At 71.5% G+C, this 57348-nt stretch carries 46 protein-coding genes and 5 pseudogenes (1 of these 51 cut by a window edge); 16 read left to right on the top strand and 35 right to left on the bottom strand.

Features of this window, described 5'->3' with window-relative positions:
- Nucleotides 1-107: 107 nt before the first annotated feature.
- A complete protein-coding gene (locus LPA54_RS01750) occupies nt 108-416 on the bottom strand; it encodes a hypothetical protein (protein ID WP_228973242.1) in 309 nt (102 codons plus the stop codon).
- A gap of 74 nt (nt 417-490) precedes the next feature.
- Nucleotides 491-781 (bottom strand): hypothetical protein, encoded by a 291-nt coding sequence (locus LPA54_RS01745; RefSeq protein ID WP_228973241.1) that lies wholly within the window; start codon nt 779-781, stop codon nt 491-493.
- Nucleotides 782-1220: 439 nt separating this feature from the next.
- Here LPA54_RS01745 and LPA54_RS01740 point away from each other — a divergent pair, with 439 nt between their 5' ends.
- Nucleotides 1221-3782: a DEAD/DEAH box helicase gene (locus tag LPA54_RS01740; protein ID WP_228973240.1), complete on the top strand. Its 2562-nt coding sequence runs from the start codon at nt 1221-1223 to the stop codon at nt 3780-3782.
- Nucleotides 3783-4524: 742 nt separating this feature from the next.
- On the opposite strand, the gene LPA54_RS01735 is transcribed toward LPA54_RS01740, so the two are convergent.
- Nucleotides 4525-4746 carry a hypothetical protein gene (locus tag LPA54_RS01735; protein ID WP_228973239.1) on the bottom strand — a complete coding sequence of 74 codons (222 nt, stop codon included), beginning with the start codon at nt 4744-4746 and terminating at the stop codon, nt 4525-4527.
- Between the two features lie 760 nt (nt 4747-5506).
- Here LPA54_RS01735 and LPA54_RS01730 point away from each other — a divergent pair.
- Complete coding sequence (locus LPA54_RS01730) at nt 5507-7066, top strand: class I adenylate-forming enzyme family protein (protein WP_228973238.1); 1560 nt, start codon at nt 5507-5509, stop codon at nt 7064-7066.
- A gap of 153 nt (nt 7067-7219) precedes the next feature.
- The gene (locus LPA54_RS01725) at nt 7220-7549 is read left to right on the top strand and encodes a hypothetical protein (protein ID WP_228973237.1); all 330 of its coding nucleotides are present in this window, start codon (nt 7220-7222) and stop codon (nt 7547-7549) included.
- A gap of 681 nt (nt 7550-8230) precedes the next feature.
- On the opposite strand, the gene LPA54_RS01720 is transcribed toward LPA54_RS01725, so the two are convergent.
- From LPA54_RS01720 to LPA54_RS01705, 4 genes and pseudogenes are all read right to left on the bottom strand, one after another.
- Nucleotides 8231-9382 (bottom strand): SGNH/GDSL hydrolase family protein, encoded by a 1152-nt coding sequence (locus LPA54_RS01720; protein WP_228973236.1) that lies wholly within the window; start codon nt 9380-9382, stop codon nt 8231-8233.
- 58 nt (nt 9383-9440) lie between these two features.
- Nucleotides 9441-9989 (bottom strand): YciI family protein, encoded by a 549-nt coding sequence (locus LPA54_RS01715; RefSeq protein ID WP_228973235.1) that lies wholly within the window; start codon nt 9987-9989, stop codon nt 9441-9443.
- A 533-nt stretch (nt 9990-10522) separates the two neighbouring features.
- Complete coding sequence (locus LPA54_RS01710; protein WP_228973234.1) at nt 10523-11218, bottom strand: methyltransferase domain-containing protein; 696 nt, start codon at nt 11216-11218, stop codon at nt 10523-10525.
- A gap of 185 nt (nt 11219-11403) precedes the next feature.
- A pseudogene (locus tag LPA54_RS01705) lies at nt 11404-11778 on the bottom strand (transposase); the annotation flags it as partial.
- 56 nt (nt 11779-11834) lie between these two features.
- Between LPA54_RS01705 and LPA54_RS01700 the strand changes: the two are divergent.
- The gene (locus LPA54_RS01700) at nt 11835-12218 is read left to right on the top strand and encodes a hypothetical protein (RefSeq protein ID WP_228973233.1); all 384 of its coding nucleotides are present in this window, start codon (nt 11835-11837) and stop codon (nt 12216-12218) included.
- A gap of 342 nt (nt 12219-12560) precedes the next feature.
- Here the strand turns inward: LPA54_RS01700 and LPA54_RS01695 are convergent, their stop codons facing one another.
- From LPA54_RS01695 to LPA54_RS01675, 5 genes and pseudogenes are all read right to left on the bottom strand, one after another.
- Nucleotides 12561-12839, bottom strand: coding sequence for a GlsB/YeaQ/YmgE family stress response membrane protein (locus tag LPA54_RS01695; RefSeq protein ID WP_228973232.1), 279 nt, complete (start codon nt 12837-12839; stop codon nt 12561-12563).
- A gap of 132 nt (nt 12840-12971) precedes the next feature.
- The gene (locus LPA54_RS01690; RefSeq protein WP_228973231.1) at nt 12972-13280 is read right to left on the bottom strand and encodes a DciA family protein; all 309 of its coding nucleotides are present in this window, start codon (nt 13278-13280) and stop codon (nt 12972-12974) included.
- 206 nt (nt 13281-13486) lie between these two features.
- Nucleotides 13487-13582, bottom strand: a pseudogene (locus tag LPA54_RS01685) (IS5/IS1182 family transposase); the annotation flags it as partial.
- A 388-nt stretch (nt 13583-13970) separates the two neighbouring features.
- On the bottom strand, nt 13971-15188 hold the full coding sequence (locus LPA54_RS01680; protein ID WP_228973230.1) for a glycosyltransferase: 1218 nt from the start codon (nt 15186-15188) through the stop codon (nt 13971-13973).
- A gap of 93 nt (nt 15189-15281) precedes the next feature.
- On the bottom strand, nt 15282-15998 hold the full coding sequence (locus tag LPA54_RS01675) for a cupin domain-containing protein (RefSeq protein ID WP_228973229.1): 717 nt from the start codon (nt 15996-15998) through the stop codon (nt 15282-15284).
- Here LPA54_RS01675 and LPA54_RS01670 point away from each other — a divergent pair.
- A complete protein-coding gene (locus LPA54_RS01670) occupies nt 15948-17288 on the top strand; it encodes a tetratricopeptide repeat protein (RefSeq protein WP_228973228.1) in 1341 nt (446 codons plus the stop codon). The genes LPA54_RS01675 and LPA54_RS01670 overlap by 51 nt on opposite strands.
- A gap of 245 nt (nt 17289-17533) precedes the next feature.
- Here the strand turns inward: LPA54_RS01670 and LPA54_RS01665 are convergent, their stop codons facing one another.
- The 7 genes from LPA54_RS01665 to LPA54_RS01635 form a co-directional block, all read right to left on the bottom strand.
- Entirely contained in the window at nt 17534-18553 is a 1020-nt protein-coding gene (locus tag LPA54_RS01665; protein ID WP_228973227.1) for a hemolysin family protein, read from the bottom strand.
- A complete protein-coding gene (locus tag LPA54_RS01660) occupies nt 18550-19860 on the bottom strand; it encodes a hemolysin family protein (protein ID WP_228973226.1) in 1311 nt (436 codons plus the stop codon). Before LPA54_RS01660 ends, LPA54_RS01665 begins: the two co-directional genes overlap by 4 nt.
- Before the next feature lie 1983 nt (nt 19861-21843).
- Nucleotides 21844-22308: a hypothetical protein gene (locus LPA54_RS01655; RefSeq protein WP_228973225.1), complete on the bottom strand. Its 465-nt coding sequence runs from the start codon at nt 22306-22308 to the stop codon at nt 21844-21846.
- A gap of 1032 nt (nt 22309-23340) precedes the next feature.
- Nucleotides 23341-24306, bottom strand: coding sequence for a hypothetical protein (locus tag LPA54_RS01650; RefSeq protein ID WP_228973224.1), 966 nt, complete (start codon nt 24304-24306; stop codon nt 23341-23343).
- A gap of 418 nt (nt 24307-24724) precedes the next feature.
- Nucleotides 24725-25135, bottom strand: a complete 411-nt coding sequence (locus LPA54_RS01645; protein WP_228973223.1) for a barstar family protein — start codon at nt 25133-25135, stop codon at nt 24725-24727.
- A 7-nt stretch (nt 25136-25142) separates the two neighbouring features.
- Entirely contained in the window at nt 25143-28712 is a 3570-nt protein-coding gene (locus LPA54_RS01640) for an ALF repeat-containing protein (protein ID WP_228973222.1), read from the bottom strand.
- Between the two features lie 758 nt (nt 28713-29470).
- Nucleotides 29471-30052: a TetR/AcrR family transcriptional regulator gene (locus tag LPA54_RS01635; protein ID WP_228973268.1), complete on the bottom strand. Its 582-nt coding sequence runs from the start codon at nt 30050-30052 to the stop codon at nt 29471-29473.
- A 96-nt stretch (nt 30053-30148) separates the two neighbouring features.
- Between LPA54_RS01635 and LPA54_RS01630 the strand changes: the two genes are divergently transcribed.
- On the top strand, nt 30149-30592 hold the full coding sequence (locus tag LPA54_RS01630; RefSeq protein WP_228973267.1) for a VOC family protein: 444 nt from the start codon (nt 30149-30151) through the stop codon (nt 30590-30592).
- A 372-nt stretch (nt 30593-30964) separates the two neighbouring features.
- Here the strand turns inward: LPA54_RS01630 and LPA54_RS01625 are convergent, their stop codons facing one another.
- From LPA54_RS01625 to LPA54_RS01610, 4 genes and pseudogenes are all read right to left on the bottom strand, one after another.
- The gene (locus LPA54_RS01625) at nt 30965-31270 is read right to left on the bottom strand and encodes a hypothetical protein (protein WP_228973221.1); all 306 of its coding nucleotides are present in this window, start codon (nt 31268-31270) and stop codon (nt 30965-30967) included.
- Nucleotides 31271-31416: 146 nt separating this feature from the next.
- Complete coding sequence (locus LPA54_RS01620) at nt 31417-32292, bottom strand: geranyl diphosphate 2-C-methyltransferase (RefSeq protein WP_228973266.1); 876 nt, start codon at nt 32290-32292, stop codon at nt 31417-31419.
- Between the two features lie 28 nt (nt 32293-32320).
- Nucleotides 32321-33526 carry a family 2 encapsulin nanocompartment cargo protein terpene cyclase gene (locus tag LPA54_RS01615; protein ID WP_228973220.1) on the bottom strand — a complete coding sequence of 402 codons (1206 nt, stop codon included), beginning with the start codon at nt 33524-33526 and terminating at the stop codon, nt 32321-32323.
- A gap of 107 nt (nt 33527-33633) precedes the next feature.
- Nucleotides 33634-33886 (bottom strand): annotated as a pseudogene (locus LPA54_RS01610) (Crp/Fnr family transcriptional regulator); the annotation flags it as partial.
- Between the two features lie 1211 nt (nt 33887-35097).
- On the opposite strand from LPA54_RS01610, the gene LPA54_RS42990 reads away from it, so the two are divergent.
- Nucleotides 35098-36027, top strand: a complete 930-nt coding sequence (locus tag LPA54_RS42990; protein WP_368857857.1) for a DUF2188 domain-containing protein — start codon at nt 35098-35100, stop codon at nt 36025-36027.
- Here the strand turns inward: LPA54_RS42990 and LPA54_RS01600 are convergent.
- A complete protein-coding gene (locus LPA54_RS01600) occupies nt 35979-36176 on the bottom strand; it encodes a DUF2795 domain-containing protein (RefSeq protein WP_228973219.1) in 198 nt (65 codons plus the stop codon). The genes LPA54_RS42990 and LPA54_RS01600 overlap by 49 nt on opposite strands.
- A 315-nt stretch (nt 36177-36491) precedes the next feature.
- Here LPA54_RS01600 and LPA54_RS01595 point away from each other — a divergent pair, with 315 nt between their 5' ends.
- Both LPA54_RS01595 and LPA54_RS01590 read left to right on the top strand, forming a co-directional pair.
- Entirely contained in the window at nt 36492-36854 is a 363-nt protein-coding gene (locus LPA54_RS01595) for a hypothetical protein (protein ID WP_228973218.1), read from the top strand.
- Between the two features lie 354 nt (nt 36855-37208).
- A complete protein-coding gene (locus LPA54_RS01590; RefSeq protein ID WP_228973217.1) occupies nt 37209-37361 on the top strand; it encodes a hypothetical protein in 153 nt (50 codons plus the stop codon).
- Nucleotides 37362-37978: 617 nt separating this feature from the next.
- On the opposite strand, the gene LPA54_RS01585 is transcribed toward LPA54_RS01590, so the two are convergent.
- From LPA54_RS01585 to LPA54_RS01560, 6 genes are all read right to left on the bottom strand, one after another.
- Entirely contained in the window at nt 37979-38230 is a 252-nt protein-coding gene (locus LPA54_RS01585; RefSeq protein WP_228973216.1) for a hypothetical protein, read from the bottom strand.
- 185 nt (nt 38231-38415) lie between these two features.
- Nucleotides 38416-38958, bottom strand: a complete 543-nt coding sequence (locus tag LPA54_RS01580; protein WP_228973215.1) for a DUF4232 domain-containing protein — start codon at nt 38956-38958, stop codon at nt 38416-38418.
- A gap of 494 nt (nt 38959-39452) precedes the next feature.
- The gene (locus LPA54_RS01575; RefSeq protein WP_228973214.1) at nt 39453-40190 is read right to left on the bottom strand and encodes an alpha/beta fold hydrolase; all 738 of its coding nucleotides are present in this window, start codon (nt 40188-40190) and stop codon (nt 39453-39455) included.
- Between the two features lie 190 nt (nt 40191-40380).
- The gene (locus LPA54_RS01570) at nt 40381-42093 is read right to left on the bottom strand and encodes a SpoIIE family protein phosphatase (RefSeq protein WP_228973265.1); all 1713 of its coding nucleotides are present in this window, start codon (nt 42091-42093) and stop codon (nt 40381-40383) included.
- A gap of 742 nt (nt 42094-42835) precedes the next feature.
- The gene (locus tag LPA54_RS01565) at nt 42836-43339 is read right to left on the bottom strand and encodes a sigma-70 family RNA polymerase sigma factor (protein WP_228973213.1); all 504 of its coding nucleotides are present in this window, start codon (nt 43337-43339) and stop codon (nt 42836-42838) included.
- 426 nt (nt 43340-43765) lie between these two features.
- A complete protein-coding gene (locus LPA54_RS01560; RefSeq protein WP_228973212.1) occupies nt 43766-44644 on the bottom strand; it encodes an alpha/beta fold hydrolase in 879 nt (292 codons plus the stop codon).
- A 133-nt stretch (nt 44645-44777) separates the two neighbouring features.
- Here LPA54_RS01560 and LPA54_RS01555 point away from each other — a divergent pair, with 133 nt between their 5' ends.
- The 3 genes from LPA54_RS01555 (at nt 44778) to LPA54_RS01545 (ending at nt 48684) form a co-directional block, all read left to right on the top strand.
- The gene (locus LPA54_RS01555) at nt 44778-46760 is read left to right on the top strand and encodes a BTAD domain-containing putative transcriptional regulator (protein ID WP_228973211.1); all 1983 of its coding nucleotides are present in this window, start codon (nt 44778-44780) and stop codon (nt 46758-46760) included.
- A gap of 204 nt (nt 46761-46964) precedes the next feature.
- Nucleotides 46965-47408, top strand: coding sequence for a hypothetical protein (locus LPA54_RS01550; protein WP_228973210.1), 444 nt, complete (start codon nt 46965-46967; stop codon nt 47406-47408).
- Nucleotides 47409-48351: 943 nt separating this feature from the next.
- Entirely contained in the window at nt 48352-48684 is a 333-nt protein-coding gene (locus tag LPA54_RS01545; protein ID WP_228973209.1) for an STAS domain-containing protein, read from the top strand.
- Between the two features lie 78 nt (nt 48685-48762).
- Here LPA54_RS01545 and LPA54_RS01540 read toward each other — a convergent pair whose 3' ends face one another.
- Nucleotides 48763-49929 (bottom strand): PP2C family protein-serine/threonine phosphatase, encoded by a 1167-nt coding sequence (locus LPA54_RS01540; RefSeq protein ID WP_228973208.1) that lies wholly within the window; start codon nt 49927-49929, stop codon nt 48763-48765.
- A gap of 103 nt (nt 49930-50032) precedes the next feature.
- Here LPA54_RS01540 and LPA54_RS01535 point away from each other — a divergent pair, with 103 nt between their 5' ends.
- Both LPA54_RS01535 and LPA54_RS01530 read left to right on the top strand, forming a co-directional pair.
- Complete coding sequence (locus LPA54_RS01535) at nt 50033-50524, top strand: MarR family transcriptional regulator (RefSeq protein ID WP_228973207.1); 492 nt, start codon at nt 50033-50035, stop codon at nt 50522-50524.
- A gap of 983 nt (nt 50525-51507) precedes the next feature.
- Entirely contained in the window at nt 51508-54099 is a 2592-nt protein-coding gene (locus tag LPA54_RS01530; protein WP_228973206.1) for a GAF domain-containing SpoIIE family protein phosphatase, read from the top strand.
- Here the strand turns inward: LPA54_RS01530 and LPA54_RS01525 are convergent.
- Nucleotides 54054-54596: a class I SAM-dependent methyltransferase gene (locus LPA54_RS01525; RefSeq protein WP_228973205.1), complete on the bottom strand. Its 543-nt coding sequence runs from the start codon at nt 54594-54596 to the stop codon at nt 54054-54056. The genes LPA54_RS01530 and LPA54_RS01525 overlap by 46 nt on opposite strands.
- On the opposite strand from LPA54_RS01525, the pseudogene LPA54_RS42810 reads away from it, so the two are divergent.
- Nucleotides 54497-54880, top strand: a pseudogene (locus tag LPA54_RS42810) (hypothetical protein); the annotation flags it as partial. The gene LPA54_RS01525 and the pseudogene LPA54_RS42810 overlap by 100 nt on opposite strands.
- A gap of 34 nt (nt 54881-54914) precedes the next feature.
- Here LPA54_RS42810 and LPA54_RS42805 read toward each other — a convergent pair.
- Entirely contained in the window at nt 54915-55436 is a 522-nt protein-coding gene (locus LPA54_RS42805) for a hypothetical protein (protein WP_228973204.1), read from the bottom strand.
- A 548-nt stretch (nt 55437-55984) separates the two neighbouring features.
- Here LPA54_RS42805 and LPA54_RS01510 point away from each other — a divergent pair.
- The gene (locus LPA54_RS01510; RefSeq protein WP_228973203.1) at nt 55985-56479 is read left to right on the top strand and encodes a hypothetical protein; all 495 of its coding nucleotides are present in this window, start codon (nt 55985-55987) and stop codon (nt 56477-56479) included.
- A gap of 10 nt (nt 56480-56489) precedes the next feature.
- On the opposite strand, the pseudogene LPA54_RS01505 reads toward LPA54_RS01510, so the two are convergent.
- Together LPA54_RS01505 and LPA54_RS01500 are read right to left on the bottom strand one after the other, a co-directional pair.
- A pseudogene (locus LPA54_RS01505) lies at nt 56490-56742 on the bottom strand (transcriptional regulator); the annotation flags it as partial.
- A 239-nt stretch (nt 56743-56981) separates the two neighbouring features.
- Nucleotides 56982-57348: the 3' end of a VCBS repeat-containing protein gene (locus tag LPA54_RS01500; protein WP_228973202.1), read on the bottom strand. The gene runs 1910 nt beyond the window's last position; the window shows 367 of its 2277 coding nt (coding positions 1911-2277); the start codon falls outside the window, past its right edge; the stop codon is at nt 56982-56984.

Genomic DNA, 57348 nt, shown 5'->3' with positions numbered 1-57348 from the left:
TGACTGGGGTTGAGGCCTGTCGGGTCAGGCACTGGACCCGCGGTATCGGCTCCCTGAGGGAAGCTGGTGTTCTAACGCCTGGCATGGACCGCCTGCAATGAGAAGGGTCAGAGGTCGCTGTCGATACCGGTGACGGCCGGCGGACCCAGCGGGGCGTCACCTTCCGCGATCCCTGCCTCCTTCAGCGCGGCTGAGACGAGCCTTGTGGCGTCCAGCTCGGCTTCGTACCGATCTGGGGCGTCGACCTCGAGGCGGACAGAGAAGGTGCCGTCCTCGTTCAGTGTGAGGAGATTCAGACCTTCACTCTCGCTGACGTCCGTGTGCTGTGAGGACAGCCTTCGCTCGAGAGCCGAGCGCGCGGAGTCGGTGATGCCCGAGATGAAGGTGCCGGGAACAGTGATGACAAAGGTGGTCATGGCGACTCCTCGCATGGGACGGAGCTTGAACGTCGTCCTGCTTCCCGCATCATCCAGGTTTGCGCATGCCAGGCTCAGGCGTTTGCGTGGCGCGGGGCGATGGCTCGTCGGGCGGCGTGATGTGCCGACTTGCGTCCTGGGGCAGCCTGGAGGCGCTGCAACCACAGGGAGGCGGCGCCGAGCAGGCCGGTGAAGACCGCCAGGAGGAGCAGGGAGATCCACATCTGCCGACTCCCGGGGTTGGCCTGTCCCGTCCAAGCCGCGGCGGCCGCCCACAGCAGGGCGCCTGCCATGTAGAAGGTGCGGACGCGGCGCAGCTGCCGCACGGCCCGCAGGGACATGAGGTGCTCACTCTTCGGTGCCATGTCGGCCCGTGTACCCCGATCCGCGCTGCTCACCGGGCGGTGGCAAGTGGAAGAGGGGGCTGGGGGCGGGTGGTCAGGTCAGGCGCGGGTGCATAGCGGGTCGGCTTTCGGGGGACGGTCTGGATGGCCGTTAGCTCCTCGAACGGCTTATCGGGTGGGGCAGGGGCAACGGTTTCGTCGAGTCAGGGCGGGGTTCGGGCTACGGTTGCGGCGTGCTTCGTTTTTTAGTGCGGATAGACTCTGGAGATAGGGCACACCACCAGGGGCCGTTCTGGGGACGTTAGCGGGATCTTCCACATGGCTGTGCCGGTGTTCCGGCGAGGATGGCAAGCAGTCGATCGAGTCGGCCCGGCCGTAGTTCATGTGGTTCCTTCATGTGCGGGTTTCTGGTTTTCTCCGCTTGGATCGATCGGTCGGCACCCAGGAGAAGGTGGACCATATGTCGAGCACCGGCCGCGCTGATCAGCGCGAGGCCGCCCAGCGAGAAGCTATTGACGCGGTCCTTCGGGCTCTCGAATTGCCTTCAAGGTCGCTGGTGCCGGAGCGAGGGCTTCGAACGCAGGTGATCATGGCGACCGGGTCCGGGAAGACCCGGGTGGCGGCCCGCAGCGCGGAGGAGCTCCGCGCTGGCCGTGTGCTGGTGCTCGTACCCAGCTTGGACCTGCTCGCCCAGACCGAGGCCGCCTGGCGCGAGGCAGGCCGCCGGGGGCCGGCGGTCGGGGTGTCCTCACTGCGGGGTGAGGAGGTGCCCTTCCCCAACACCACGGACGTGGACGAGCTGGTCGAGTGGGTGCGGCCGTACGACAAGGTCACCGTGTACGCCACGTACGCCTCCCTCGGGCTCGGCACCCTGGAGCGGGCGCACGCCGCCGGGCTTCCGGGGTGGGACCTGATTGTGGTCGACGAGGCGCACCGGACATCGGGAAGGATCGGCAAGCCGTGGGCGGTCGTCCACGACAACACCCGCATCCCGTCCCTGCGGAGGTTGTACATGACGGCCACGCCCCGGTTGTGGCAGCTGGACGAAGGCTCCGAGAGTGCGCCGGGCGAGCTGGTGGCGAGCATGGATGACGACCCGGATGGCCCGTTCGGCAGCCGGGCGTACACGCTGACGTTGTCGGAGGCGATCGACCGGGAGATCTGTGCCCCCTACCAGGTGGTGTGCGTGGACGTCACCGACACCCAGCTGCAGGCCGCGCAGCTCTTGGGCGTGGAGGGCCGTTCGGACGAGGTCCGCGGGGCCCGGCTCGCCGCGCTCCAGACCGCCCTGCTCAAGGCGTCGGCCGAGGAGGGCTTTAGGCGCACGCTCGTCTTCCACCACGTGGTGAAGGAGGCCGAGGCGTTCGCGGTCGGCCTTCCCGATGTCGCCGCGCAGATGCACGCCAGTGATTCTGAGCTGTATCCGCGCACGATCTGGGCCAACTGGCTGTGCGGTGATCACAAGCCGCTCCACCGGCGGCGTCTGCTGGGTGAGTTCGCGGCCGGTGTCGCCACGGAGGGCACGGTCGTGGAGAAGGGCTTCCTGGGCTCGGTGAAGGTCCTGGGCGAGGGAGTCGACATCAAGAACTGCGACTCCGTGTACTGGGCTGACGTGCGCGGCTCCATGCCCGACCTCGTCCAGGCGGTAGGGCGGGCGCTGCGGATGCAGCCCGGTGAGGGCAAGATGGCCTCGCTCGTGGTGCCGGTCCTGCTCGGGCCCGGGGAGACGGCGGACAACATGCTGACGAGCCGCGCGTTCGGCGGGTTGGCCAAGCTGCTGGAGGCGCTGCGGGCGCACGATGCGCGGGTGGTGGAGCAGCTCGCCGAGCAGCAGGCGCAGAGCCGGGTGCGGGGGGTGCAGAGCCGGGGTGGCGGGGAGGTCGAGGGAGCCGACAGCGACCGTGGTTTGTCCGTGCCGGCCCGGGCGCTGCTGAAGTTCTCCACGCCACGCGACCCTGCCGCCCTGGCGGCGTTCATCAACCTGCGCGTCCTCGATCCGGAGCACGAGCATTGGCGGCGTGGGGTGGAGGCCGCCGTCATCTACAACCGGCTGCACGGCGACCTGCGGGTGCCGTTCACGTACCGCGTGCCCGACAAGGAGGACCAGGCGGTGGGGGTCGAGGGGTGGCCGGCTGCGCTCGCCGGGTTTCCGCTGGGGCAGTGGATCTCCGACAACCGGCGCTTCTACGCCTGCGGTGAGATGGACGAGGGCCGTATCGCCCAGTTGGAGAAGCTGGGCATGGTGTGGTCGCACTTCGACGTCGCGTGGGAGAAGGGCCTGTCCGCCGCGCGCGGGTGGGCGGCCGAACACGGACACCTCCTGGCCCCACTGGACGCCACGTTCCAGGGGTACCGGGTGGGGGTCTGGTTGAAGAATCAGCGGGCCGCCGCCCGCAAGGCTGCCGAGATCGAGCAGCGGCGGGCCGAGGGGCTGCCGATGGAGTCGTCGGCCGGGGCGCTGTCGGCGGAACGGCGCGAGCAACTGGAGGACATCGACCCGGCGTGGTGCCCTGCCTGGCCGGTGACGTGGCAGCGGTGCTTCCACCTCGTCCGGCTCCACCTGGACGCCGGTGAGGCGCTGCCGATGGAGCCTGGCACCGTCGTGCACCAGGGCGAGGACCTTGGCCGGTGGGTGCGCTCGGTCCGGCTCGGCTGGGACAACCTCACCACCGTGCAGCAGTGGATGTGCGAGCAGGTCCTTGGGATCGAGCCCGCGACCGAGGACGAGAAGCCGCCGCCGCGCCGTACGCAGGCCGACAAGTGGGCGATGAACTACGAGGCCGCTCGGCAGTTCTACGAGCGCGAGGGGCACCTTCAGGTCCCCAGGAAGTGGGTCGAACGGATCATCGTCGGCGACTACGGGAGCCGCGGCAGCGGCGGCACCGGCGGCAGCAGTGGCGAGGAGCAGGAGGAACGGGAGCTCCGGCTCGGGGCATGGATCGGGAATCAGCGCAGCCGGGTCGCGGCACTGACACCGGAACGGATCGAGCTGCTGTCCGCGATCGGCATGCGGTGGTCCTGATGGTGGGCGACGTCGGGCAGCGGGGCCGCCGCGCTCGCGGCCGGTTGTCTGCTCGGACGGCTGCGCCCGTGGCGGTGCCTGGGCGACAGGGCTGCCGGTCAGGTGTGGTTCGGAGGCGGCGGTGGGTCGGCGCCGCTACGCCGCCGGGCCCCGACGGCGTGGCGGGCGGGCCGGCGGGGTCTGAGCGGCGGGGGCCGAACGGCGCGGGGCCGGGCCGGCCCTCAAGCAGCGTCGGCGACACGGCGGCGGCTCGGCGAACAGCGGGCGCACCGCGGCGCAGCACGCGGGGACGCCGGGCGTGGCGGGGCGGGGCCGCGGCGGTACAGCGGAGGACGGGGCCGCGGCGGTACAGCGGAGGACGGGGCGGGCGGACGCCGCAGCGGCGCCGCGGCCGGGGCGGCGGCACGCCACGGCATCAGCGCTGCTCCTTCGTTCCTCGCGACCGGCCGCCGACCGACCGCCGCCGCTGCTGCCGCTGCCGCTGCTGGCCGCGCCCGGCCTGGGAGGGCATCCGGGCTCCCCGGAACCCGACGAGGTCAAGGAGAAATGCGGCGGGTACGCACCGGGTGGATGCATGGCATCGTCCCGGCGATGTCGTCCACTCCGCCGGGTGGGCTTTCACTCAGTGGAGTGGGTGCGGAGCGCGGTGGCGTTCACTCCGACGGTGGGCTCGACTCGGTGGAGCGGAGGCAGGGCGTCGTCGGTGCGCACCACCGCACCGGGTGCGCGCCATCGGGTCCACTCAGTGGTCGGCCTGCCGACCGCGGTGCGGTCCGGGCTCCTGTGGGTGGTGCGCCTGTTGATCGTCTGAGCGCACCGGGCGTACTGCGCCGGTGTCGTCGTCCTGGCCGGTGTGGCGGTACGCGCGGACGCGGTTCGCCCGGACGCGGGAGTCGTCGCCCACCTTGGCGAACGCGTCCTGGAAACGGCGCAGCCGGTCGGCCGTGAGATCGAGGGCTTCCACGTCCGTACGGGACCTCGGCCTCGGGGAACATCGGTACAGCGGTTAACGCTAAGCCGGTGATCACGGCGTCTGCGTAGGTGGCCGACGAGGTTCGGTGGAGATCCCGGGGCGGCTCCGGGCGCCGATATCTTCACGCTCATGCCGGTGGACTCAGTGTCGGTGCCCTTGTCGCGGCGGCGCATGGTGTCTGGCCAGTGCGCAGGCGAATCAAGCGGCCGCAGGCGTGTGCCTGCGCTGTTGCGGGTGTCTGCCGTGCCACGATGGTCCGGTTGATCTGGGAGGTGTTTATGGGGGCCGCTTCGCGGGTGGGGCAGCCTCCGACCGCAAACCGTCACCAGCCCTGTGGCGGGAGCTGTTCCACCGAGCCGTAGCGGCGAAGTAGATCACTGCGCCGCCCAAGCAAGATCGTTCTCGCCGATAGGCGCTGTACCGATATTCGCCGACGATCTGGTCGGCCTTGATCAATCTCATCGGCGCTTTGTGTACCTGACCTACTCGCATAATCCTCGCGAACCGCGTGCTGCTGTGTCAGCTGAAGCAGTAACCCGTACGGGTCGGCTCACGTGCGCGCCGGCCGGAACGTTCGTACGGTCGCCTGGAACGCTCTGGGCGCCGAGACACCAGCGCGGGGCGGTCTCGCGTTCCGCTCGCACGTCGCGCGAGACCCCCACCTTTGAAGGGAAATCGTGTGGCCACTCATCAGCAGACGGTCAGCGGCCTGCAGCCCAGTGGTCACCGGGATCCCTTCACCCGTGATGCGATGACCCGGCTGCGTCCCTGGCCCACTCTGCTGGCCTCGGCGGGCACCGCCCGAACACCGGCACGCGTCAACGCCGCCGCCGCGCTGCTCGCCCACGCGCACGGTGCCACCGCCCACCAGCGCTGCCTCGTCACCGATGACGAGACGTGGACGTACGGGGAGCTCCGCCACCGCAGCCGTCTAATCGCCTCCGTCCTCACCGAGGACCTCGGTCTGGTAACCGGCGCACGCGTGCTGCTCCGGGGCCCCAACTCGCCCTGGTATGCGGCATGCTGGCTGGGAACGCTGCTGGCTGGAGGAGTCGTGGTGAGCGGCCACGAACAGATGACGGCGGCCGAGCTGGCCGACGTCGTCGAGGTCGCCGGCGTCACCCACGCCCTCGGCCCCGCGGCGCACCTTGACCCCCTCATCGCGGTCGCCCCCCACCTCGCCACCAGCGCCCACCCCACCGGTCTTGCGCAGGGCGGGGCGGACCTGCCCGCGCGCTGCGCCCGCCGCTCCCCGGCCGCTTACGCCGCCGACACTGCGGCCGACGACGTCGCTCTGATCATCTTCACCTCCGGCACCACCGGCCGGCCCAAGGCGGTCGCGCACTTCCACCGCGACGTGGTCACGGTGGCCGCCACGATGGGTGAGTACGTCACCGGCCTCGCGCCCGGCGACCTCGTCACCACCACCGCCTCCCTGTCCTTCGTCGCCGCTCTCGGTGTTGCGGTGCAGGGCGTGCTCGCCACCGGCGCCGCAGCCCTCATGCAGCCCTCCGGTGGACCCGAGGCGTTCTTCGATGCCGCCGAACGGCACCGCGCCACCGTGGTGATGGCGAGCCCCGGCTACTACCGGTGGGCCCTGCAGCATCCCCCCCGCCCCATGGCGCACGCCCCTCGCCGCTACCTCGTCGGCGGCGAGCCGCTGCCCCGCATCACCGAAGAGGGGTGGCTCGCCCGTACCGGCCTGCGCCTCACCAACATCCTCGGCACCACCGAGCTGTTCAGTGCCTTCGTCGCCACCCGTCCCGACGTCCACCGTCCTGGCTCCGTCGGCCGCGTCGTCCCCGGATACCGGCTCCGCGTCCTTGGACCGGACGGAAGCCCGCTGCCCCCGGGCGAGCCCGGTCGGCTCGCCGTGTGCGGCCCCACCGGCGTCCGCTACCTCGATGCCCCGGCATGCCAGGCCGCCGCCCTGCACGACGGCTGGACCCTGACCGGGGACCTCTGCTCCCTGGGACCCGAGGGTGATCTGTGGCACCACAGCCGCCAGGACGACATGGTCATCATCGAGGGCATGAACGTCTACCCGGTCGAGGTCGAGGAAGCTCTTCTGCACCATCCCGCGGTGCGGCAGGCGGCGGTCGTGGGCGTTCAGGCCGACAACGGCGACACCGAACTCCACGCCTATCTGGTGCTCGACAGCCGCGGGGACACCGGCTCCCTGCTCGCCGAGGTCCGCGCGGCCGTCGAACGCCGGCTGACCCCGTTCAAGGTCCCTCGCCGGTACGTCGTACGGGATGCTCTGCCGCTCACCCACACCGGCAAGGTGAACCGCTCCCGGTTGATCCCCTGATCGTTCGGAAGTATGCCCGTCCGGCATGTGCGACATCCCGTGGGTTGCTCTGAGCCTCCCTGAGTCTTCGACCTCGTGACCAGGGGGTTCGTCCTCCTTCCGGCACCGGATCGCAGACTGACGTGACTTCGGGATTCCTGAAGCGTTCTCACTGTGTCCGATCAGTTCACGATGGTGCTGAAGGTGAGTGAGCTCGGGTTGGCGCTGGCTGTCGTACGGGACCTGCGCGATGTCCGGCCGCCGGCGACGGCGGAGGAGCTGGAGCAGTTCGAGACCGACGTGCTGGCGGGGTTCGTGTTGGCGCGGGCCTCGGCTGGGCTGGCGGACGGCACGATCCGCGGGGACGTCGGGCACCTGGAGCAGATGCGGTCCTGGTTCGGTCGGCCGCTGTGGGAGATGGAGCCGCCGGACGCCGACGCGTACTTCGGGAAGGTTCTGCGGGCTTCGCCGAGCGGCACCCGGCTGGGGCGCTCCAGGCGCTGACCACGAGCTTCCTGTTCCTGGAGCTGCGGCACAAGGTCGAGATCCACCGGATGACCGGCCGGGTGATCGAGTGCCCGACCGACGAGATGCACCGCCCGCGCGGGTCGAATGACGCGGCACTGCGGATTCCGCCGTCCGGGCCGGAGGTCAAGACGCGCTGTTCACCGGGTGGGGCGGCGAACTGGCGACCTGCCGAAAGTTCGCCCCGACCGCCCGGAACTACACCGCCTCCAAGCTGATGTCCCAGGTTGGGCTACGGGTCAGCGAGGCGTGCAAACTCGATCTGGCGGACATCAAGTGGGACCTGGGCCGCTTCGGCAAGCTCCACGTCCGCCACGGCAAAGGAGCCCGGACCCCGACCACGCCGACACCGCCAACACCCTGGAGCCGTCAGCACGACGAGCGCGTCGGCATCAGCCATGTCGATGTGCCTCGGGATGTCGTGTAGCAGACCGGACAACCGCGCGCCGAGACAGACGCCGGAACGTAACCGACGATTCGCTCTGCACTCGGCAACACGCGCAACCGCTGCCCCAACGGAGACAACGACGTTCCAGCGCAAGAGATCACACGAACCCATCCTTCATAAGGCGAGCAGTGCCCTGAGTCCCCCACCGCTCATCTCCGGCCGGAGGAGCGTGAGAGCTCCACACTTGGTGCAGGGTGTGGAGCCCAGCTCACTCAGCGGAAGGGACCGTCGGTCGTGAAGGCGTGGGCTGCAAAGCGCTTGCCCATTCGACGGTATGCGGTGGCGGTGGGGTGAAGGCCGTCGGCCAGCTCGTCTGCCTCGTCCGGGCCGAGCAGCTCGCGTCCGTCGAGATAGTGGAGGTGGGGATCGGACGCCTGTCGTGCCGCAGCGATCCGGGCCAGCTCGGCGCGGACCACCGCCAGCGACAACGCCCCGCCGGCCACATCGGCCGGGTCGCCCAGGGCGGCGAGTCTCCCGTCAGGGCCGGTCGCGGTTGGGCCGGGAGTCTCCTCCAGGGCCGGGCAGCTCACCGGAGAGATCAACAGCAGCGGGGTGTCCGGGTGTCCATCCCGGATCGTGTCCAGGAATCCGTGTACCGCCGGGCCGAACGTCCGTAGTCGGAAGGCGGACACGCTCACGATGTTGATGCCCACCTTGAGACTGATCAGGTCGGCGGGCGTATCGCGGATCGCCCGGGCGACATAGGGATCCAGCAGCGCGTTACCCGCCTGGCTGAGGTTGATCACCTCCACCCTTCCGAGCGCAGCTGCCACCACCGGCCAGGTCCCGGTCGGGCCGTCAGCCTCGATGCAGTGACTGATGGAACTGCCGTGGTGCACCCAGCGGCGCCGCCCGTCCGGCAGCGGTGCCAGCACGTCACCGTCAGCGCGCAGGGCCACCAGTTCCGTCGGGGTCTGCTGTGGCAGCCACAACTCGACGCTTTTCATGCCGGCCGGCAGCCCGGCGAACCGTACGGTCCCTGGCTCGCCCGGGATGAGTCGCTGTACGGCCCCGGGGCCCGCCATCCGCAGCACGTTACCCACCGGCGCCTGCTGACGCCCGGCCAAGGCGCCGTCCACCAGCAGCTCCAGCATCCCGGTCGGGCGAGGCTGGGGGTCGGAGGCGAGCCGGCCGGTGGAGGTGAGTACCTCGAATTCCAATGTGCGCGCATCGGTGCGGAACACCAGCCGCACCCCCGAAGGCATCACGGTCACCCCGTAGACCGACGGGTCCTGGTACTGCTCCTTGGTCCACGCGGGCAACCGGCGCGGCATCACCCCGGCCTGTGTGGTCTCCAGGTCCAACGCACCCCGTATCTCCACCGGCCCGCCCACCAGCGGAACCGCCCGCAGCTCCACCGTCACCGCCGCCGTCCCGGGTCGACGTGGTCCGGATATGTCATCGACCCGGCGTCTTCGTGGCTCATCGACGCCCGCCGAACTCCCAGTCGTGGACCTCGATGGCCGCGTACCGGTCCGCAGTCAGGACGGCTCGTGCCCTGTCCGGGTCCGAGGCCCTGAGCAGCACCGCCGTACCCAGCCAGGTGTTGCCGTCGTCGGACAGCAGCGGCCCGTACGCGACCAGCTCGTCCCGGTCGAGCGGCGGGGCAAGGTCGGCGGCCGGGCCCTCGCCAAGGCCGAGCACCAGGTACCGGTTGCCATCGGTCCGGCCACCGGGGAAATCCCACATGGTGCGCCCCAGCACGTTGCGCCACCGGCGCAGCAGCACATGCCGGTACGCGCCGGCCTGGTAGTTGGGCTCGTCGAAGGCGAACGCGCGGGCGGCGGCGGGATCGGGCAGATCGACGATGTGCACGCTGCCGGTGGGTGTTTTGCCATCATCGGCGAAGGTCGGACCGCGAGCGATCAACTCCTTCGCGTACCGGTCCATGTAGGACCAGTGCTCCTCCACCAACTCCTCGCGTAACGCGAGGGAGCCGGGCCGGTCACGGTGGTAGCAGAAGAACTCCATGACCACAGACCCTTCCCCACCAAGGGCACCATCTCAACTGGCTTTTGGCAACGATGACGCCGCGCTCCGAACGCGGCAGCATCGGCGGGGAAAACAAGTCCGGGCACGTACCGTGCATACAGTTGGGCTACCGGGATCATCGCGACCGGCTCCGGCCCTACGGGCGCGTCGAACGGCTTGAAGGGTTCCGGTTCGGCGTATATCGGCCAGGGCTCGTCGGCCGACCACCACAGCAACGGCCCGCCGACGGAACTGCCCCAGGCCCGGCTGCCCGGCCCGGGGGTAGAGGAGGGTGACCTCGCGCGCCGTACCGATCGGCTCCGGAGAGATGGCATCGAGAGCGGTAGCGGGCCTTCTGCGTGAGGAATCCTGCTGGCACAGCCCAGCACCTCGTCGAGCTTGCCGCTACAACGTGACCCATTTCCGGTACATGCCCTAAGGCCGGCGGGGCCGGGGCGTATCCGGGAGGAGCAGTCCTAGGTTCTGTCTCTCCGATCACGATCAGAGAGACACACCGTCGACGTGGCGTCTGCTCAGTTCTTATGTGCGGTTACCAGAGCGAAGGAGAGGAATTCTCCACGGTCTGTGGTGAGCATGTCGATAACGGGCTGGTTCGCGCTCTGGCCGTCGGGATGGTACTCAGCGCCGGCTCGGGCCCACAGCAGCCAGTCCTGCCAGGCGTTCTGCTGCAGCCGCGCGGATGTGACCTTCACCAACTCGGTGATGTCCCACTGGAAGCGCCACCATTCCGCCGTGTGCCAGGCGATCGCTTCCCAGCCGACCACTTTCTTGATGTGTGGCGGGATCATCCCGAGTTCACGGATCTCCTGTGTCATGGCGGGGGTCGCCATGCCCAGCTGTCCCCCGGGCCGGAGGAAGCGCAGCAGGTAGAGCAGGAAGTTGTCCGCCGTACCGAAGTACTCGAAGGCGTCCACGCTGACGATCGCGTCGAAGCTCTGCTCCTCGAACGGCAGGGCGTGCGCCTCCGCTCGCACGGCCTCCACCCGGTCGCCGACACCCGCCTTGGCGAAGACCTGTGCCGCCTGTTCGGGGGCGATCCACAGGTCGGCCGCGACGACGTCGACTCCGTACTCGCGGGCCAGGAACACCGACGTGGCACCCTTGCCGGAGCCGAGGTCGAGAACCCGCATGCCCGGGCGCAGGTCGAGATCGTGGGCGAGGTCTTCCAGCAGCCACAGCGGGTTCGGCCCCATGTCGAGGTCGAGCAACCAGGCGGGGTCATACCGAGAGGAGCGTGGATAGCGGTCCGGACGTACAAGATCTTTCAAGGCAGTCACGAGCACGCACCCAAGCCGATCATATGCATGGTCGCAACCCGTTTTGGCCTTCCTGTACCAGCTCTTGGTCCACGTGGGACGGTGAGAGTGGCAGTCGGATATGCCTCTGGCCACGAGCGTAGCCAGATCAGGAGTGCTGCGGCCGTGACGGTGCCGAGGAAGACGTATCCGCGCTTGTCGTAGCGGGTCGCAACAGCTCTGAACTGCTTCAGCTTGTTGATCGCGCGCTCGACGGTGTTGCGCTTCTTGTAGCGGCCCTTGTCGAGCCCGGGCGGCCGTCCGCCGCGGCATCCTCTGCGCAGGCGGCCGGCTGCCTGGTCCCGCTTCTCCGGGATCACGTGTCGGATACCGCGCTCGCGCAGATGGGTGCGGGTTCTGCGGTTGCCGTATGCCTTGTCGGCGCCCACACTGTCGGGCCTTCGGCGAGGCCGACCCGGGCCCAGTCGAGGGACCCGAATCTTGTCCATGACCGCTTCGAACTGAGTGCAGTCAGCCCGCTGCGCGACATGGCTACTGGGAAGGGGCGGCGGCCCCGTACGCCTGGAAGATGATCGACGACATCGAGCGCCGGCTGGAGAGCGCCGCGAAGGTGGCGGACGCGGCCCGGCGCGTCGTCGACGACGGTGTGGGTGACGAGAGCAAGCCGGCCAGCGGCACGGTCACCGTGCACGACTGGCCGACCGGTGACTGGCACCGCAGCGAACTCGGCGAGACCTTCGATGGGTCCGGCACCTGGTCCGTGGTGCAGGACGGCACCTCGGCCACCGCGTTCGCGCACCTGTCCCTCTCCTTCACCGCACCGCAACGCTTCCTGGACGGGGACACCCTCGACTCCCTGTCGATCGCCGAGGGCAACGGACGCACCTATCTCTACGCGCAGGACGACCCGGACGTCTGCCCCGCTTTCCGACTGCGGCTCCAGGCCGGCTGAGCCCGTAGCGACGCGCAGCAGCCGGTGAGGGCGCCCCGTCCCGGCATCGCCCTCACCAGGTGCCGGATCGGCTACCGGTAGGGGGAGAAACGCCAGATGCCGGCCCTGCTGGGGATTGCCGCTCCCGACCGCGAGTGGCCGTCGAACTGTACGCATCCCATCCGCGTCCTCGCACCACGCCGTGGGCGTGCGCGCCGGGGACCACACGATGACGATCACCGCGCCTGGGCGGCTTCCCTCCGCGGGTCGAAGCTCGGCCGCAAGGGTGTCTGTCGTGCAGCAGCGGAACGGCTCCGCCCTCAGGGAGAGGGGGAGCCGTTTTCCGTCCAGGGTGAGACCGTGTCAGGCGTGGCTGTGGTGGCGCTTGTTGCCGGTGACGAGTCGGTAGACGGCGAGGAGAATGACCGACCCGATGATGGCGGCGATCCAGGTGGAGAGATCGAAGAAGCCATCGATGGAGTCGACGCCGAAGATGACCTTGCCGAGGAAACCGCCGAGCAGACCGCCGGCGACGCCGATGAGCATGGTGATGACGACTCCGCCCGGGTCCTTTCCCGGCATCAGCGCCTTGGCGATGAAGCCCGCGAGCAAACCTATGAGGATCCAAGCGACAATGCCCATGATGCGTCTCCTACCTGGGTGGATAAAGACTGTGTTAACGAACGTCTGCACCGTGCGCAGGTTTTCAAACACCCTGGCTTCCCCTTGCTCGCTCCGGGAAGCGACTGCAGACCACTGGATGGCGCTCGCGAGTCAGGGCGTGCGCCCCGGACGCGTCGTGCAGGATCGTGGGCGGGGGGCGCACCGGCCCGATGGGGCGCGGCCGCGGCTGCCTGGTCGGCGCCGGTCGACTCCGACGCGGGCACGGAGCAGGGCGCCAGGATGCGCAGAGGGCACGAACGTGCGGCCGGCCGACTCATTGGCGGCCGCGATGATGCGGGCCTGCTCCAGCCGGACCTTCGTCGCCCAGGCCGACGTCTCCGCGCAGACGGTCGGTCGGCCCGCGTCCGGCTCGTAGCCGACGGCCGCGACGTGCCCGGCGAGGTCGGGGGCGATGGCCACCCCACCGGTCGCGCAGCGAGGCGCCGCGGCCGGGAGCTGCCTGGCCGCTCGGCGACCAGCACATTGAGCTCCGCGGCCGTGCCGCGGGCGTCGATCACCTTGGGTTCGCAACTCGGGAGGCGAGGCGGGTGGGGTCGATGCCCCGCTACGCGGGCCACTCGGTCAGGTGCAGCAGCAGGTCGGCGGGGACGAACAGGCGCTGGGGGTACGTCGTTGCGGTTCCCGCCGGTCAGGGTGGGGGCGAGCGGAATGCCGGGGGCATCGGTGATCAGATGGTGCTTACTGCCGGTTCTGCCCCGGTCAACGAGGCCTCGGCCCGTCTCGGCCCCCCTTTCGAGGCCCGGATGTGAGAACCGCCGACGGGCAGCCCGGGAGACTCCCATCGGCTACGTGTGATGGGTGGTCTCGGACAAGGCGCCCGCCTGCCGGGGAAAACCGTATCGGCGGTCATGTCGCTGCGGCCCGCTCCAGGTCGACGGCGTCGGCCTGGAGCGGGCCGGGCTCCACCAGGGGTCGTCGGCCTCCTCGCCGGCGCGGTGGCGGATGACGAGCCCGAAGGCCTTTGGCCTCCTTGTCCGACGCGCCCCGGATGGCGTGCGTCGTGCGCAGGGTGCTGAAGTGGGCCTCGATGGAGTGCGCCGGGTGGCCGAGGGTGCGGGACCCGGTCCTCCGGGCCCCGTCTCGGTTTCCTCAGCGGGCGGCGTCGAGGAGCAGTCTCGCGGCCACCATCGCCCCGTCGGTGCGGACCCTGTCGGCCACGGCCTTCGCCCGAGCGGCCGTTTCGGGGCCCAGAGCCGTCTTGAGCGCGGCCGTCAGGGACTCGAAGGTCGGTACCGGACCGTCGTGGGCTACGCCGATGCCCAGTTCGGCCACGCGGGCGGCCCAGTACGGCTGGTCCGCCAGCTGGGGTATCACCACCTGCGGTGCGCCGGCCCGGGCGGCGGTGGTCGTGGTGCCTGCGCCGCCGTGGTGTACGACGGCCGCGACCCGGGGGAACAGGGACTGGTGGTTGACCTCGCCGACGGCGAAGCAGTCGTCCCCGTCGTCGACGAGGCCCAGTTCCGCCCAGCCACGTCCGACGAGGACCCGGCGGCCCTGGGATCGGACCGCCTCGACGGCCACCCGGGCCGCCCCCTCCCCCTCCCGTACGGCCATGCTGCCGAACCCCACGTACACGGGCGGCGCGCCGGCGTCCAGGAAGGCCTCCAAGTCGGAGGGCAGCGGGCGTTCGTCGGGGAGCACCCACGCGCCGGTCTGTACGACGTCGAGGTCCGACGTCTCCAGCCACGGGTCCAGCACCGGGTCGGTCGCCAGCCACGGCCGGTCGCCGAAGGCGTAGTGGCGGACACTGTCCACCGGGGGCAGGCCGATCGTCGCGCGGTTGGTGTTGAGCGCCTCACGGAACAGCGCGTTGATGCTCAGGGCGTCCAGGTCCCACAGCGCCCGGTTGTCGGTCACCTCCGGCGGAAACGGGCGCCCCGGGTATGCCAGTGGCGGGCGCTGCGGCGAGGGGAGGGTCAGCTGCTGGAAGATCGCTGACACGTAGCCGATACCCAGCTTCTCGGCTGCCGACCGCGCCCCGGCGACAGCCGGCATGGCGCCCGTCGCCAACAGCACGTCGCATCCCTCGGCGACCGCGGGTATCACCGCCAACTGACTGGCGATCAGGTCTGCCGCGCGCTGCGGCAGGTTGGTCTTCGACGGCGGTGGCGCCCCGGTCATCAGCGCGCGTGCCGACGGCCCGACACCCACTACCGACACCCCGACCCCGGCCAGCCGCTCCGCGAAGACCTCGTCCGGCGGCGCACACACCCTCACCTCCGCGCCGAGCTCCCGCAACCGCACCGCGAGCCCCACCAGCGGTTCGACGTCGCCACGCGACCCATACGTTGACAACAGCACACGCACTTCTTGAATCTCCTGTTTCGTGGTCTTTTGGCCCGGTCGATCGTTCTGAGGTTACGGCCCGGCCGGCGGATGATGTCACCTGTGTTCCGTGAGTCACCGAGCCCAGGGCAGTTCACGGGTACCTTCGGTGCCGGGAACGGAGGCGACCCCGTCGGAGCGCATCGAGACGTGGGCCTCGGCCCGCTCGCGGGCATGGATCCGGCGGAGGCGGTCGGCCGGCAGGATCAGGGTCTGGCCGGCCGCGACCTTCTCCGTACGGCCGCCGCACGTCACCTCCAGCGCGCCGGCGGTGACCGTCCAGACCTGCTCACGGCTGATGGAGTGCTCGGGACCGGTGGCGCCGGCGTCCATCGCGACCGTCCAGGTGCTGAGTTCCGTGCTGCCGCGGCCGGGGGACGCCAGACCGGTCATGGTCGCGTTCGGGGAGACGGTGACGTGGTCGGCGGAGGGCGCGATCACGATCACGGCGGCGCCCTCGTCGTTGTCGGCCGGATCGGCCGGATCGGCCGGACCAGCGGCGTCGGCGGGGGCCGCCCATTCGACGAGTTGGACGACGACGCCGTTCGGGTCGGTCATCTGCAGCAGTCGCTCGCCCCACGGTTCCTCGCGCAGCGGCATGGTGATGGGGGCGCCCGCCGCGCGCAGCCGGGCCTCCTCCGCCGGGAGGTCGGTGACCGTGAGGGCCAGGATCAGACCGGCCGCCCGTTGGTCGCGCTGCTCGGGCGGGAGGACGTCCGTACCTCGGCGGAGGAGGACGACGTGGACGGCGGCGTCACCGCGGGTCAGGGACACGAAGCCGTCGTCGGCCATGGCCACCTCGTAGCCGAGGTAGGTGCACAGGAACTCGCCTACACCTTCCACGACCTGCTGCGCGAACACGCCCTCGCCACCGCCGCCGCGGAGTCTCCCCACGCCCGGCGCGAGGCCCTCGGCCGACTGTTCCACAACTATCTCCACACCGCCAGCACGGCCGTCGACCACCTCTACCCCGAGGGCAAGAACCGCAGACCGCGCGTCCCCGCCCCGGACTACCCGACCTCGCCCCCACGGGACGAGCCCGAGGCGCTCAGCTGGCTGGACACCGAACGCGCGAACCTCATGGCGTCCGGCCAATACGCGGCCGAACACGACTGGCTGTCCCACACGAGCCAATTGACCGCCACCTTGCACCGCTACCTGCTGGGTCACGCCCACCAGGCCGACGCGCTGGCCCTCAACGACCTGGCACTGCGAGCCGCCCGCCGCAGCGGCGACACAGCCACCGAAGCCCGGACGCTCATCGACCTCGGCCAGGTGTACTTCTGGTGGCACGGCGCCTACGAGCACGCGGCCGAGCACTACCGGCACGCCCTGGACCTCGCGCGCGGCATCGGCGACCAGAGCACGGCGGCCGACGCACTGCACGCCCTCGCCGCCGTCTCCACGCGGCGACGGGACTACCACCAGGCCCACGACCACACCACGCAGGCCCTCCTGCTCTTCCACGAACTCGGGGGCTCCAGTGGCGAAGCCCGATGCCTGACCTACCTCGGCATCCTCCACGGACGCCAGGGACGGTACGAGGAAGCCCACGAGAACCACCGGCAGGCAGTGCGCGTACACCGCGCGACGGGATCCCGCATCGGCGAGACCGTCGTGCTCAGCAACATCGGGCTGGTGTTCCAACGGCAAGGCCGCTACGACGAGGCCCGGCGCCATCACCACCAGGCCCTGGAGCTGAGCCGCAGGTTCGACTTCCCCGGAGACGAGGCCGAGTCACTCAACGCCCTCGCGGAAGCCGCCCGGTCCATGGGCGAGCTCGACCTGGCCTCGGCCGAACACGACTCCGCGCTGGCCCTCGCCCGCGAGTCCGGCTACCGCCCCGAGCAGGCCCGCGCCCATGACGGCCTGGCGCACGTCCGACGCGACCTCGGCCGCTTCGACCTCGCCGGCGACCACGCCCGCCGGGCGCTGGACCTCTACACCGCCCTTGCCGTCCCCGAGGCCGACGAGATCCGCGCCTTTCTCACCGGGCTGCCGCCGACCGCCGACGAGCCCGAACCGCCGAAGGGGTCCGCCGCCGACCAGCCAGCACCTCCTTGCGCCCGGCGCGGGAGATGAAGTCGACGCCCGCCTGGAAGGGCAGCACGTGCATCCCGTCGATCTCGTCGGGCTGGTGGCTCTTGCCCGGGTGCGACAGCCACACCTCCACCCGGTGGCCGCGCTCGGGCAGCGGCCGCAGCACCGAGTGCAGCAGTCGCAGCACGGTGTACGGGCAGAGGAGCAGATGAGCCGAGTGGCTCGCCGTGCGCAGTCGGCCTTCCCCCGCGCCGCGCCCGGGGGAAGACCCGTGCGTCCTGTCGTGTCTACGCGGTTCGCTTGTCCAGCAGGCGGGCGAGCAGATCGTCCAGGCTGACCAGTCCGGTGAGCCGGCCGTCTTCGTCCCGGATGACGGCGAGGGAGGCGCGGTGCCTGCGCAGTTGCTCGACCGCGTGGGAGAGGCTGTCCGTGCCGCCGAGTTCGGGGACGGGCCGGGCGAGTCGGCGTGCGGTCGTGGCGCGTCCCCGGGCGCGGGCCACGAGGGCGTCACGGGCGTGCACCGAGCCGAGGACCGTCTCCCCTTCGATGACGAGCAGGCGGGCCCGGTCGGCGGCGGTGGCCGTCGACAGGATCGTGTCGATGCCGGCTTCTGCCGGGACGGTCGCGATGCCACCGGCGGACACCTGCAGTTCCGCGACGGGGGTCTGCGGCTCGGTCAGGGAGCGGGTGATCAGGTCGGAGTCGGTCTCGTTGATCAGTCCGAGCCGTTGTGACTCGGCGACGAGGTGGGTGAGCTGCTCGCGGTTGTGGACTGCGGTCAACTCGTCGCGCGGCTGTACCCGGCACATCCGGACCAGGGCGTTGCTGACCTTGTTCAGCACCCAGATCAGCGGCCGTACCGTCTTGACCACGGCGCGGAAGGGTGGGCTGAGCAGCATGGCGGAGCGCTCCGGGTGGGCGATCGCCCACGACTTGGGCGCCATCTCGCCGACCACCATGTGCAGGAAGACCACGAGGGCCATGGCGAGGGCGAAGGCGATGCCGTAGCTGAGCCCGGCCGGAAGGCCGAGTCTCACCAGCAGCGGATCGACTTGGTGGGAGATCGCGGGCTTGGAGATCGAGCCGAGCCCGAGCGTGCAGACGGTGATGCCCAGCTGGGCGCCGGCCAGCATGAGGGACAGCTCGCGCATGCCGGCGAGCGCCGCCTTCGCGCCGCGCTGCCCCTCCTCCACCGCCTTCTCCACCCGATGGCGTCTCGCGGCGACGAGGGCGAACTCGGCGGCCACGAAGAATCCGCTGGCCGCGAGGAGAACGACGGTGACGAAGAGAGCCATGGGGAAGCTCATGCTTGGGCCTCCTCGGCCGTCGAGTGCTCGATCCGGACACGTTCGGGTACGTGCCGGTCCACACTCAGAACCTCGATGGTGACGCCTTGCACGGTGAGGCGGTCACCGATGGTGGGGAAGCGGCCCAGCCGGTCGACGACGAGGCCGGCGACGGTGTCGTAGTCCTCCTCCTCGGGCAGCGCGATACCGGTGGCCTGCTCGACCTCGTCCAGGCGGCGCCCGGCGTCGATGATCCAGCCGGTTCCGTCGACGGTGGCCAGTTGCACGACGGTGTCGGTCTCGTCGGCGATGTCGCCCACCAGTTCCTCCGCGATGTCCTCGTAGGTGACGATGCCCGCGACGCCTCCGTGCTCGTCCAGGACGACGGCGAACTCGTCGTCCCGCTGCCTCATCTGCGCCACCGCTTCCGGCAGGGGCAGGGTGTCGGGCAGCAGCAGCGGCCGACGGCACGTCTCCCCCGCCTTCGCGGTCGCGAAGGCGGAAGCGGGCAGCCGCATCAACTCCCATACGCCGATGACTCCGGCGACGTCGTCGGGGTGGTCGCCGAGCACCGGGTAGCTCGAGTGGCCGTGCGCGGCGATCAGGTCGGCCGTCTCCGCCAGGGTGGCGTCCCTGCGGACGAAGACCGCGTCCACCCGCGGCACCATCACCTCGTCCAGGGTCCGCTCGGAGAACGCGAGGGCGTGGTCGAGAAGCTCTGCGGTGTCGGCGGGCAGCTGACCCTGCTCGTGGGACTCGCCGATCAGGTGGCTGAGCTCTTCGAGGGTGGCGCCATGGTGCAGCTCCTCCACCGGCTCGATGCCGATTCTGCGGAGCAGTCTGTTGGCGGCGCTGTCGAAGACGCGTACGAGCGGGCCGACCAGCTTCAGGTAGAACAGGGTGGAGGCCGCCAACGACTTCGCCAACCGCTCCGGTACGGCGAGCGCCAGGTTCTTCGGGGCGAGTTCGCCGACCACCATTTGGAGGATCGTGGCGAGCGTGAAAGCCAGCACGACGGAGATCGCCGTGGCCGCGCTGCCCCTCAAACCCATTCCGTCCAGTACGGGCTTGAGCAGCGCCGTCACGGACGGTTCGGCGAGGAAGCCGACCACCAGGCCCGTGACCGTGATACCGAGCTGGGCACCGGAGAGCATGAAGGAGAGCCGCTCCAGCACCTGCAGCGCGCGGGCGGCCCGCCTGTCACCCGCCTCGGCATCACGGGCAAGTGCCAGCCGGTCGGCGGCGACGTAGGCGAATTCCTGGGCGACGAAGTACCCGGTGCCCGCGGTCAGGACGAGGACGGCCAGCAGGCCGAGCACGGCATTCACCGCACGTCACCCCGCCACGTACCGGCGCCGCGTGCGGCGGCACGGGACGGTCCTGGACTGCCCCCTTGGGGCTCCGTCGGCTTGGCGGGCAAAGCGAACTCCTTCAGGGTCGTGGAGAGGGCGGTGGACGGCATTGCCGGGTGGGCGTTCCGCTCCGGCGGCGGGAAGCCCCGCCGCCCGGACCGGCGAAGGGCAGGGCCGACCGGATCAGTGGAGCGGCGACCTCCCCGGGTGCGTCATCGCGGCCACATACGTCATACACCGGCCGGGCGCCCGAGTCGGCCACGAACAGGCGCGGCTTCCCCGACGTAGGCACTGTCCGCGCGCCCGCCCGGTGCTTCTACATGCATGTAGACAGTATGTCGTCCCCGCCCCAGCGCGGGTGGAGGCGGGGGCCCCGCCACCGGAAGGCGACGCTTTCGTGTGAGGTCCCGCGGGTCTCCGGCGGCGACACGCGAGGACCGACGGCCATCAGCGGAGTCGACGCCATCACGCGGCGGGCACCCCGACGGGTGGCAGCACGGCGGCGCAGGACGGCCAGGCGGCGATCGGGCGGGGGCGCGACAGACGGGCGGGACAGCGGCAACCCACACTCCCTCGTGTTCCGCGCAGGGACCTTGGCCGACGCGGGTCACCGTCTGCGAAGCGGTCGGCTGCCCGGAGGACTCCCCACATCGCCGGCGGCCGCGCGAGGCCGCACGCCGCCGAACGAGTGGGCCGCGGGCGCACGACAGACCGCATGACTCGGTGCCCCGCGGCCGTACGGGAGCCGGGCCTGCCCCGTCGAACGCGCCGAGCGCCGTTGGGGTGGCAGCGGCAGGATGGCGCGCGGCCGACGGCACGACGCGGCACGGCGATACGGTGACGTCTCGGAGAACAGCGGGAGCCCCGCGGCAGCACGCGGGTGGAACCTCGGGCGGACGACGGCAGCACGGCAGAAGGCAGCGGAGCGGCAGCCGACGCTGGGTGGCGACGAGGCGCCGGTGACAGGGCGGTGACCCGACGACGTACGGCGAGCGGACAGCGGCATGGGACGGCGCAGCCGGGAACTGGGCGGCGGCAGCCCGGGCGGCGGACGCCTGCACGGAAGACCGCTCTGGAGCCGGACCGGCAGACCGACGAGCAGCCGGTAGCGAGACTGGCCTCAGGGGACAGCGGCTGCCCGGCGGAGCGGCACGGAGGGGGCGGTAGGTAGCAGAGGCGGCCAGGACGCGAGGCCACGGGCCCGCCGCGGCACACCGGCAGTACAAGGCCCAGTGCCCGAGCCCCCGGCGGCACGGCGACGTCAGGCAGCGGCCATATGAGGCGTACGGTCGGGGCCGGGTGCTTCTGCGCTTACCCGCATCCCTGACAGGTCTCGTACCGAATCGGCATGCTGCAGACCTCTTGGAGGACCTTGACTTGCGACTTTCCGTTCAGGTGGTGCACCGTCGAGGCAAGTTGCCAGGCAAGCCCCGGCCGGCACACCTTCACTCGCCACCGCGCGGGCGGGTGCGCACCGGCACGATGGAGCGCCCTGTCCGGTGCGGGCCGAGCCTTCTGGAGAGTGAAAGCGCCGCGTTCCTCCTTGACCTGGGCTGAGGTCAAGGAGGAACGCGGCGGGTACCACCGGCTGGAGGCACGACCATCGCCCCGTGTATGTCGCCCCACTCACCCACGATGTGATCCGCTCCACCGAGTGGACTGCACTCGGCGGAGCGGACACTGAGCACGGTGCCGTCCACTCCCCGTCGGTGGCCCCCTCACTCGGTCGAGTGGAGGCCGGAAACCGTCGGTGCGCACCACAGCAATCGCAATGGGGTGCGCGGCATCGGGTCCACCCAGTGGTCGGTCTTCCGGCCGCGGTGCGGTCCGGGTCCTTGCGGGTGGTGCGCCTGCTGATCACCCTGGTGCACCGAGCTCACCGCGTCGGCATCGTCCGGTCCGGCGTAGCGGTCCGCGCGAGTGCGGGAGGCGTGGCCGCGGCGCGGACCGCCTCGTCGGTCAGAGGAAGAAGCGCTCGATCTTGAACACCCAGTTCTGCACTCCACCGCTGGCCCCGTTGACCCGCAGCTTCACGCGTGCCGTGACGTCCCGCACGTCCATCTCCGGCTCGAAGCGGGCGGTGCGCAGGAAGGTGTGGCTGGACCACTCGGGATTGCCCCGCGCGGTCGCATAGCGGTGGTTGCCGCTGAGGGGCTGGGCCTGCTGGTCACCGAAGAAGACGGTGGCCTGGAGGAGGCCTTGGCCATCGTTGTTGTTGTCCGAGCACAGGGCTTCGGCGCTGAAGGTGGCAACGAACAGCGCGCCGTAGGACGGCTTTCCCTGTCCGAGCATCAGGTTGATCTTGGCACCGGGAACCTCCACCCAGGAGGTCGACGTGGTCTCGAACCGCGTCTCGTCCCAGACGCCGTAGGTGATGTTGGCGGGCTTGGTGATGCGGAAACTCTGCTCCGGCGGGACACTCATCTGCCCTGTCCTTCCTGCTACTTGAACACGCGTCGTGCTCATTTCAATACTGTCCGCTACTCCTTCGCATATGGCCCGAGGTCCTGCTCTTGGCAAGAACTCGTCAAGTGAGCTCCCGTCAAATCCTCGCGCCTCACAAGCAGCCGGGCGGAGAGAGGCGGCAGGACCGGGTCGGCGGCAACGCCGCGGCACGGCGCCCCTGCACGCGGACGGAGCGGCGCGCGGCAGGACGCCGAGGGCGGTGGCGGGGGGGGCGGGACGGCTCGACGGCGGGAAGCGGCGCAGCGACTGGGCAGTAGGGCGGTGGCCCGCCGGGCATCCGGCCCGGAGGCCGGACTGGGCCGCGACGCCGTCCCGGGGAGCGGCGGGCATCGGGGGCAGGACGACCAGCACGATGGGAGGCGGTCCTACGGCGCACCCTTTCGGCACGGGGGCGGATGGACCGAGAGGCAGGGACCGGCCACAGGCGCGACTCCGGCGGGACAGCGGCGGCCGGCACGTGGCAGGCGGGGTGAGCGCAGCACAGCAAACGCGGGGTGCGCGGCGGGAGAGCGGGGGCAGGAGGGCGGCGACTCGGAGCAGGCCGGGGGCCAGGCACACTCGACCCGGCGCGGCAATCAGCAACGCCTGCGCGAACGTCGGTGCACCCATTGCCAGCAGCCAGCGCACCACCTCCGGCTCGGGAGCCGTCCGTCAAGGCCCTGCCGGCCGCGGACCCATCGGCAGTCCGGCCGACCAGTGCGGCAACCTCGGCCTGCCGAGTGTCCTCCGCGAAGATCTCGGGGTGGACGTGGCCTCCACCTTGGATGGCGGGGAGGCTGAGCGGCGCAGCTGGGCGAGCGGCCGGGTCTTCTGCTTGGGCGGCGGGTCCTGCGGGCGGCGGTCGGGGCGGCGGGCGGCGGAGCCGTGCGGTGCGGCGGACAGTAGAGGGGCGTGAGGGGGTGCCCCGGGCGGGGTCAGGAGTCGACCTAAGCTGTCCACCACTGGGATGAGATGCGATGCGCATGAGGGTGTCGGCAGACCGTGTCTCCTCTAGCGGGCAACGAGCAGTAACGCCGCCAAGAGGGTCAGGATCTCCAGCCCTCTTGGGATGGAGTGCCGGTACAGCACAGCGATAGCGAGAACCGCGGCCACCGCGACGATCTGGGAAGGAACGGAAAAGGCGGCACCCAGTGTTGCCATCGCTGCGATCATCAGCGCTGCAAAGACGAGACGAACAGCCTCAGCACCGGAGCGCCGGGGCACCATTTCTTCCTCGTCAAGCAACGCGGACACTCGACCTTCGGCATACCGTTCACTGGTACGCAGGGCAAGACGGGCCAGCTTGACTGCACCCTCTCTGGGGTTGGCATCCATCATTGCGGCGACGGCTCTGAATGTCGCCGCGACGTCGGCCGCGTGGCGCCGAGCCAGATAACGTCGACGCCACGCAAAGAACGGCACTGTCCCACGCATGGAGGCGGCTCCCCGCACCGCGAGCACGGAGTAGCGCAGGTTTTCCAGCTCCAGCCTCCCGTGCACGGCGCCGCGCGTCTGGTAGATCTTCGCGCACTCATTGATGAGGCCGGCCCAGATATCGACTCGGCTGTATCGGTACCCATACGCGCCGAATAACGTCGCAACGGCAGAACTGGTTCGTCGCGCCAGCAGCAGGAAGGGTACGACCTGAGCGAAATCGCGCCCCAGTTGGGTCCACGCAGCCCGGGAGAGAGCGGAAGGGTCATTCACACGCAGATCTTCCCGGAGCCATACCGGCGCGTCCGATGCGAACCATTCGCCCGTGATCGCAAAGAGGATGCGCGCCTCGACCAGCCAGATGGGGATTGTCACCATCCACGTCGTCACCTGCGTCTGGAACCGGCGACGTAAGGCGATGCGGGTCGCTGCCGGTACTGAGCCGATTCCGAGGGTCTCCACGCTTCGGCGAAGCTCCGAGATCGCTTCGTCCGCACGCTCACGCTGCCATCGGATGAGACGAAGCCGCAAACCACTGATCATGCGGCGAGGCTGCCAGGCGGTCACCCGACGGGTACGGACCGTGACCTGCCTGTCCAAGGACCGTGACGAAAGGCAGACACAGAGGTCACGCGCTGGACTTGGTGGAACCGTACCTGCGTGTGCCGCACAGGCATGACGAAGACATCACCGGCAATGACCAGGAGAAGGACGGCGCCGGCGAGCGGCCGGAGCCTCGGAGGCGACTGATCGGCCGTGGTTCAGGTACTTTCGCCCCGGCCCGGGTTGCTCGCACGTGAGACGCGGGTCATGCCGTGGTCGCTGCTCTTCGGATCATGGCGGTGCGTGCCTCGGGGAGGCTACGAGACGACCGTGCCGCAGGGCGCCTCCGGCAGCGTGCAGCGTGCCGGGGCGATCGTGGGGCGGGCGGTCACCACGGCGCGGTGACCGCCCGCCCGGTTCAGTCGTCGTCCACGGCGACGTACACGCACACGTCCGTGGGGCGACCCACCGTCGCGGCGGGATCCGCCAGCGTCTCGACCACGTCGGTCAGGACGGCGACCGCGATCCGGAAGTCCTCGGGACTCCCGTCGTGGAAGGCCGCCGCGTCCCGCCACAGCAGGGCGACCCGGCGGCGGTGAAGCGTGTGGATGCCCTCCCACAGCGAGTCGGACAGGGCGTCCCAGCTGCCGGAGCCGACGACCGGCGGGTCGAGCGGCAGGGTGTGCCGGACGGCGTCGAAGAAGGCCCGGGCGCCCCGGTGGTCCTCCGTGGAGAACTGGTACAGCGGGCAGTCCTCCGCCTCAGCCGCCTCCACGATCCGTCCGACGTCCCGGGTACGGACGGACGTCACGCCCGGTTCGAGGTTCACCGCGGCATCACCGGATGCGTACGAACGCCGGCGGACCGGAGTCCCCGTAGTGGGTCCACGTGTAGTACACCTCTCCCGTCTGGATGTTCTTGACGACCCGGAGCGGTCCCGCGCCGCCGACGCCCGGCGGCGGCGTCACACGGTACTCGCGATAGGGCGACTGCGGGCCCTGGGCACCGGGCAGGTCGTTGCCCCAGTTCTTGAACTTCGTGCCCCACTTCGTCGCCGTCGGCCCGGTGGGTACCGTACCGGCGTCGAGGTGGGCGAGCGTGGCGTCCAGAGCCCGCTCCTCGGCCGCGGGGAGCGATCCGGGCTGGATCCACGGCACGCACGGGCTGCTGCCCGGAGCGGGCGTGGACGAGGCGACCGCGGCCGACGCCATCCGCATCTTCACGGCGCCCGCACCGCTGTACGAACGGGCCTTCGGGCACGGGGGCCGGACCTTCTTGAGGGCCTTCACCTTGAGAGCGTTCATGGCGAGGTCGGTGAGGCAGGACGACTCGAACTTGTTGAGGCAGCGCTCGATGTCCTCCGCGCCCACGAACCAGGCGATGAGCCGGTCGAGGTACGTGGTGGTGATGCACCCCATGCCGCCGGCGCCGTCCGCACCGCACACGAGGAGCACCTCCCCCGGCTTCAGTTCGCCCTCGCCGAGCAGGTTCCCCCGGAACTTCACCAGGCGCTTCTCCAGGATCTTGCGCAGCTCCGCGTCGGTCATCGGCTTGCTGACCTCGCGGAGCTCCTGCTCGACCTGCTTCTTCAGCTCGGCGACGAGCTTCTCGGCCGCGATCTTCAGCGCTTCGGTCGACGCCTTGGCCGCCGCCGCGGCGTCCTTGTCGGCGGCCTGCGCCGACAGCTGCGCCTGGTAGGCGGAGGCGTTGGCCTGCGTGGAGTACGTCGCGGCCCGGCTGGCGGAACGCTGGGCCTGCTGCGCGGAGACTCCTGCGGCGCGGGCGTCCGCCCGGGCCGCGGCGGCGGCGTTCCGCGCCTGCCTGGCCGACTCCGCGGCGCGGGCCGCGGACGCCTCGGCCTCGTCCGCCGCCGTGTCCGCCTGCTGGGCGTACGTGTTCGCCCGGGCGGAGGACTCCTTCGCCTCGTTCGCCCACTTGACGGCGTCGGCCGCGTTCTTACGGGCGGTCGCCGCGACGCGCTGCGCCTCGGCGGCGTCCCGCTGGGCGATGGCGGCCGACCGGGCCGCCGACGCGAGGAGGACGTCGATCTCGGCGACGTGGGCGGCGGCGTTGGCGTCACGCTGCTGGGCCCGCGGCAGGCCCGTCCGGAGGAACGCGCGCAGCGCCGTGGGGGGACCGCTGAGGGCCGCCTGGGCCGCCGCCTTCACCTCGGGGCCACCGGTGGCGAGGGCCTGGTTGACGGCGACGCGGTCGTCGTCCTCGCGGGCCTTGTGCTGGCCGACCTCCAGGAACTCGTGCAGGTCGGCGGCGGTGCCGTCGAGTGCCTTGCTGCCGGCGGCCTGTACGCCCCGGCCGCCCGCGGCCATGATGCGGGCCACGGCGACGCGGTCGTCGTCCTCCTTGCCCGGGTAGTGGCGGGTGCGGAGGAATTCGCGCACCTGGACGATCGGCTTGTCGAGCACGGCGAGGGCGGCCTGCTGCTGCGCCGGCTTGTCCGTGGTGGTGGCGACGTGCGCCACGGCGGCGCGGTCGTCCTGCTCCATGGCCACGGCGAGCCCGGTACGCGCGAACGCGGCGGCCTGCTCGTCGCCGCCCACGAGGGCGATCTCGGCCTGGGTGCGCACCCACTGGCCCGTGGAGGTCAGCAGGTTGACGGCGACCTGGCGGCCCTTGCCGGCCGCTTCGCGGATGTCGGTCGCCGCGGCGGCCTCCTGCCACAGCTCGTGCGTCTCGGCGTTCAGCCGCTGGACGCGCCCGGCTTCCGCCTGGGCGGCCTTGACGTGCTCGTCGTGGGCCCTCTTGGCCTCCTCCGCGGCCAGGACGTTCTCGAACTGCTGCTGCGCGAGCCGCTCGGCGTCGGTCCTGCGGGCGAGCGCGGCGACGCTCTTCGCCTGGTCGGAGGCGTTCTTCGCGAGGGTGGCGGCCTGGGAGGCGGCGTTCGCGGCGGCGGTGGACGCCTTGGCGGCGTCGACCGCCTTGCCCGCCTCGTCCGCCGCCTTGTCGGCGGCCGTGGCCGCGGCCCTGGCGTACGCGGCGGCGTCGTTGGCGGCCTTGCGGGACTGACGCGCCGCGGCGGCGGCCTGGGTGGCGTTGGCCTGTGCGGCGTTGGCGGCGCGGGTGGCCTGGGCGGCCTGGCGCTGCGCGGCGTCGGCCGCGGCCTGCGCCTCGGCGGCCTTGCCGCCGGCCTGCCCGGACCAGCGGCCGGCCTCCGCGGCGGCCGCTGCCGCGGCAGCCGCGTTCGTCCCGGCGCTGGCCGCGGCGCCCGCGGCCTTGGCGGCGTTGTCGGCGGCCACACCGGCCTGTTCGGCGGCGTCGGCGGCCTTGGTGGCGCCGGCCGCGGCGGTGCGGGCGTTCTCGGCGGCGAGACGGGCCTGCTTGGCCCGGGTGGCGTCGCCGGCGGCCGCTGCGGCGGCCGAGTGGGCCGCCGACGCGGCGCTGCCGGCGCGGGTGGCCGCGTAGGCGGCCTGCGCGGCGGCGGTGGCGGCGACACGGGCCGAGCGGTTGGCGGCCGCGGCCGCGGAGATGGCGGTGCGGGCGGAGTCGGCCGCCCGGCGGGCGGCGGCAGCCGCCTGGGCCGCGGCCGCGGAAGCCTCTCCGGCCGACTCCTGGGCCGCCTTGGCCTTGCGGGCCGCCTCCTCGGCGGCCTCCTTCGCCCTGCGGGTGGCGGCCTCGGCCTTGGCGGCCTCTTCCTTGGCCGTCTCGGTCAGCGCCGTGGCCTGCTTCTGCGCCCGGTCGGCGAGGGCGGCCAGCTGAGCGATGGACAGGTTCTCCTGGTCGCGCGCGGCGGCGACCTGCCAGCCGTGGTCGAGGAACTCCTGGACGTCCTCGTCAGTGCCCTCCATCGCCTGCTGGGCGAGCTTCTTGACGTTCGGCCCGCCCGTCGACATCAGGGTCATGAGCTGGACGCGGTTGTCGTCCGCGCGGGGCGGGAACTGCCCCGTGTTGATGAACGCCAGGTAGTCGTCGGACGACCCCTGCAGGGCCGTGCCGGCGGCCTTCTTCACACTGGGCCCACCGTTGGCCATGATCTGCATGACCCGGACGCGCAAGTCCTCGTCGTACGGGCGGAGAAGCCCGTCGTCGAGGAAGGCCTGGAGCTGATCGGCTCCCCCGTCGAGCGCGGTGTCGGCGGCGGCTCGGGTACCCGGGCCGCCCATCGCCATGGCCTGCATCACCTGCACACGCAGGTCGTGCTCGTGGATGCCGGGGAGCCGGTCGGCCATGAAGGTCCGCACGTCCGTGTCCGAACCGGTCAAGACGGCTTCGGCGGCCTTGCGGACCCCCGGCCCTCCGTACTTCCACGCCTCGAGTACGTCGGATCTGTCGTACTCGGGCACTCCTTCCGCTGCGGCAGGACGCGTGTCGATGCCCAGGACCATCGCCAGGGCCATCAGCGCTGCCACGATGCCACGCCTGCTGGGCGTGACGCGTGACGAGATGTGCACGGTGCTTCTTCTTTCTCGGAGGGTCGTACGGAGGGGACGCGCCGCGCGTCGCCGCCCCGGGCCGCCCCGGGTGGTCGGCCGTCCCGTGGTCCTGGGGCGGCGTGGCCGAGGAGCCCGCGGCGGTGCGGCGGGTGGATACGGCGGCGGGTCGCCTGACGTCCAGCACTCCGGCAGCCGCTCGTGGCCGCGACCGGTACGGGCCTCTGGTTCCCCCTCGGCGCGTGACGTCATCGATGACGTGCGTGCGCCGTGCGCGATGTGCCGGGCGCCCTGGTCGAGGCGCTGCCACGCTGCCCCGTCCCCTCCCCCGTCCGTTTCCGGGGCGCGAGCGCGGCTACGGCCTGAGGATGATCACACAAGGGGCCACAGAAGACGAAAAGTGTTTCGACCAGAAGCCGCGGCCTGCTCGGTCCGCCGCAGGTCGACGCCTGGTGGGCGGCGCCCCGCCACGAACTTGGAACATGCGGGTACGGGCGAGCTGTCACCTGACGGACTGACAGCGGCGAGCGCGGGTGGCCACCGGACGGCAAGCCGCAGACCGTACGCCAGCGGGGAACCGAGTGGCAGGTCACGGGGGCGCGAACGGACGGAGGACATGCGGGCGCTCGTCTCTGCGGTCGCGACGTCACCGCGGCGGACCGTGCTTTCGTCGGCACCGCGTCGGTTCGGCAGTCCCTGTCCGCCCGGTCCGCCCTGCGCGCACCCTGGAACCTCCTCTGTACCCGACTCGCGCAAGGGCTGTGTGTCGTCGCGACAGGTCAGGCCGGGACGCGCAGCCCCGCCAAGAGCCGGTCGAGCGCCTGCTCCGCGGCGTGCGGGTCCCCGCCCCGCGCGATCCACAGGGCGGCCTCGTTCATCGCCCCCGACAGCAGCCGGGCCAGGGGTTCGACCGGCTGATCGGCGATGACCCCGGCGGCGACGAGCGCCGCCAGGGCCTCTGCCAGGTGGTGGGCGGACGACTCCTCATCCAGGGCCCGCCACTCGTCCCAGCCCAGTACGGCCGGCGCGTCGACCAGCAGTATCTGTCGTACCGCCGGGTCGGTGCCCGCGGCCAGGAAGGCTCGGCAGCCGGCCCGGAGCTGCTCCCAGAGGTCCTCGTACTGCTCGGCTGCGGTCGCGACTCGCTCGCCCAGCTGCTGCTGCACGACGGAGACGACGGCCCGAAAGAGCCCGGCCTTGCTCTCGAAGTGGTGGTAGGCGGCTCCCTTGGTGACCCCGGCGGCCCGCGCCACCTCGGCCAGTACCACCTGGTGGTACCCGCCGTCGGCGAACCGCCGCTGTCCTTCGGCCAGCAGCGCCTGCCGCGTGGCCGCCCGCTGCTCCGCCCGGTTGACCGGCATCACGCGCACACCCTTTCCCCTTCGCGTACCGAGGGTATGCTAGCCCGCAGCTCACATACCGAAGGTATGCGAAAGAGGAGGGGTCTTTCCGTGACGATGGAACGCACAAACGTGTCCGCGGCCAAGCTCGGCGGGTTCTACCCGGTGCTCGCCACCCGGGATGTGGTGGCCTCCCGCGACTTCTACACCCGCCACTTCGGGTTCGAGGTGACCTTCGAAGCGGACTGGTACGTTAGTCTGCGCCGCCCCGACGCACCGCAGTACGAGCTGGCCATCCTCGACCACGCCCACCCGACCATCCCTGAGGGGCGGCGGGTCGCGCTCAGCGGCGGCTTGTTGCTGAACTTCGAGGTGGACGACGTGGACCGCGAACACCGGCGGCTCGTGGCGGAGGCCGGCCTGCCCGAGGTACTGCCCCTGCGTACGGAGGAGTTCGGCCAGCGGCACTTCATCGTCGCCGCTCCCGAGGGCGTGTTGATCGACGTCATCACCGTCGTCCCGCCCAGCGAGGAGTACGCCGCCCAGTACACGGGTGCCTGACCCCGGGACCGGCCTCGCAGGCCGCCGGGCAGCACGACCGGCCGCGGGCGCCGGCAGAGGGCGCCGGGCGAGGGGAGGCCGTGGCCGCCGGCCTGCCGCTCGCCTACGAGCTCCCGCACCGATGAGCGGTGGCGCCAGCGCCCCCGGTGCCGCACACCCCTGCCCCGCCTACCCGACCGAGGCCGCCGGGGGGCACGCGACCGTGACGACGAACTCCCTGCGCTGCGGCATCAGGACGTGACCGTCCATCCTGCTCGGCAGCCGAGCGGGCGGTCGGCCGCCCGCTCGGCGAACGGCCGCCCGCGGCACTGAAGCGAGGGGGCGCCGAGTCTCGCCAGGGACGGGCCTGGGCTCGGCGCCGCCGGACCGTCCTCACCCCCAGGGAGCGCAGGCGTAGACGCCGCAGTCCGAAACGGCGTCGTGCAAGGCGTCGACATCCGCGCCGCCGCAGTGGTTGAAGGGGCTGCCGAGGGCGAAGCCGGTGATGTTTCCCCCCACCGTTCCGCTTCCCCGCTCCGCCGCACCGACGGCTGCCGGAGCACCGTGGTTGGTACAGGACGTCCCGAAAGCCGGGCTGAGGAGGTCGCCGACACCTCCGGCGAACGCCGTGCCGGCGCCGGCGGCCAGGAACACCGTCGCCGTGGTCACGAGGGCGACCGCACGTGCCGTGTCATGCATCACAGGACCTCCCGCATGGTCATGCGGCGCCTGTCAGGGCGCCGGACGGGCCGTCGCACCGCGACCCGCGGGCAGCCGACGCCGCGATGCCGACGGGCGCGGGGCCGGGCTCGTCGTGGTGGACAGGCCCGGCCGGTACCCGAGGTTCAGACGCGGTCGGCCGCGATCAGGACGTACTGGAAGGAGCCGTCCCTGTACGATTCGATGAACGCCTCCTCGATGCCGGTGACCAGCGAGGACGTGGCCCGCAGCTCCCAGTAGGGCAGCGTGTCCGGGGTCAGGTCGACGACGGCCTGCGGCACCAGCCGGTTGTCGGCCATCGCGCGGAGGTACTCGCGGCGGGAGTGGATGTTGCATTCGAAGTGGGCGTTGATCTGCGAGACCCACTTCGACGGCTGGCCGTAGCGGGGATTCCAGCAGCCGGTGATCGTCACGTACCGGCCGCCGACCCTGAGGAAGCGGGAGTGCTCGGCGAAGAGGTCGTCCAGGTCGACGTACATGCTCGACTCGTTGTTCCACGAGGCGGCGATGGCGCCCTTCTCGAACGGGGTGTCGAGCATGTTGCAGACACGGGCGCGGACGCGGTCGTCGATGCCGAGTTCCTTGGCGCGGCGGTTGCCGAACTCGGCCTGCCGGGACGAGAGGGTGACGCCCTCGACCCGGCAGCCGAAGCGCTGGTGCGCCATCACCATGGAGCCGCCGCGGCCGCAGCCGGCGTCGACGAGGGTGTCCTCGGGGCCGATGGCTCCGAGGTGGTCGAGGAGGACCTGCGCCTGGGCCGACTCGAGCCGGTGCAGCTCGGCGATGAGCCTCTCCTCGTGGCCTCTGTCCCCGGGGTCGCCGAGGGCGGCGTGATCGACGGCGCCGATGCCGTAGTGGTGGTGGTAGAGCCCGTCCACGTCACCGAGGCGCAGGTTGACGGGGCGGGCCTCGTTGTTCCAGTAGCGGGCGATGTCGCCCTGATAGGGCGTCACCGAACCCGGGATGATCGTGGGGGTCCTGTCGGTGGCGGCGGAGGTCAGCTCGGTGGTCACAGGTGGATCCGTTTCTCTACCAGAAGTCGGGCAGGCTGTAGCGGTAGGTGTTGGTCTGGTGCCAGTAGTGGTTGCCGTCCACCCAGGCGGCCACGCCCTTGAGGAAGCGGAGCACCGTGGGAACGGGGCAGGCGGCGGCCAGTTCGGCGGCGGCGTCCTCGAAGGCGCGCATGAGGTCGTTGTGGACCTCGACGGCTTTCAGATACGCGTCGCGCTCGGAGAGCTTCTCGCGCTCGGAGAGCACGACCGGCAGGTTGAGGTGCCGGCCGGGGGCGGCGAGTTCCTTCGTGTACGAGTACAGGTCGTTGACGAGGGTGGTCGCGTTCCCGGCGAGCGCGATGACCCGCTGCATGTCGGGGCGGGCGTGCAGGTCGGCCGGCAGCTCGTAGCCGCCGACGCTGTCGGTGATGGTGGGGCAGGGGCGGAAGTTGTTGAACTGGCGCATCGCCAGGTACTCCCACACCTCCGGGAGGTGATCGGTCTCGGCCCAGGCCGCCTCGGCCAGGTAGCCCAGGTGCAGGCGGGCCATGTCGTGCCGGTAGCGGTCGGCCTGGGAGGGGGTGGAGGCCCGGACGAAGTGGTCCATGGCGCTCCGGTACGCGCGCCGGGGCGCGTCCGAGCCGAGCGACTCCACCCACGCCGGGGCGTACTCGGCGGTGGTGTGGAGGGGGTCGAGGGCGGTGTGCGCCAGCAGGAGGCGCCCGCCCAGGCCGACGGGTGAGCCGCCGTGGTCCTCGCAGTAGCAGTCGTCGACCGCGTTCTCCGCGACCATCAGCCGGGTCGCGAGCATCAGGTGGTCGATCGTCGGAGCGTCCGGGTGGCAGGCCACCATGTAGCGCCCGACGGAGAAGCCGTCGAACTCGCCCTCCCACTCCTCGGGGTACAGCTGCACCTCCTCCACGGCCCAGCGCTTGATCCGGCGGCTCACCTCCGCCACGCGGACCGGGTCGGGATCGGGGACGGGGTGGAAGTACAGGCCGGGGATGGGCCGCCCTTCCGCCGCCCCTCCCGCAGGGGCGTCCGGGGCTCCGTCGCGCGGTGCGGGTGAGAGCGCGGCAGGCGGGAGCGGGACGGGTTCGCGCGGGACGAGGGAGAGGCCGGTCGTTCCCAGGCCGCTGGGCCCGCGCAGGATCCGCTCCAGCGCGGTTTCCGCCCGGGCGGTGGGCGGAGCGGGGGCGGCGGTCGGGCTCGGCGGCGAGGGGAAGGGCCCGGGATCGGGCATCCGTAGCTCCTTGGTGCAGGTGGGTGGGGTTGTCGCTGGTGCGGGAGCGCGTGGGCGCCCGGCGGGGTGGTGACCCCGGGCGGCCTCGTGGCCATCGGTCGGGTCCGCTAGTCGCGCCTCCGGGCGATCCGCACGTCCTCCAGCACGCCGAGCGCGTCGGGTACGAGGACGGCGGCGGAGTGGTACGCGGTCACCGGGTGCGACATGATCGCCTGCTCGCTGATGCCCATGAAGCGGACCGACAGGCCCGGCTCGTACCCCACCCTCCGGCAGACCGGTCGGGCGCGGGCCGATGACGCTCTGCTTCTCCTCACCGGTCCGCGTGGCGATGATGGAGCCGGTCTGCTCCTCGGTGGTCGGGCGGGTGAGCAGGGTGCCGGAGGTCTCGGCGTCGGGGTGCAGTCGTACCGCGCGTCCTCGTCGAGCAGGCGTACTCACCGAAGTGGGCGCCGTCCGCGAGCACCCCGAGGTGGATCCTGTCCGTAACGGCGTCCCGCGGCGCGAGCGTGTCACCGGCCGAGAAGTCGCGCTGGACGCAGCGGGCGACGAGCGCGGCGAGGATCTCCACGTCCTCGTGGCCTCGCAGCGGGGCCGGTTCGCCCAGTTCCCGCGGGATGGGCGGACATCGGCACCGTCCCGCACGGACTCGATCCGCCGTCTCCGACGGTGTGGCCGAGTCGGCGGTCGACCCGATGGGGGCCGCCCTCCGCCTCGACCCAAGGGAGCATCCGCAGCAGCCGGCGGGAGGTGATCTCCTGCGTCCGCGGTGCGGACTCGGTCGTGGTGGCGAGCCCGCGAGCGGCCGCAGTGCCGGGAGACTGCTGCGGCGCCGCCTGGTCGTCCGGCTGTGCTGCCGGGCTGATGTCGACGGTCATCGAGGCGGGCTCTCCTTGGGGAGGCGTGGCCGGCGCACGTCAGCATCAACCGGTCAGACCAGCGGAAATGAGGAGGAATACCTGAATACCCGGGTAATCGCGGGGATTCCGGGGGGAACCGTAGCGGGTCACAGGTACTCTCCGCGCGCTCGACCCGGGGCATTACCCCAATGCGGTGATCATGTTTCGGGGCGGGCCGCGCGCTGCTTCCCGGCGGTGCGCCCCGCCTGAGTCCGCAGTGCGGCCGCATGGCGCGTCGGGCGCCGACCGGGACCGGTCACGGACGGGGGTGACGACGGGAAAAGCGCGCATGCGAGCTGCCATTCCGTGCCGGACCGTACGCCGGACCCGTACGCACCGCGGCCGCCCGGGAGGCGCCGTTGCCTTCTTCGAGGGGCTCCACGGTGAGAGACCTGTACGTCATCGCCGTCGACCGGGTGGCCGGCTCGTGCCGTGGGCAGGGCGGCCGGGATCCCACGAGGGTGGCGCAGCCCTGGCAGCCGCTGCCGGCCGCATGCGACGCGACTCCCGCCGGATCTCCCGCCGCGAGCCACTGCTGTCGCCCCGTAGCGTCGACGTATCACCTTCGGCCAGGTGGGTCTCTGCGCAGGGCCGGGGATCGGGGGCCGGCTTTCCTCGGCGACGGTTGGGCCCCCGCTTCCGTCTCTCCCCCACCGATCGGGGAGCGGGCGCACGATGAGGGGAAGGCCGCGAGTACGGGAGCGGGCGAGCTCAAGGTTCCGGCCGGTCCGGTCACTTCGTATGGAGGTGCGTATATACGGGCGGCTGCGTCGTTCTCGCGTGGGGGCGGAGCCGTACGGTCGGGTCCGGAAGGCCACTCGCACCAAGGTTCCGACGCACCGCCGTTCCACACGACGCAGTCCTGGTCGCCGTCACCGTGCGGACCGCGATCAGGACTGCGGGGAGATGAGGACGGGGCTGACATCGGACAGGAGGCAGGGACGGCCTCGCCGCGGTGCGTGGTTCCCACCACGGTGCGGCAGCTGCCGCACCGTGTCTGGTGGAGAAACGACCGCGGAGCCCAAGCCGGAGCGGACGGTGTACCACGTCATGCCGGACGAGGAAGGGGAAGAGGCGCATCGATGGCAGGTCCAGCATCAGGAGGGGCCGCCGGGAGGTGTGCGAGTCGCACCGCACCGCACCCAGCAGGAGGCCATCGTCGCGGTCCGCCGGCAGGCCAAGCAGCACGAGCCGGCGCAGGTCGTCGCCCACGGCACGGACGGGCGGACCCCGTACCGAGCAGACCTACGGCGTCGACCCCCGCGGCATCCCCGGCTGACACGGCGACCGGCCACGCCACCCGCCAGCCGGTCGACCGCGCCTGGACCTGGTAGCCGACCGATGCGTTCGCAACTCCCGCCGGTGAGCAGAACGATTGCGGCGATGCCGGGCGCTCCCGGGCGGAGGGCGGCATCGCGGAGTGCTCCACAGATGCCGCCGCAACACCTCAGCCACGCCGCCGTCGCTCCAGGCGGTGTATCCCGGCAGTGCGCCTTCCGACCTTTCCGAGCCGACGGCGATGCCGGCGCAGGGAGGAGGAGACACCGCCAGGCGTGCTACTTGCCGTCGAAGATGGCGCGCTGGACGTCGTCCGGTCCGTCGTAGCGGTCCTGGCCGGCTTCCTGCAGCGCCTGTACGACGTCGTCTCCGGCTTCATTCCCTCGGGCGAGGGACACCAGGTCGTCCCGGGACGCCGGGTAGTCCGCGCCCTTGAGGGCCTTCTGCACGTCGATGGGGTTCACGTCACTGGTCATAGCGATGCTCCTTCGGGCCGTACGGGCTCCTACCTTTCTCCGCATCCGTTCCACTCCGGTCGCCCCGGCAACTACGACACCGCCATCACCACTCTGGTGGCCGGTCCCACCGGCACGCCGCTTCGCCCGGCCGTCCGGACCGAATGCACCCGGCACGGCGAGGGGTCTGGGAGGGGGTGGCCGGGTCGTCCCCCGTCGGCCCGGCCGGATGGCCGGGGCAGGCGCCCGCTTGCACGCTGGGGAGGCGGGGGGCGCCCATGGCCGACCAAGGACCGCAGACCGAAGAGTCCCGGAGCTTTCCAGCGCGCAGAAGCCGTGGTCCGACGGGTGGGATGCTGCGTCGTCCTCGTGCCGCCGCCGGAGCCGTTGCAGGAGGGCGAGCCGACGCCGCTCCAGCAGCGGATGGTCTGCGACGCAGTCGGCTGCCCGGAGGACTCCCGGCGCCGCCGGCGGCAGCACGCAGAACTGCACGCCGCCGGACGAGTCGGCCGCGGAGCGCTGGGCCGGCAGACCGCCCGGCGCGTTCTGCCTCCGAACGACAGCGGCTCCGACTCGGCGGACTACGTCTGGTCCGCCATGGTCGTGGTGTCCCTCGGCGACGACTGGCAGGGTGACGGGCAGCAGTCACGCGTCGCGCCGACAGCTGATCCGGCGCGCACCGTACCGACGGTCTGGTGATGCGGGCGCGCCTACTGTGCCCAGCGCGGTCATCGGGGCTTTCTGTTCGGCACGTACTCTCCGCACGGACAGGTGCCGCTCGGCGTGAACTCACCGACAGGGAAGTCGTCCCCCGCGCACCCTCCAGTGCCGTCTCTGTGGTCATGGCTCTGGTGCTTGCAGGTGCGGCACCACTCCTTGGGCGCTCCGATGATGAACATCGGGAGGAGGGATATGAGCAGGAGTCCTGCGAACGCACCGATGAAGACGAGAAACTGCATCAGCGGGTCAACCTCCCTTTTACACGGTCAAGTTGACGGCAGTGTCCATTGTGCGCCCTGCGGGGTTGCCCCGAGGCTGGTCAAGGAGGCGGACGTGGTGGTCACCGTGTTGCTGGCAGTCGTCATCCCGGTCGGCCTGCTGGCGCTGGGCACGGGTGCCTACCTGCTGTGGGTCCGTTTCGGGACGGAGGAGCCGTGGCGGCACGGCGGCGGTGGGGACTCCGGTGACACCTGGGGCGGTGCGTAGACCGCATCATCGCGTGCTGACACCTCAGCCCGTCGCTGTTCGCATACTCATCCATATGTGTCACCAGCCGCTGCCCCATCCGCTGATCACACGTTGCTACGTGGACGTGAACTAAGCGAGCACGGACGACTGCTGCGGCCGTAAGGCAGGGGTGGCCGGGTAGCAAGGCGGTGACACGTTGACGGGATGAGGGCTCAACCCGCACCCCCGGCACGACCGGCAGTAGAGAAGGTCCCGTTCAAGGCCCTGACGGATGATTCCCGGTCGGCGCTCACGATCGGGGCCGTGGTCGCTGCCTGCGGATTGGTCATGTGGCGGACGACGCCGGTTGTGGCGCTCACAATGGAAGCAGTGGCGCAGACCACAGGCTCAGGGAGCGGACCCGGTCCCGGCCCGGTCTGGAGGCGCCGAGGCCCCTGCCGCGGTCCGGCCGACCTGCGCCGGGGTGAGCATCTGTCGTGCGCCAGGAAGAGGGCCACGGGGGAGGCACAGGCCCCCTCCCGCTCCGGCAGCACGGCTTCCGGGTCCGGGGGTACGACACGACCTCCCGTACGTCGGCCGCGGACTCCCCCGACGCCTCCAGTCGCAGGTCGCGGTATCCGAATACGAAACGACTGTCACGAGCGGGAGAACACGGCCACGTCGTAGCGTTCGAGGGCCGGCCGGAGCTCGTCCGGAGCCTCGTTGCGGGCTGCGAGGGCGGACCTCACCGCCATGCGGCGGAGGAGCACGAGCCGGGGCGCGGCCGGCACGGCGTCGACCAGTACGGCGCCCGCCGCCTGTGCGACGAGACGTACACCGTCCACGGCGCCCTGGAAGGACGCCGGACGGCCGAGGCGGAGCCGGGCCGGTCCGCCCTTCCGCCGCACGGCATGATGGTCTGCCTCGACACGGAGGACACGGTCCTCACCACCCGGCCGGGGGGGGAGACGGGTCCCCAACCGAGTCCCCGACGAACCGGCCGCCTGGAGCGCGACCGGCCGTGGGACCGCATCGGGTGGGGAGTCGAGGGCGCCCTCGACGAGCTCATCGCATCAAGACCGGATGCCTGTCGTCACTTGGTCACAGGGCTGACGAAGTTGCCCGAATGGGTGGCCGCTTCCTGGCGCATGACCGGGCCCCAACGCCACTTCAGTTCCTTCGGGGATTTGCCGGCGGGGACAGTGATCTCGGCGACCCCCGGCACGATGACATCGTCCTCGCTCACCTTCGACGAGAGGAAGGTGAGAGTGAAACGGGCGGAAGCACCCGGTGCGAGGGTGACCGGCTTGGGCCGGACCGACGTCTGATCGCGGAACGTCTCGGTTTGCACTCCCTCCGTCTCCGTGCCCATCTTCAGGGTCACCTCGGGGTAGCCGCGGAGGGCGCATGCGTGGGACCCGGTGTTCTTCAGCGCCACCACGGCGGTCACCTGCTCACCGGGAACGCCTTCGGGCTTGGCGGACCCACCGGGGGCCCAGGACGGCGCAAGGGCACTGTCCTTGCACGGAGCTGGCCGGCCGGTTACGTCCGGACTCACCGCGACGGCGGGAGCCGTGGATGCGGCCATCAGGCCGGCGACGAGGAGGGCAGCCCTGCGGGGGAACAGTCGTGCCATGGTCCACCTCCGACGTAGGGGGGGGGTCGGCCGGCGTGCCGACACACCGCTGTCCAGCGCGCTGCTCTGCGCGTGGGCACGTGCCGACGACACCACATGCGATTATCCGCGATCACACCGATTCGCACATCCGCACGAGGTGGGCGCCGGGCGCGGGCGGTACGGCAGGGCCCCTCCACGAGAACCAGGTGTCACGCGTCGGCCCGGCGGAGCGGTCGTCCGACACACCGCTCGGTCGCCCCGCCGGGATTCCCTGGCCGTCGCCGACCCGCAAGGAACTCGGCGTCGTGGCCTGACTGGCCGCTGCGGGATGGTAAGGACGTCCCGCTCGCGGTAACAAGGCCCCAGCGGCGGACGGCTCCCCCACTGCCGACACCGTCTACGACCGGCGCCACGGTGCGGGCACACGCGTCCCGCTTGCCGCGGCCCCGGCTGTACGGCGGCTCGGCCCAGGCCGCCGCCGTGATGAAGGAGCACCTCGGGGAAGAAGCCCGTCACATGTCGTTCTTGCGCAGGAAGATCTCAAGCCGTTCGGTGAAGCCCGGCGCTGCGGCGACGAAGTGCCCGGCGCCCGGATGTACGCTGCGCTCGCCGCCGAGCGCAGCGGCGAGGGCGTCGCAGATGCGCTCGAGCGCGGCCGCGTGACCTCCGGACATGACGAGCACGGGGATGTCAGCGTCACGGATCACGTCGAGTCGTGGGCGCGCCTCACTGGTCGGCCGGCCACCGTGCGCCCGTCTGACGCCGGTCACCACGTTCTCGGGGAGAGGGCCGTCGCCGACGGGCGCACCCGTGAGGCGGAGGAACTCGCGCAGCGGGGTCGGTGCGGTGTCCATCCCGTGGGCGAGGACCATGTCGCCGAGGCGCTCAAGCCGGGCCACCTCGGGATCGTCGGGGACAAGGTAGTTGAGTGGCGGCTCGATCAGGGTGAGTGAGCGCACGCTGCCCGGCACGGCAGCCGCCGCGATCAACGTCCCGAGAACGCCGTAGGAGTGGGCGACCACATGCGGGCGGGCGTCGAGCAGCGGTGCCAGGTCCAGCGCGTCCACCGCGAAGTCCTGACGCTCCTGCGGGGGTGGGCTCGGCGGATAACCACGGCGGTGGACGTAGGCCAGCGTCCACCGGTCGGCCAGTGGAGCGACAGGGCCCCACGTCGTCCGCGGGCCTGCACCACCATGCACGAACAGGACTTCGGGCCCAGAGCCGTCACGTATCACCACGATCTCGCTCACGAAGCGAGCCTAGCAACGCACGGTGAGCCACGGGCCCCACAATGTGCGAGCGGGACGCAGCCGCGCCGAGGCTACGGCTGCCGCGGCGCGGCAGCACCAGCCGCCGCGGTCCCCGCATCGGCGCCGGCGTCCGGGAATCCGCGACCGTTCGCGGTCGGCGTCCGACAACGAGGGGCTGTGGCCAGCGCGTTCAGGAGGGGGCGTGGAGCTTGTCCCCCGTGGGCGGCAGGGGTGGGTCCGCCGGGGGCACACGGATGGTGAGCACGGCCACGTCATCGTCGTTGTCCGTCGGGCGTGCGTGTTCCATCAGGGCGTCGGTGAAGGACTCCAGCGGATGGCCGACCAGACGGGCGGCGTCCCGGCGCAGGCGTTCGAGGCCGTCGTCGATGGTGTGCCGGGGTGATTCGACCAGTCCGTCGGTGTAGAGGACCAGGGTCGACAGCGGCGGCAGTACGGCGACGGCGTCGACGCGGCGGATGCCGGCCTGTGTGCCGAGCAGGATGCCGTGGCCGTCTGTGAGGTAGTCGGCCCGGCCGTCCTGGGTGACCAGCAGGGGTGGTGGGTGTCCCGCGTTGGTCCACTGCAGTTCCCACTGCCCGTCGGGGCGGGGGCGTAGCCGACCCAGGATCATGGTGGCCATGCCCACGTCGGTGATGTGGGGCAGGGCCTGGTCGAACCGGTCGACGACGACGCTGGGCGGTTCCTGCTGGGACCAGGCGTAGGCGCGCAGGATGTTGCGGAGCTGGGCCATGCCGGCTGCGGCGTCCAGGTCGTGTCCGGCGACGTCGCCGATGACCAGGGCGAGGGTTTCGTCGGGCAGGTGGAAGACGTCGTACCAGTCCCCGCCCACGTGGGAGGCGTGCGGTGCGGGCAGGTAGCGGGCGCTCATGCCCAGGCCGGGGATGCTGGGCAGGTGCGGCAGCAGGTGGCGCTGCATGGTTTCGGCGACCTTGCGCTGGCGCTGGTAGAGGCGTGCCTTGTCCAGCGCGAGTCCGGCCCGGCGGGTGATGTCCTCGAGCAGGGGGATCTCGGTGGTGGTGAAGGGCTCGGGCTGCCGGGACCGGCCGAGGGTCAGTGCGCCCAGGACTTCGCGCAGGCCGCGGATGGGTGCGATGACCGCGGAGTGCATGCCGGTGGCATCGAAGAGCCTGCGCTGCTCGATGGCGATGTGGGAGTCCGGCGGGCCTTGGTACGTCTGGGGTGTGGCCAGGGTGGATCCGGCGCCGCGCAGGGCGCGGGAGAGCGGCAGCGGCGAGGTTTCGGGCAGGGAGAGCAAGGATCCTTGCAGGTCCTGTCTGCGGCTGATCCGGCCGCCGTCGTCGTGGGCGACCACGGCGCGCTGGATCGCGCCGCCCTCGGTGATCAGGTCGACCACGACCCAGTCCGCGAGCATCGGGACGACCAGCCGGACCAGACGGTCCAGGGCCTCGTTGACGTCCAGGGTCGCTGTCAGCTGTGTGGTGGTCTCGGCCAGCAACGCCAGCCGCTCCAGTTCCGGGAGCAGTCCCGCGTGGATGGTCGACACCGGCAGGGAGGTCCCGGCCGGGTCGTATTCGTGGAACACCACCAGGGCCCCCGTCTCCTGGGGGGTGAAGCGCAGGGGGGTCACCAGCCAGGAGGCCGTGAGGAGCGAGCCGTCCCCGCGTGCGAAGAACCCCTGCTCTTCTTGGCGCACCTGGCCGGCGACGAAGGCTTCGATGATCGGGCAGCGGCTGCGCGGCATGCTCATTCCGTTGGCCTGCCGGTGCAGCAGGTCATGCGCGTCGCGTCCCAACAGCTCGTCCGCGCTCCGGCCGAGAAGGATCGCCGCCTGCGCGTTGAGAGCGACGACGGTCCAATCGGCGTCCACGGCGTAGGCCCCGGCTCCCAGCCGGTCCAGCGCCTCACCCAGCAGGCTCTGCATCGTCGCCAGGCGTGCCGGAGGAGCGGCCGCACCAGACGTACGGTTCATCCCTGCGCCTCCAGCTCCGCTTCGGCCAGTGATCCCGGGGTCTGCCCCGGCCAGGCGGCGGGTACCGGCCATGGCGTCGGAGAGGCACGCGGGACACGGCGCAGCCGCTGCTCAGGGACAGCTGGGTGACGTTCAGAATGTACAGGTTCCCCATCGGTGGCCGCGTACCGCTCGACCTGCCCACGAGGCCGGAAGGCGGGTCGCCGGTCGGGCCTCGTCCGGTCTGTGGCGTTGCCGTCGCCGTGAGGGGCAATGGTGCCCGCGCCGGGGAGCGCGTACCGGTCGACGGGCGTCCGGTCGGGTGGCGTGAGGGCGGGTGTTCGTCGTGTGGCCATGGAATGCCTTGCCCGCTGTGTCTTCTGAGCTTCCCGGAGGTGTGGCTGCCGCTGCCCGGACCGCGGCGGTCCGGGCGGCGGGAGTCTGGGCCCGAGTGAGTGGGGGCCGTCCCGGTCCTGGACCGGCGATCCAGTCGCCGTACTGCGGCCTGCGGCCTCGGGCCGCTCCCATGAGTCATGCCTCCTTCCGTTCCGTCGGGTGCCCGCCGCTCCTGGCGCGGTCGCGCGTGCGCGGGTTTGCCGCCGCGCGTCGTCGGCCACCGCTTCCCGGGCTCGGACCCACCGCGCCGGGGCCCCGCCGTCTCGCCCCTCCAGTCCCGAGAACCGGGGACGCCGACCACGGGTCTCCCGCCCCGGCGTCATGCCGCGCAGCACTCCGGTGTCACGCCCCGGTCGTGCAGTATCCGGCGCAGCATGCGCAGGGCGTGGTGGGTGCGGGACTTCACCGTACCGATCGGTATGCCGAGGTGTGCGGCGGCATGCGCGACGGAGTGGTCGTGGCAGTAGAGGAGGGTGATGACCTCGTGGTGGGCAGGGCCCAGGCGGGTCACGGCGTCCCTGACGAGTTGCCCGGTGAGGAGATGATCGGTGATGTCGTCCACCACGAGGTCGTCCGCGCCGGCCAGATGGGTCTCGGGTGCGCGGATGGCCCGGTTGCGGTGGTGGTCGATGGCGAGGTTGCGCAGGACGGTGAAGAGCCAGGGACGTATGGAGAGAGCGTCCGCGGGAGGGGGCGAGAAATGTCGCCAGGCCCGCAGCGCGGCCTCTTGCAGCAGATCCTCGGCCTTGTGCCGGTCGCCGTTGGTGAGGCGGGTCCCGTAGTGGAGCAGCGGGGCGGCGTGGTGGTGGTACACGGCGCTCATGAAGTCCTCGCACGCGCCTGACGGCGTGGGAGGGGCCGTTCCGTGCGGAGCCGGCGGTGCGGGATGTGAGGTCAGCGTCACGAGAGACACCCTTTGCCGAGTCGGTGGAGCCGGGAGTCGGAGGCGGGCTGCGTGGCCGGTCGCCTGGCGGGGACTGCCCTGTCGGCGGGGCGGGCCGCCGCTGAGGGCCCGGCTGCGACAGGACCGTGCGAGAGCCGAGCGCGCTCGACGGTGGAAGGGGGCACCGCGTCGTCGCGTCAGGTCCACCGGCTGCTTGGCCGCGTGTGCCGTCCGGCCGCGCGGCCTGACCGGACCGCGGGCGCCGGTGCGCAGTGCCGGCCCCACCGGGCGCGGGAGCGGGTCGGCCCCGCGCCGGACGGTGCGGGGCGGGGCCGGCGCGCCCCCGGCCGCGCGGAGCCGCGCGAGTCAGCGCTTGAGGAGTCCCCTCAGGGCCTCGACGACGTCCGCGGGAGCCTCCTCGGCCATGAAGTGACCAGCCGACACGGTGGAGTGGTGCAGCTTCCCGGCCCAGGCCCCCCAGAGGGCGGCGGCCTCGTATCCCAGCGCGGTGCCCCAGTCCTGCTGGAGCACCGTGACCGGCATGGCGAGCCGGCGGCCCGCCGCCCTGTCGGCGCGGTCGTGGTCCACGTCGATGCCTGCGGACGCGCGGTAGTCCGCGACGATCGACGGGACGGCGCCTCGGCACGCGGTGAGATAGGCGTCCCGGACGTCCGCCGGGACAGCCTGCGGGTCGTTGGACCAGACGCGCAGGAAGTAGGCGAAGAACTCGTCCGCGCTGGCCTGGATCATCTGTTCCGGCAACCCGGGCGGCTGTGCCATCAGGTACAGGTGGAACCCGACGGCCGCCGTGAGGCCGTGCAGCGCTTCCCACATGTCGAGCGTGGGCAGGACGTCCAGACAGGCCAGGTGGCTGACCTTCTGCGGGTGGTCCAGACCCGCCCGGAACGCGACGAGCGCACCACGGTCATGGCCGGCCAGGGCGAAGCGCTCGTGTCCGAGTTTCCCGGCCAGGGTGATGACGTCCTGGGCCATGGTCCGCTTGGAATAGGTGTCCGGGCTCTGCGCCCTGGGCTTGTCGCTGTCTCCGTAGCCGCGGAGGTCGGGGCAGATGACGGTGTGGTCCAGTGCCAGCGCCGCGGCCACGTGACGCCACATGAGGTGGGTCTGGGGGAAGCCGTGCAGCAGGACGATCGGTGTTCCCGAACCGCCGACGGCGACGTTGAGGGAGACCCCTCCGGCGACGGTCACCCGCTGATAGCCGAAGCCCGGGATGGTGGGAGGCATGACCTGACTCGTTTCGGTCGAATGGTTCCGCGGCCTTGCCGGCCGCCTTCCGTGCTTCCAGCGTCCGTGCGGCGAATGAGCAACCGATGAGCGCGCTGTACGTTGAGGGCCGGATCGTGGGAGTGGACGGGAGATGCACGTGCAACTGGGTGTCCTGGGACCGGTGGCGGCCTGGGACGCGAGAGGCGGGGTCGTCGGCCTGCGGGGGCCGATGCACCGGGCGGTGCTGGCCCGGCTCGTCGTCGCACGTCGCCGCGTCGTGCCCGTGACCCGTCTGGTGGAGGACCTGTGGGAGGAGCCGCCGGCCGATGCCGTCAGCGCGATCCGCACGTTCGTCGCAGCGCTGCGCCGCGCCCTGGAACCCGACCGTCCCCCGCGCGCCCGGCCCCGGCTCCTGGTCACCGAGGGCCCGGGCTACGCCCTCAAGGCCGCTGAGGACAGCGTGGACGCCTGGCGTTTCGAGCACGCCGTCCGCGCGGCCGGCGAGTTGCCTCCGGCCGAGGCGGTACGCCGGCTCACGGAGGCGCTGAGCTGGTGGCGCGGCCCCGCCTACGCCGACGTCCCCGAAGCACCATGGGTGCGCTCCGAGCGCTCGAGGCTGATCGACGTGGAGTGCCGGGCCGTCGAAGGGCGGGCCGAGGCGTATCTGTCCCTGGGGGCTTCCGCCGAGGCGGTCCCCGCACTGGACGCCTACGTCAGTGAGCACCCGTGGCGGGAGAACGCCTGGCACCTTCTCGCCCTGGCCCTCTACCGGTCGGGACGGCAGACGGACGCGCTGTCCGTGGTGCGGCGTGCCCGGCGCACGCTGAGCGACCAGGTGGGCATCGAACCCGGACCGAGGCTGCGCCGTCTGGAGACCGACCTCCTGCGGCAGGCGGACCACCTCGATCCCGGCCCGGGCGGTCCGGCCGCCCAGGTCTGGGCGCAGGCGACCGCCGCCTACGAACGCGCGGTTCCCTCCGACACGCGCACCCGGTTGGAGTCCACCGCGGGGCTGATGCGCGACCTGGCGGTGACCGGCGGCGGAGGTCTCGAAGCCGCGCGGCGCCACCGGGTGGCGGCGGTGGCCGCGGCCGAGCAACTCGGAGACCCCGAGGTCACCGCCCGCGTCATCGGCATCTACGACGTTCCCGCGGTGTGGACCCGCTGCGACGACGAGGAACAGGCGCGGTGGCTGGTGGCCGCGGCGGAGCGGACCTTGCGGACGCTGCCGCCGGACGGCCATGACGCGGCCCGCTGCCGGCTACTGGCCACCATCGCCGTGGAATCCCGCGGGGCCCTGCCCACCGATCGGCCGGCCTCGGGCGGACAGGCGCGGGCCCTCCAGGCCGCGGGCCAGGCCGAGCAGCTCGCGCGGCGGCTGGACGACACCTCCCTGCTGGCCTTCGCGCTGAACGGCGTCTTCATGCAGTCCTTCCAGCGCGCCGGGCTGTCGCCCCGCCGGGACGCCATCGGCGCCGAGACGATCGCCGTCGCACAGCGGGGCGGTCTGGTGACGTACGAGGTCCTCGGTCACCTGGTGCGGCTCCAGTCACGGTGTGCCGTCTCCGACTTCGCCGGGGCCGACCGGCACGCGGCCGCCGCCGACCGGCTTGCCGAGCGGTACGACCTGCCTCTGGTCACGGTGTTCACCACCTGGTACCGCGCTCTGCGCACCGCCATGACGCAGCCGCCGGCCGACGCCGCAGCGGCCTATCGACAAGCCGATGCGATCCTCGACGGAGCCGGAATGCCGGGTCTGCGGCACGGACTGCTGCCCCTGGCCGAACTGAGTGTGCGCCTGCGCCACGGCCTCGTCCCGGCACTGGACGCCCAGGACGACTGGGGTCCCTACGAGAGCTGGGTACGCCCGCTGCTGCTCGTGGAGGCGGGAGACACACAAGCGGCACGTGACGCCTTGAGGGACATCGCCTCCCCGCCCCGTGACCTCATGTTCGAGGCCATGTGGTGCCTGGTGGCCAGGGCGGCCACGATGACCGGCGACCGCGACGTCATGCGGCGCGCCGCCACGCAACTGCGGCCGGCGGCCGCGGAACTCGCCGGCGCGCAGAGCGGACTGCTCACCTTCGGTCCGGTCGCGCACCACCTGCAGGGGTTGACCGCGGCCGGATGGTGACGGCCCCCGTGCCCGGTGCCGGGGTGAGGAGCGGACCACCGGTTCGGTCACGGGCCGGTCGAACCGGAGAAGAAGGCCGCTCGACCTGCGACCCCGGGCCACCGATCAGCGCACACGGCAGGTCCCGCCTGTGTGAACCGAGCCGTCGCTCTCCTCGTAGAGGCATTACGTACGCACGACATGCTGTCTTCAGGAGGACAACCCATGAAGTTCCGTGTGAGCAACACGTCGACCGCAGCCGCCTGCGCTGTGCTGGCCTCGCTCTCCTTCGCCGCGTCCGCCACGCCCGCCCAAGCCCTCGGCAGCTACAACATCATGATCGACAAGGCGGGTTCCTTCACCGCAGACTACTGCCTGCTGACGACCACCAGCGGCAACGGGCAGGCCGCTTGCACCGGTGCGCGTGCCGCCAACGGCGCCTTCAGGCTGGGGACGGTCCACAACACCGGCGACCGGGTCTGGATCGACATCAACGTGGTGCTGGGGAAGGACCGCAAGGGGATCGACCTCCAGGGGAAGCACTACATCAAGGTCGGCGGCGACGTCTTCACGATGACGGTCTGCGGGTGGAAGAGCCAGGCCTCCTATCAGTCCGGTGCCAGGGGACTTGCGCTGCACGGGAACACCACCTGCGCCGGCGCCAGCTGATCACACGTCGGATCGGACACCGGCCGAGGGGGGCGCGAGGGCGGCCGTCTCCGACCGCCTGGTACGTGCGCGCTGTCGGCGGGCTCCGAGGCGGTACCGGGCGGTGCTCGGAAGTCCGCATCGCAGGCCGTGCCGGTCCCTCGAGTCGATGGGAGGCGTCACCTTGGTCGGCGCTCGGCGCGGTGGGTCGGCCGACCGCTCGCCTGGCGCCGGGCGCTCGCCGTCCCCTGCACCAGCCCCCTCCGGACGGGGCCCTTCGTCCGGGACGCCCCATGGGGCGTCCCGGGCCGTCGGCGTCTGCTCGTCATCGCCGCCGTGGTCGTGGCACCCCGCGGCCGGCCACCGACTCGGCCGAACCCGCCACGGCGGCGGCCCGGGTCACGGGGCGGTCGACCAGTTGCCTGGAGCGCCCGAAGCGGCAGGATGGCAACGCGGCGGGCCGCCGGAAGCCCCCGGGCCACCGGACCCAGTCCAGCCCACGGCGCCGGCCGCCCGCCTGCCGGAGAGCACCCCCACGCCGGGCGGGCGGCCGGTGGAGGCGAGCCGGCGCCGCCTTCGGCCGGGCCGGCTGACGCGGTGGCCCCTCAGCGGCTGGTCACATGGGTTTCCCGGCGGCTGCCGACGCGGTACGTGGGAGCCGGATCTTCGCTTGGGGCCTTACCGCCAGGGGCGCGCCCTATCGCGCTCCCCCGACGACTCGGAGCGACGTTTGACGGGGGGTGGGTGGTGGACAGGAACGTGCCCGTCGGCCCGGGAGGCGCGCGCCTGTCCTGGCGGCCGAGGAGCGATGTCAGGCGAGTCCGGCCGAGAGGCGATGCGGCGCGGCGGCCGCTCAGGTTTGCATCGGGTGCTGTCCCCACTAGCATCGGCAGTCGATCCAGTGACGGTTCGCTGAGATGCCCGCTGTGGTGAGCGCTCTGGTCGGTGAACCGGAGGGACGGCAGTGCTGCGCGTCATCCAACGCACGGGCGACCGTGTCACCGCCGCTCTGCCTGCAGATGTGGACCTGCACACCACGCCCCGTCTGTGCGCCGTGGGTGACCGCATCATCGACGAAGGCTGCCGCCACCTCGTCCTCGACGCTTCCGGCACCGACCACCTCGACTCCACGGGAATCAGCGTGTTCATCGCCTGGTACAAGCGCCTCTCCGCCTTGGGCGGCTCCCTGACGCTCACCGAGGTCGACGAACGGCATCTTGCCGTGCTGACCCGCCTCGGTCTCACGAGCATCATGACGATCATCGGCGTCAGCACCACGGACAACCCCGGTGCGTGACGCCGACCCGTACTGCACCGGAGCCATGGCCGGCGCCCTCTCAGCTTTGGGCCGCGGCCTCCGCCGATCGCAGCGACGTCACGGGCGACCGTGCCAGTCGAGGCAGACGACCATCGCATCGTCGTCGGGGTCGATGCGGCCTCGGTGGCCGGCGAGCTCCTGGAGCACGGCCCGGGGCACCTGGGAAGGCGGCAGCAGGCGGGTCGCGGCCATGGCACGGGTCAGCGCCTTCTCGCTGTAGCGTTCGCCGGCCGGCGATGCCACGTCGTACACCCCGTCGCTGATGAAGAAGAGACGGTCACCGGGCTGGACGGAGAAATCCTGAGCCGAGTACATGGTGTCCTCGAACATGCCGAGCGGCAGCTGCGGTTCGAGCTCGATCGGTTCCGTCTTCCCCTGCCTGAGCCGCCACATTCTCGGCGATCCGGCGTCGACGATCTCCACCCGCCCCGTGTCCAGGTCGAAACGCAGGAGGAGAACCGCGAGGTGGACGGCTCCGCGGTAGTGCCCGTAGATCGCCTGATCGGCGAGGCACGCCTGATCGGAGAGCGACAGCCCGGCGCGGCGGGCGTTGCGCAGCGCGTTGATGGCGAGGTTGGTCAGCAGGGCGGCCTCGATGCCCTCCCCCATGCCGTTGCTGACGGTGACAGTGAGGTGATCGGCGGTGGCGGACCAGTCGAAGTTGTCACCGTAAATGGCATAGGCGGGTTCGAGTTGCGCGCCGATCTCGTACTCGGGCCGCGCGCAGGAGCGGCCGGGAAGCAACTGCCACTGCATTTCGGCGGCCAGGGTCAGCCTGTTGGCCCGACGGGCCTGAAGGTAGAGGTCGGTGTCACGTTCGGCTACGACGATCTCGTGGCCGAGGACTTCCGCGATGTCACGCAGCTCCGTCTCGACGGCCTCCGAATAGTGTTCCGTGGGGAGGTGGACGCTCAAGACGCCCAGGCGGTCTCCCCGTACGCTGACGGGGAAGTGAGCCGTCATCTCGGTGGCGCCCGCCGGCCGCTCGACATGGGGGAGCTGCGACCCGAAGGCGCGTCCCGGAGCGCTGGAGTGGGCGGGCACGGGCTCCGCGGTGTAGGGGAGGGCGTTCACGGGTTGCAGTATGGTCATCGCGTAATCGGCCATGAGGAGATCGACGGAGGCGGCCGTGTAGTACGTGGTGAGTGCATCCTGCACCGCTTCGAAGAGGGCGTGCGCAGGAGCTGTCCTCAGAGCGCGTTCCACAGCCGAGAATCTGTCCACCGTTCGATTACCACCTGTTCAGGAAGAAAGAGCAAGAAGGAGCGTATGGCCTCTTATGTCGCACAGACTGACAAGGCCGTTGCAAAGTGTCACAGTGAAGGGCATGCGTTCCGAGACTTCTCCAGAGGCCGACCGGAAGGCCGCCGCATCCTCCGCCCGTGAGGTCATCGAGCTGCTCGAAGTTCTCTGGAGCACGGGACGGGACATGGCATCACCGGCGCCCGTGTCCTCTTCGCAACTGCGCGTGCTGTACACCCTGGACCGTGACCAGCCGATCAATCTACGCACTCTGGGCGCGGTTCTCGGATCGGCGCCGTCCTCGGTGAGTCGGATGTGCGACCGTTTGGAGGCCCTGGGGTTCGTGGAGCGATGCCCCAGTTCAAGCAGCCGACGGGAAGTGGAGTTGCGCTTGTCGCCCCGCGGCGAACGCTATCTGAAGGAGCTGCGCGGGCGGCGGGAGACGGCCCTGCTCGACGTCATCTCCACCATGCCGGCCGATGACCGGGCGGCGCTGGCGACAGGTTTGAGGAGCTTCCGCATGGCGGTCGACGGCGGCACTTCCCCGTCTGCTCGAACGACGGCGGAGTCCGCCTGACTCCGGTCGACGTGCCGTTCGCTCCACGAACTCACCTCCTTGGCTTCCAGTGTGCGACCACCCTCGGGCCAGGCGTCCAGCGCGGCGGGCGCGGACTAGAGTTGTTCCTGGACAGCATAGTTGTCAAACGGCAACTGTTACCCGGAGGCAACCGAAAGTCCGACGTCGCGTAGCGGTCACGCGGCTCGACGCCGCGGGTCGCGAGGCGGGATGCCGCCCTGCGGCAGGGTCCGGTGGACCCGCCCGGAGCGATGCCGCGCACCCCCGGAGCCGTCGCCTTCCAGGCGCCCACGGAGGCGCCCCGCCGATGCGGCGGACGCCCAGCGCCGCAGCCGGTTCGCCCGCCACCCCCCTCCCCCGGCACCCGCACCCGCACCCGCTGCACCCGCACCCGAGTCTGCCGCGCGGCTGTCACCCACCGTCCGCCCGACCCGCTCGCACCCGCCCGTTGACCACCTGACGCCATGACGGGATGCCGCATTTCTGTCGCGAGCTTCACGCGACTACCACCTGCATCATTTGCCGCATGACAACTATTGCTATGATGCAAGCAACTGACATCCGTGAGCCGGAGGCTTCCATGCGCGTCCTCACGGCCCTTGAGGAGAAGGCGGTCGACAGCGGGCTGCCGCCCCGGCCGGGCTCCGAGCCCTCCGGCGGGTCGCCCGCCGAGGCCGAACCGGCGGTGGGCCGGCGCGGCGCGTCCCGGCCGAGGCGTGGACGTCCGGAGCGGTGGGCGGTGCCCACTCGACTGCTCCCACGCCAGGCGACCGTCGCACGTACCTCCTCGCCGCCCGGAGCGGGGATCGCGCCGACGTCGACCTCCTCACGCGCGTCGACGCCGAGGCGCCCGCCTGCCCGAGGGCAGCCTTCCCCCGGCCGTACATCCCAGTGGTGTTTTCGCAGATCGGCCATCACTTCCTTTCGGGAGTGGATCCATCAATCCGCTGAGCTTCCGGCGCGGAGGACAGTGGGGGACACACATGACGATCGGGCTGGAGCAAGGCGCGCAGGACCCAGCCCCCGAGGGGACGCACCACACCTCTCCCCCGGCTCAGCTGCTCACCGACGCACTCGAGTGCCTACCGGACGCGGTGACCGTGTCCGTGGTGGTACGGGACGGCTCCGGCAAGCCGGCTGACATGCGGCTGGAGTACATGAACGCGGCCGCCCGGGCCGGTCAGCCGGACGGTGCCGCTCCTGTCGGGGGCCTCTGCAGCGAGCTCTGGCCCCAGATGATCGAGAACGGCAGCTTCGCCGCCTGCATGCGCGTCCTGGAGACCGGCAGGCCGGAGCAGGGCGCCTTCACCTGGACCCAGTACGAGAGCTATCGGACAGCCCCGTACGAATACCACGCCACTCGTCTGGGCCGGGACCGACTCCTCTGGGTGTTGCGCGACAACAGCGAGCGGGTGCTCAGGGCGGAGCTCCTGGCCCAGGTCACGGCTTCGCTGGCCGCGGTGGACACCGTGGCCTCCGTCACCGACGTCCTCACCGAGCAGATCATGCCCGCGGTGGGAGCGGCCGCCGGCGCCGCCGTCCTGAACGAACCCGGCAGCGACCACTACTCGGTCCGGCACATCCACGGCGCGGACGACGGGGTCACCCAACCCGCCCCGTTCAGCATCAGCGCGCCTTACCCCATGGCGCACACCGCCCGGACCGGTCAGCCCCTCTTCTTCACCGATCCGGCCGACCGCACCAGGGCGTTCCCGGAGGCCGCCCACTTCTTCACGCCCCGATACCACTCGACCGCGGTGCTGCCCCTCGCCGTGGACGAGCGGAACTTCGGCGCCGTGAGCTTCCACTTCTCCGACCGCCATGACTTCACCGACTCCGAACGGGGCTTCCTCACCGCGCTCGTGGGACAGTGCGCCCTGGCCATGGAGAGCGCCAGGCTCAAGCGGGAGGCCGCCGGGAGACAAGCGCAGCTCCGCACCCTGGCCGACGTCAGCGCCGTGCTGGCCACCTCCCTGGATCCGGCCACGACCTACGCCAACGTCGCCGCGGCAGTCGTCCCGCGGGTCGCCGACGGATGCCTCATCCATGTCATCGGCGCCTCGGCGCAGCCCGATCTCGCCGCCCTGGCCCACCGGGACCCCCACCAGGAAGAGGTTCTCCGCGAGCTGCTGGACGATTTCCCTCCACGGCTCGACGCCGAAGGCGGGGTGGGAGCCGTCATCCGCACCGGGCGGCACGAACTGGTCACCGACGTCCCTCGCACCCTGGACCGTCTCGCCCGCGACGCCGAGCACCGAGCGGCCCTGGGCCGGCTCCTGCCCGCCGCCTCCTGGCTGACCGTGCCCATGAAGGAAGCGGGGAAGGTCATCGGTGCGATGGTCCTGATCCAGGCCACCCCGGCCCAGACGCCGTTCACCGAGACCGACATCCCCTTCGCCGAGGAACTCGCCGGCCGCGCGGCGCAAGCGGTCACCAACGCCCGACGTTTCACCGAGCAGAGCGAGGTGGCCCACTACCTGCAGCGGAGCCTCATGCCACCGGCCCTGCCCGACATCCCCGGCGTCGAGATCGCCGCCTGCTACCGGCCCGGGGACCACGGCACCCTGGTCGGAGGCGACTTCTACGACATCGTCCCGACCGGCCCGCACCTGTGGTCGCTGGCCATCGGCGACGTCTGCGGGAAGGGCCCGCAAGCCGCGGCACTCACCGGCCTGGTGCGACACACCGCCCGCGCCGCCCGCCTGTGGGACCCGGACCCCCGCAGCGTCCTGCAGGCGGTCAACACCGCGATCATCGCCGACCACTTCGCCCAGCGCTTCTGCACGGCCGCCTACGCCCACCTGGACCTCCGCACCTCACCGGTACGCCTGCGCCTGACGCTGGCCGGGCACCCGCACCCCCTGGTGCGCCGGGCCGACGGCACCGTCACGCGGCTCGGCAGACCGGGAACGCTCCTCGGCATCATCAGCGACCCCCCTCTGCGGACCACCGACGACGAGCTGCACCCCGGAGACCTGCTCCTGCTGTACACCGACGGCGTCACCGAACGCCGCTCGGGCGCCGGCATGCTCAGCGAGGACGGCATCCGCGACGTCCTCACGCGCACGCGTCACTCGTCCGCCGCCGACACCGTCGCGGAACTCGAGAGGTCGTCGACTTCTGCCCCACGCCCCCCAACGACGACTTCGCCATCCTCGCCCTGCGCATCGTCTGACCGGCACGGGATTCGCCGACCTCCCGCCGACGTCCCGCTCGCCGACGCCGTCTTCGGGTCGGAGCCGCACCGGCGGCTGACCCTGCCCCGGCAGCCCGGTCCGCAGTGTGCTGGCCCGCCCCGGGCCACCGACCCAGCGACCGGCAGCCGGCTGTGGCCGCTGTGGGAGGACCTGGCCGGCGTGCGCCACCCGCTCCGGCCTGAGCCCGGGGACGTACGCCCGCGCCGGGACCGTCCGCAGGGTCGATGTCCCGTACGGTCGCGCACGGCCGGGGGGACGAAGCGGGAAGGGCGCCTTGGTGCCGGTGGTGGCGGTGTCGCCACCGGTGCCCCGGCCGTCGGGCCGGGGGGTGGTCAGCGCTTGCGGTGTACGGAGACAGCGTACTCGCCGCCGGTGTAGGGGTCCCGGGACCACGTCGCGTACCTGGCTTCGAGGGTGAGGCCCGTCGCACGGCAGTGCGTGTCGTAGTCGTCCAGCGTGTACCCGCGGTCCAGGGAGAACCCGGCGACGAGGCGCCCGGCCGGCCCGACGTGGCCCGCCACCCCGGCGACCAGGGCCGGCTGCGTTCCCGGTGCGGTGAACAGCGGGACGTTGCCCGCCATCACCACGATGTCGAACGACTGCCCGAGGTCGAGCTCTGCCAGATCGCACCGGTACCAGGGGATGCCCGGCGCCAGGCGCCGCGCGGTGGCGAGCATCGACTCGTCGATGTCCACGCCCACCACGGCGATCCCGTGGCGGGCCAGCTCGGCGGCCACCCGCCCGGTGCCGCAGCCCGCGTCCAGAACCGTGGCCGGTGCGAAGGAGCGGACCAGCGCGGCCTCGCCATGGACGTCCTGACCCTCCGCAGCGATGCGGTCGAACCGCTCCTGGTACGCGTCACCGTTCCACGTCATGCCCTCACCATGGCACACCCGGCGGCGGGCACAGGCCGACACCCCTCCCGGCGCCCGCCCGCCGGCCCTCCACCGGGCGCTCCGGAACCGCGCCGCCCGGCTCCGGCCGCGCCGTCCACGCCGACAACCCCGCCGGTCGGCCTCGCACCACCACGGCATCCGCCACCGAGCCACACCCCTTCGCCGGCACCTACGCCGACCCGACCCGGCTGTACGAGATGGGCGCCCGCTGCCAGGACCCCGACACCGGACGCTGCACCCGGCCCGACCTCTCCGGTCAGGAAGCCAACCTCTGGCTCTTCGCCATGGGCGACTCCATCAACCACACCGGCCCCACCGGGCTGTGGACCGCCTGGGTGACCGTGGCCACTCGTCCAGCAGGAAGAAACTTACAACGAGCAGGATCGCCACCATCGTCGGCGTCACGAGTTGCCAGGGGATGCCGAGCCACAGCGCGGGCAGACCCACGCCGAAGAGGGCCACGAGGTTGGTGATGAAGAGGACCTGGCCGGACCTGCTCCAGGTGAAGATGCCGGGGTCTCGGGGTGCGGCGAAGCGTGCCGCACCGAAGACGGTGCCGAGCAGCGCGAGCAGCCCGAGTTCCGTGCCTATGGCGGCCGTCATCTGGGGCTCGTCCCGCGGCTCGTCAGAGGTCCCCTGCCGGATCCCGCCCTGGGAGAGCGCGACGATGTCGCCGCGCCAGACGGTGGCGACGGCCCTGTCACCTGCCCGCAGCATCTCCAGAAGGGGCCCGGAACTGCCGAAGTGCAGGTCGCCCTTGAACCGCTCGCTCTTCACTGCCGCCCGGTAATCGCTGTTCCTGGTCCTGTGTTCGATCACCGTGTCCACGATGATTCACCTCGTCGTCCCGCAGGCAGTCCTGCCACCACGTACGGAGCGTCGAGCCGGCGGCGCAGCGCTCGGCCGCGCGGTACTCCTCGTACCGCGTGACGTCGGCGGGCAGCCAGTCAGCGAACGTGAGGACGCAGCCCGCCGCGGGGGCCGCCGACAGCATGATCAGCAGCAGTCCGAGGATCCGCCTTGCTCCAGCCTGCACAGCTGTCAGCCCTTGCCGTTCGGTCACTCTGATCCACCCCCAAGAATGCCGGGCACCCTGGCCCGCCGACACATCCTCCTTCGCTGCCAATCCGCCCGTCATGAGGGATCTCGGCAGGTCAGGCCAGTGCTTTCATGCCGGATGCGGGCAATCAGCGACTGGGCACCCGCCGCTCTGACACGGCGGCGTGCGGGACGTGCCGCGAGAGCAGCGGGCACCTTCGCCGTCTGGTCGCGGCTGGTGGGCGGGTCGACCAGATTGCCGGGCTGGGTCCGGCCTGCAACCGTCGTGGTCTGGTTGACTCGACCGATCTATCGCCAGGAGGAAGCCCATGACGACCGACCAGCACGCCGATTGGACGGATCTGGAGATCCGCGCTCCGCACGACGTGCCCGTCGCCACCCCGCTGTCGTGGCAGATCGAGAAGGTGAGTCGCCACGAGGACCGGCTGTTCCGCAACCGGATGCCGACCCGTCGGACGCCTGTCCGTTCCCCTCAGGAGGTCGAGCCCGGCGACGCACACGACGCCTTGGCTGTGCTCGCCTTGCGGGAGTCCATACGCCGGGATGTGGAGTGCGGGCGCGGCAACCGCATCCACGAGGCCCTGGGACTGGGCGCCACCTGGCGGCAGGTGGCCGTCGCGCTCGACGTCGCTCCCCAGGTGGCCCGGCAGGTCCTGCGGGAGTACGCCGACGATCAGCGCGACATGTGGCTCGGGTACGAGCAGGAGGGCGTGCGGCCCTTCGGGTTCACCGCCGAGCAGCACGCGGCCGTCCTTGCCCTGTGCGAGCTGGGCGACGACGAAGCGGTCCCCCGGCCCGGCTGAGTGGCTGCAGGTCGGGCCAGGAGGCGCGGGTCCGGGGGCGCAGCGCGGTCATCAGCTCCGGACCGGTCACCGGCCGTGGAGTCGCGCGGCGTCATCACCCGCGACGCGTACACGCCCAGGACGCGGGCGAGCGCAGCCGGCGGGAGCTGCCCGGCCACGCCCCGATGCCGGGTGTCCAGCGCGTTCCACGACGGGAGGCACAGCTGTGCACAGGCCCGCTCGAACCGGTCGCGGGGCGGTGGGATCCGGGCCCACGGACCGAAGGCGCAGTCTTTCCGCGCCGATTCCCAGCATGACGAGGCGCCTCCCTCCGACCTGGGTCCGGCAGCGGGCGTGGACGGAGGAAGAACACGCCGCTGTTCGAGCGGCAGCCGGTTCGGTGAGGGCGGATGCGGGCTGCTGCTCGCATCCGCCCTCACCGGCGCCCGGGGCGCCCAAGCACCGCGTGGGCGACCGTGCCGGTGTCCGTCAGAGCGGGTTCACCGGAAGGAGGCCGGCGTCGTCAGAGGACCGCGTTGACGGGCGCCGAGTCCCCCAGCAGGCTGCCCGGGGCGGCGGGCTTGAACGGGGCCGCCGTGTCGCCGGTGCCCGCGTAGAACTTGGCGCCGGAGGTTCCGACCGCGTAGAGATCGGCCCGGCCGTCGCGGTCGGCGTCGCCGATGCCGACGAGGTGGGTGAAGACGCCCCAGCCGCCGCCGATCCTCGTGCGCGGCGCGAAGGTGCCGTCGCCCTTGCCCTCGTACAGCCACAGGACACCGGCCTTGTCGCGGGCGATGAGGTCTCCGGCGGGGGTGCCGGTGATGTTGCCGGTGGCGGTGAGCTGGTTGTAGATCCCCCAGCCCGAGCCGATCTTCTTGCGGGTTGCGAAC

Origin of the sequence: Streptomyces sp. DH12 (assembly GCF_020873895.1) — a bacterium.
Classification (GTDB): Bacteria; Actinomycetota; Actinomycetes; order Streptomycetales; family Streptomycetaceae; genus Streptomyces.
This window is presented reverse-complemented; position numbering and strand designations above follow the sequence as displayed.

Excerpts from the sequence above, each read along its gene's own strand:
- LPA54_RS01750 (WP_228973242.1), bottom strand. The coding sequence starts at position 416 with ATGACCACCTTTGTCATCACTGTTCCCGGCACCTTCATCTCGGGCATC.
- LPA54_RS01745 (WP_228973241.1), bottom strand. The coding sequence starts at position 781 with ATGGCACCGAAGAGTGAGCACCTCATGTCCCTGCGGGCCGTGCGGCAG.
- LPA54_RS01740 (WP_228973240.1), top strand. The coding sequence starts at position 1,221 with ATGTCGAGCACCGGCCGCGCTGATCAGCGCGAGGCCGCCCAGCGAGAA.
- LPA54_RS01730 (WP_228973238.1), top strand. The coding sequence starts at position 5,507 with ATGACCCGGCTGCGTCCCTGGCCCACTCTGCTGGCCTCGGCGGGCACC.
- LPA54_RS01715 (WP_228973235.1), bottom strand. The coding sequence starts at position 9,989 with ATGGAGTTCTTCTGCTACCACCGTGACCGGCCCGGCTCCCTCGCGTTA.
- LPA54_RS01700 (WP_228973233.1), top strand. The coding sequence starts at position 11,835 with ATGATCGACGACATCGAGCGCCGGCTGGAGAGCGCCGCGAAGGTGGCG.
- LPA54_RS01695 (WP_228973232.1), bottom strand. The coding sequence starts at position 12,839 with ATGGGCATTGTCGCTTGGATCCTCATAGGTTTGCTCGCGGGCTTCATC.
- LPA54_RS01675 (WP_228973229.1), bottom strand. The coding sequence starts at position 15,998 with ATGGCCGACGACGGCTTCGTGTCCCTGACCCGCGGTGACGCCGCCGTC.
- LPA54_RS01665 (WP_228973227.1), bottom strand. The coding sequence starts at position 18,553 with ATGAGCTTCCCCATGGCTCTCTTCGTCACCGTCGTTCTCCTCGCGGCC.
- LPA54_RS01655 (WP_228973225.1), bottom strand. The coding sequence starts at position 22,308 with ATGAGTGTCCCGCCGGAGCAGAGTTTCCGCATCACCAAGCCCGCCAAC.
- LPA54_RS01650 (WP_228973224.1), bottom strand. The coding sequence starts at position 24,306 with ATGATCAGTGGTTTGCGGCTTCGTCTCATCCGATGGCAGCGTGAGCGT.
- LPA54_RS01635 (WP_228973268.1), bottom strand. The coding sequence starts at position 30,052 with ATGCCGGTCAACCGGGCGGAGCAGCGGGCGGCCACGCGGCAGGCGCTG.
- LPA54_RS01630 (WP_228973267.1), top strand. The coding sequence starts at position 30,149 with ATGGAACGCACAAACGTGTCCGCGGCCAAGCTCGGCGGGTTCTACCCG.
- LPA54_RS01625 (WP_228973221.1), bottom strand. The coding sequence starts at position 31,270 with ATGCATGACACGGCACGTGCGGTCGCCCTCGTGACCACGGCGACGGTG.
- LPA54_RS01615 (WP_228973220.1), bottom strand. The coding sequence starts at position 33,526 with ATGCCCGATCCCGGGCCCTTCCCCTCGCCGCCGAGCCCGACCGCCGCC.
- LPA54_RS42990 (WP_368857857.1), top strand. The coding sequence starts at position 35,098 with ATGAGGGGAAGGCCGCGAGTACGGGAGCGGGCGAGCTCAAGGTTCCGG.
- LPA54_RS01600 (WP_228973219.1), bottom strand. The coding sequence starts at position 36,176 with ATGACCAGTGACGTGAACCCCATCGACGTGCAGAAGGCCCTCAAGGGC.
- LPA54_RS01580 (WP_228973215.1), bottom strand. The coding sequence starts at position 38,958 with ATGGCACGACTGTTCCCCCGCAGGGCTGCCCTCCTCGTCGCCGGCCTG.
- LPA54_RS01570 (WP_228973265.1), bottom strand. The coding sequence starts at position 42,093 with ATGCAGAGCCTGCTGGGTGAGGCGCTGGACCGGCTGGGAGCCGGGGCC.
- LPA54_RS01565 (WP_228973213.1), bottom strand. The coding sequence starts at position 43,339 with ATGAGCGCCGTGTACCACCACCACGCCGCCCCGCTGCTCCACTACGGG.
- LPA54_RS01560 (WP_228973212.1), bottom strand. The coding sequence starts at position 44,644 with ATGCCTCCCACCATCCCGGGCTTCGGCTATCAGCGGGTGACCGTCGCC.
- LPA54_RS01555 (WP_228973211.1), top strand. The coding sequence starts at position 44,778 with ATGCACGTGCAACTGGGTGTCCTGGGACCGGTGGCGGCCTGGGACGCG.
- LPA54_RS01550 (WP_228973210.1), top strand. The coding sequence starts at position 46,965 with ATGAAGTTCCGTGTGAGCAACACGTCGACCGCAGCCGCCTGCGCTGTG.
- LPA54_RS01535 (WP_228973207.1), top strand. The coding sequence starts at position 50,033 with ATGCGTTCCGAGACTTCTCCAGAGGCCGACCGGAAGGCCGCCGCATCC.
- LPA54_RS01530 (WP_228973206.1), top strand. The coding sequence starts at position 51,508 with ATGACGATCGGGCTGGAGCAAGGCGCGCAGGACCCAGCCCCCGAGGGG.
- LPA54_RS01525 (WP_228973205.1), bottom strand. The coding sequence starts at position 54,596 with ATGACGTGGAACGGTGACGCGTACCAGGAGCGGTTCGACCGCATCGCT.
- LPA54_RS01510 (WP_228973203.1), top strand. The coding sequence starts at position 55,985 with ATGACGACCGACCAGCACGCCGATTGGACGGATCTGGAGATCCGCGCT.